At 60.6% G+C, this 56,058-nt stretch carries 54 protein-coding genes and 2 pseudogenes (1 of these 56 only partly in view); 29 read left to right on the forward strand and 27 right to left on the reverse strand.

The genetic code is table 11. The annotated features are described in order from the left end of the window. From HMPREF3173_RS25000 to gcvA, 5 genes and pseudogenes are all read right to left on the reverse strand, one after another. On the reverse strand, positions 1-139 hold a 139-nt coding region (locus tag HMPREF3173_RS25000; RefSeq protein ID WP_371906674.1), incomplete at its 3' end, for a transposase. Between the two features lie 63 nt (positions 140-202). Then, positions 203-568: pseudogene (locus HMPREF3173_RS12880) on the reverse strand (aldehyde dehydrogenase family protein); the annotation flags it as partial. A 45-nt stretch (positions 569-613) separates the two neighbouring features. Further along, a complete protein-coding gene (locus tag HMPREF3173_RS12885) occupies positions 614-1,771 on the reverse strand; it encodes an iron-containing alcohol dehydrogenase (protein ID WP_070573586.1) in 1,158 nt (385 codons plus the stop codon). A 127-nt stretch (positions 1,772-1,898) separates the two neighbouring features. Further along, complete coding sequence (locus tag HMPREF3173_RS12890; protein WP_070573588.1) at positions 1,899-4,397, reverse strand: CoA transferase; 2,499 nt, start codon at positions 4,395-4,397, stop codon at positions 1,899-1,901. A 213-nt stretch (positions 4,398-4,610) separates the two neighbouring features. Beyond that, on the reverse strand, positions 4,611-5,531 hold the full coding sequence (gcvA, locus tag HMPREF3173_RS12895) for a transcriptional regulator GcvA (RefSeq protein ID WP_070573590.1): 921 nt from the start codon (positions 5,529-5,531) through the stop codon (positions 4,611-4,613). Between the two features lie 173 nt (positions 5,532-5,704). On the opposite strand from gcvA, the gene HMPREF3173_RS12900 reads away from it, so the two are divergent. Together HMPREF3173_RS12900 and HMPREF3173_RS12905 are read left to right on the forward strand one after the other, a co-directional pair. Next, positions 5,705-6,244, forward strand: coding sequence for an acrylate utilization transcriptional regulator AcuR (locus HMPREF3173_RS12900; protein WP_070573592.1), 540 nt, complete (start codon positions 5,705-5,707; stop codon positions 6,242-6,244). Between the two features lie 47 nt (positions 6,245-6,291). Beyond that, positions 6,292-7,275: an acrylyl-CoA reductase (NADPH) gene (locus HMPREF3173_RS12905; RefSeq protein ID WP_070573594.1), complete on the forward strand. Its 984-nt coding sequence runs from the start codon at positions 6,292-6,294 to the stop codon at positions 7,273-7,275. 84 nt (positions 7,276-7,359) lie between these two features. Here the strand turns inward: HMPREF3173_RS12905 and HMPREF3173_RS12910 are convergent, their stop codons facing one another. Next, the gene (locus HMPREF3173_RS12910; RefSeq protein WP_070573595.1) at positions 7,360-8,277 is read right to left on the reverse strand and encodes a LysR family transcriptional regulator; all 918 of its coding nucleotides are present in this window, start codon (positions 8,275-8,277) and stop codon (positions 7,360-7,362) included. Between the two features lie 108 nt (positions 8,278-8,385). On the opposite strand from HMPREF3173_RS12910, the gene araD1 reads away from it, so the two are divergent. The 4 genes from araD1 to HMPREF3173_RS12930 are packed head-to-tail and all read left to right on the forward strand — an operon-like array spanning position 8,386 to position 13,958. Beyond that, complete coding sequence (gene araD1, locus HMPREF3173_RS12915) at positions 8,386-9,384, forward strand: AraD1 family protein (RefSeq protein ID WP_070573597.1); 999 nt, start codon at positions 8,386-8,388, stop codon at positions 9,382-9,384. 56 nt (positions 9,385-9,440) lie between these two features. Further along, positions 9,441-10,760, forward strand: a complete 1,320-nt coding sequence (locus HMPREF3173_RS12920) for an MFS transporter (protein ID WP_177343697.1) — start codon at positions 9,441-9,443, stop codon at positions 10,758-10,760. Between the two features lie 27 nt (positions 10,761-10,787). Continuing rightward, the gene (locus tag HMPREF3173_RS12925) at positions 10,788-12,341 is read left to right on the forward strand and encodes a UxaA family hydrolase (RefSeq protein ID WP_070573602.1); all 1,554 of its coding nucleotides are present in this window, start codon (positions 10,788-10,790) and stop codon (positions 12,339-12,341) included. A gap of 30 nt (positions 12,342-12,371) precedes the next feature. Beyond that, a complete protein-coding gene (locus tag HMPREF3173_RS12930; RefSeq protein ID WP_070573604.1) occupies positions 12,372-13,958 on the forward strand; it encodes an aldehyde dehydrogenase (NADP(+)) in 1,587 nt (528 codons plus the stop codon). 67 nt (positions 13,959-14,025) lie between these two features. On the opposite strand, the gene HMPREF3173_RS12935 is transcribed toward HMPREF3173_RS12930, so the two are convergent. Further along, positions 14,026-15,426: an amino acid permease gene (locus HMPREF3173_RS12935; RefSeq protein ID WP_070573605.1), complete on the reverse strand. Its 1,401-nt coding sequence runs from the start codon at positions 15,424-15,426 to the stop codon at positions 14,026-14,028. A gap of 344 nt (positions 15,427-15,770) precedes the next feature. Here HMPREF3173_RS12935 and HMPREF3173_RS12940 point away from each other — a divergent pair, with 344 nt between their 5' ends. Genes HMPREF3173_RS12940 through HMPREF3173_RS12950 form a run of 3 tightly spaced genes read left to right on the forward strand, consistent with a single transcriptional unit; the run spans position 15,771 to position 18,812 of the window. Then, positions 15,771-17,192 carry an aminotransferase-like domain-containing protein gene (locus tag HMPREF3173_RS12940; protein WP_070573607.1) on the forward strand — a complete coding sequence of 474 codons (1,422 nt, stop codon included), beginning with the start codon at positions 15,771-15,773 and terminating at the stop codon, positions 17,190-17,192. Positions 17,193-17,199: 7 nt separating this feature from the next. Next, complete coding sequence (locus HMPREF3173_RS12945) at positions 17,200-18,444, forward strand: NAD(P)/FAD-dependent oxidoreductase (protein WP_070573609.1); 1,245 nt, start codon at positions 17,200-17,202, stop codon at positions 18,442-18,444. 17 nt (positions 18,445-18,461) lie between these two features. Continuing rightward, positions 18,462-18,812 carry a RidA family protein gene (locus HMPREF3173_RS12950; RefSeq protein WP_070573611.1) on the forward strand — a complete coding sequence of 117 codons (351 nt, stop codon included), beginning with the start codon at positions 18,462-18,464 and terminating at the stop codon, positions 18,810-18,812. Between the two features lie 224 nt (positions 18,813-19,036). On the opposite strand, the gene HMPREF3173_RS12955 is transcribed toward HMPREF3173_RS12950, so the two are convergent. Both HMPREF3173_RS12955 and HMPREF3173_RS12960 read right to left on the reverse strand, forming a co-directional pair. Next, complete coding sequence (locus tag HMPREF3173_RS12955; protein WP_070573613.1) at positions 19,037-19,633, reverse strand: NADPH-dependent F420 reductase; 597 nt, start codon at positions 19,631-19,633, stop codon at positions 19,037-19,039. Between the two features lie 12 nt (positions 19,634-19,645). After that, entirely contained in the window at positions 19,646-20,398 is a 753-nt protein-coding gene (locus HMPREF3173_RS12960) for a 3-oxoacyl-ACP reductase family protein (protein WP_070573618.1), read from the reverse strand. A gap of 110 nt (positions 20,399-20,508) precedes the next feature. Here HMPREF3173_RS12960 and HMPREF3173_RS12965 point away from each other — a divergent pair, with 110 nt between their 5' ends. Together HMPREF3173_RS12965 and HMPREF3173_RS12970 are read left to right on the forward strand one after the other, a co-directional pair. Beyond that, positions 20,509-21,447 carry a LysR family transcriptional regulator gene (locus HMPREF3173_RS12965; RefSeq protein WP_070573620.1) on the forward strand — a complete coding sequence of 313 codons (939 nt, stop codon included), beginning with the start codon at positions 20,509-20,511 and terminating at the stop codon, positions 21,445-21,447. Between the two features lie 467 nt (positions 21,448-21,914). Beyond that, positions 21,915-22,457: a thioredoxin family protein gene (locus tag HMPREF3173_RS12970; RefSeq protein ID WP_256544480.1), complete on the forward strand. Its 543-nt coding sequence runs from the start codon at positions 21,915-21,917 to the stop codon at positions 22,455-22,457. 86 nt (positions 22,458-22,543) lie between these two features. Here the strand turns inward: HMPREF3173_RS12970 and HMPREF3173_RS12975 are convergent, their stop codons facing one another. The 3 genes from HMPREF3173_RS12975 to HMPREF3173_RS24595 all read right to left on the reverse strand — a co-directional run bounded on the left by HMPREF3173_RS12975 (position 22,544) and on the right by HMPREF3173_RS24595 (position 24,467). After that, a complete protein-coding gene (locus HMPREF3173_RS12975; protein ID WP_070573622.1) occupies positions 22,544-22,972 on the reverse strand; it encodes a cupin domain-containing protein in 429 nt (142 codons plus the stop codon). 161 nt (positions 22,973-23,133) lie between these two features. Further along, the gene (locus HMPREF3173_RS12980) at positions 23,134-24,333 is read right to left on the reverse strand and encodes an MFS transporter (RefSeq protein ID WP_070573624.1); all 1,200 of its coding nucleotides are present in this window, start codon (positions 24,331-24,333) and stop codon (positions 23,134-23,136) included. Next, positions 24,330-24,467, reverse strand: coding sequence for a hypothetical protein (locus HMPREF3173_RS24595; RefSeq protein WP_168166387.1), 138 nt, complete (start codon positions 24,465-24,467; stop codon positions 24,330-24,332). Before HMPREF3173_RS24595 ends, HMPREF3173_RS12980 begins: the two co-directional genes overlap by 4 nt. A gap of 145 nt (positions 24,468-24,612) precedes the next feature. Between HMPREF3173_RS24595 and HMPREF3173_RS12990 the strand changes: the two genes are divergently transcribed. Continuing rightward, positions 24,613-25,704, forward strand: coding sequence for an efflux RND transporter periplasmic adaptor subunit (locus tag HMPREF3173_RS12990; protein ID WP_070573628.1), 1,092 nt, complete (start codon positions 24,613-24,615; stop codon positions 25,702-25,704). A 1-nt stretch (position 25,705) separates the two neighbouring features. Then, positions 25,706-28,831, forward strand: a complete 3,126-nt coding sequence (locus HMPREF3173_RS12995) for an efflux RND transporter permease subunit (RefSeq protein ID WP_070573630.1) — start codon at positions 25,706-25,708, stop codon at positions 28,829-28,831. 126 nt (positions 28,832-28,957) lie between these two features. On the opposite strand, the gene HMPREF3173_RS13000 is transcribed toward HMPREF3173_RS12995, so the two are convergent. The 4 genes and pseudogenes from HMPREF3173_RS13000 to HMPREF3173_RS13010 form a co-directional block, all read right to left on the reverse strand. Next, a complete protein-coding gene (locus HMPREF3173_RS13000) occupies positions 28,958-29,980 on the reverse strand; it encodes a D-cysteine desulfhydrase family protein (protein ID WP_070573633.1) in 1,023 nt (340 codons plus the stop codon). A 44-nt stretch (positions 29,981-30,024) separates the two neighbouring features. Beyond that, positions 30,025-30,156, reverse strand: a pseudogene (locus HMPREF3173_RS25005) (oxidoreductase); the annotation flags it as partial. Continuing rightward, positions 30,157-31,374, reverse strand: a complete 1,218-nt coding sequence (locus tag HMPREF3173_RS13005; protein ID WP_070573635.1) for an MFS transporter — start codon at positions 31,372-31,374, stop codon at positions 30,157-30,159. A 12-nt stretch (positions 31,375-31,386) separates the two neighbouring features. Next, positions 31,387-32,013: a cysteine hydrolase family protein gene (locus HMPREF3173_RS13010; protein WP_070573637.1), complete on the reverse strand. Its 627-nt coding sequence runs from the start codon at positions 32,011-32,013 to the stop codon at positions 31,387-31,389. A 210-nt stretch (positions 32,014-32,223) separates the two neighbouring features. Between HMPREF3173_RS13010 and HMPREF3173_RS13015 the strand changes: the two genes are divergently transcribed. Continuing rightward, a complete protein-coding gene (locus HMPREF3173_RS13015) occupies positions 32,224-32,721 on the forward strand; it encodes a winged helix-turn-helix transcriptional regulator (protein WP_070573641.1) in 498 nt (165 codons plus the stop codon). A gap of 75 nt (positions 32,722-32,796) precedes the next feature. Here HMPREF3173_RS13015 and HMPREF3173_RS13020 read toward each other — a convergent pair whose 3' ends face one another. Further along, positions 32,797-33,726 carry a LysR family transcriptional regulator gene (locus HMPREF3173_RS13020; RefSeq protein ID WP_070573644.1) on the reverse strand — a complete coding sequence of 310 codons (930 nt, stop codon included), beginning with the start codon at positions 33,724-33,726 and terminating at the stop codon, positions 32,797-32,799. A gap of 128 nt (positions 33,727-33,854) precedes the next feature. Here HMPREF3173_RS13020 and HMPREF3173_RS13025 point away from each other — a divergent pair, with 128 nt between their 5' ends. The 4 genes from HMPREF3173_RS13025 (at position 33,855) to HMPREF3173_RS13040 (ending at position 38,094) form a co-directional block, all read left to right on the forward strand. Further along, positions 33,855-34,685, forward strand: coding sequence for an oxidoreductase (locus tag HMPREF3173_RS13025; protein WP_070573646.1), 831 nt, complete (start codon positions 33,855-33,857; stop codon positions 34,683-34,685). A 165-nt stretch (positions 34,686-34,850) separates the two neighbouring features. Then, a complete protein-coding gene (locus HMPREF3173_RS13030) occupies positions 34,851-35,390 on the forward strand; it encodes a winged helix-turn-helix transcriptional regulator (RefSeq protein ID WP_070573864.1) in 540 nt (179 codons plus the stop codon). Positions 35,391-35,395: 5 nt separating this feature from the next. Then, positions 35,396-36,532 (forward strand): HlyD family secretion protein, encoded by a 1,137-nt coding sequence (locus HMPREF3173_RS13035; RefSeq protein WP_371906673.1) that lies wholly within the window; start codon positions 35,396-35,398, stop codon positions 36,530-36,532. Further along, positions 36,529-38,094 carry a DHA2 family efflux MFS transporter permease subunit gene (locus HMPREF3173_RS13040; protein WP_070573648.1) on the forward strand — a complete coding sequence of 522 codons (1,566 nt, stop codon included), beginning with the start codon at positions 36,529-36,531 and terminating at the stop codon, positions 38,092-38,094. Before HMPREF3173_RS13035 ends, HMPREF3173_RS13040 begins: the two co-directional genes overlap by 4 nt. Positions 38,095-38,233: 139 nt before the next feature. Here HMPREF3173_RS13040 and HMPREF3173_RS13045 read toward each other — a convergent pair whose 3' ends face one another. Together HMPREF3173_RS13045 and HMPREF3173_RS13050 are read right to left on the reverse strand one after the other, a co-directional pair. Next, a complete protein-coding gene (locus HMPREF3173_RS13045; RefSeq protein ID WP_070573650.1) occupies positions 38,234-38,656 on the reverse strand; it encodes an organic hydroperoxide resistance protein in 423 nt (140 codons plus the stop codon). A gap of 338 nt (positions 38,657-38,994) precedes the next feature. Further along, the gene (locus tag HMPREF3173_RS13050; RefSeq protein WP_070573652.1) at positions 38,995-39,786 is read right to left on the reverse strand and encodes an SDR family NAD(P)-dependent oxidoreductase; all 792 of its coding nucleotides are present in this window, start codon (positions 39,784-39,786) and stop codon (positions 38,995-38,997) included. 105 nt (positions 39,787-39,891) lie between these two features. Between HMPREF3173_RS13050 and HMPREF3173_RS13055 the strand changes: the two genes are divergently transcribed. Continuing rightward, positions 39,892-40,845, forward strand: a complete 954-nt coding sequence (locus HMPREF3173_RS13055) for a GlxA family transcriptional regulator (protein WP_070573654.1) — start codon at positions 39,892-39,894, stop codon at positions 40,843-40,845. Between the two features lie 77 nt (positions 40,846-40,922). Here HMPREF3173_RS13055 and HMPREF3173_RS13060 read toward each other — a convergent pair whose 3' ends face one another. Further along, positions 40,923-41,810 (reverse strand): MerR family transcriptional regulator, encoded by an 888-nt coding sequence (locus HMPREF3173_RS13060; protein ID WP_070573656.1) that lies wholly within the window; start codon positions 41,808-41,810, stop codon positions 40,923-40,925. Between the two features lie 154 nt (positions 41,811-41,964). Here HMPREF3173_RS13060 and HMPREF3173_RS13065 point away from each other — a divergent pair, with 154 nt between their 5' ends. The 7 genes from HMPREF3173_RS13065 (at position 41,965) to HMPREF3173_RS13095 (ending at position 47,472) form a co-directional block, all read left to right on the forward strand. Further along, positions 41,965-42,411, forward strand: coding sequence for a PAS domain-containing protein (locus HMPREF3173_RS13065; RefSeq protein ID WP_070573658.1), 447 nt, complete (start codon positions 41,965-41,967; stop codon positions 42,409-42,411). Between the two features lie 104 nt (positions 42,412-42,515). Then, a complete protein-coding gene (locus tag HMPREF3173_RS13070) occupies positions 42,516-42,938 on the forward strand; it encodes a nuclear transport factor 2 family protein (protein ID WP_070573660.1) in 423 nt (140 codons plus the stop codon). After that, positions 42,935-43,687 (forward strand): SDR family NAD(P)-dependent oxidoreductase, encoded by a 753-nt coding sequence (locus tag HMPREF3173_RS13075; protein ID WP_070573662.1) that lies wholly within the window; start codon positions 42,935-42,937, stop codon positions 43,685-43,687. Before HMPREF3173_RS13070 ends, HMPREF3173_RS13075 begins: the two co-directional genes overlap by 4 nt. Before the next feature lie 6 nt (positions 43,688-43,693). After that, a complete protein-coding gene (locus tag HMPREF3173_RS13080; RefSeq protein WP_070573664.1) occupies positions 43,694-44,941 on the forward strand; it encodes an NAD(P)/FAD-dependent oxidoreductase in 1,248 nt (415 codons plus the stop codon). Then, a complete protein-coding gene (locus HMPREF3173_RS13085; RefSeq protein ID WP_070573666.1) occupies positions 44,938-45,747 on the forward strand; it encodes a DUF1365 domain-containing protein in 810 nt (269 codons plus the stop codon). The genes HMPREF3173_RS13080 and HMPREF3173_RS13085 overlap by 4 nt, the downstream gene beginning before the upstream one ends. Continuing rightward, positions 45,722-46,984: an SAM-dependent methyltransferase gene (locus HMPREF3173_RS13090; RefSeq protein WP_070573667.1), complete on the forward strand. Its 1,263-nt coding sequence runs from the start codon at positions 45,722-45,724 to the stop codon at positions 46,982-46,984. The genes HMPREF3173_RS13085 and HMPREF3173_RS13090 overlap by 26 nt, the downstream gene beginning before the upstream one ends. Then, a complete protein-coding gene (locus HMPREF3173_RS13095; RefSeq protein ID WP_070573669.1) occupies positions 46,981-47,472 on the forward strand; it encodes a DUF2878 domain-containing protein in 492 nt (163 codons plus the stop codon). Before HMPREF3173_RS13090 ends, HMPREF3173_RS13095 begins: the two co-directional genes overlap by 4 nt. On the opposite strand, the gene HMPREF3173_RS23980 is transcribed toward HMPREF3173_RS13095, so the two are convergent. From HMPREF3173_RS23980 to HMPREF3173_RS13115, 5 genes are read right to left on the reverse strand one after another with little or no spacing between them, the layout of a single operon-like run. Beyond that, positions 47,437-47,592 carry a DUF2256 domain-containing protein gene (locus tag HMPREF3173_RS23980; RefSeq protein ID WP_080642134.1) on the reverse strand — a complete coding sequence of 52 codons (156 nt, stop codon included), beginning with the start codon at positions 47,590-47,592 and terminating at the stop codon, positions 47,437-47,439. The two genes, HMPREF3173_RS13095 and HMPREF3173_RS23980, sit on opposite strands and share 36 nt — an antisense overlap. Next, positions 47,589-49,115, reverse strand: coding sequence for a cryptochrome/photolyase family protein (locus tag HMPREF3173_RS13100; protein WP_070573671.1), 1,527 nt, complete (start codon positions 49,113-49,115; stop codon positions 47,589-47,591). The genes HMPREF3173_RS23980 and HMPREF3173_RS13100 overlap by 4 nt, the downstream gene beginning before the upstream one ends. Before the next feature lie 8 nt (positions 49,116-49,123). Then, a complete protein-coding gene (locus HMPREF3173_RS13105; protein WP_070573673.1) occupies positions 49,124-49,429 on the reverse strand; it encodes a DUF6482 family protein in 306 nt (101 codons plus the stop codon). After that, positions 49,426-49,962: a DUF3833 domain-containing protein gene (locus tag HMPREF3173_RS13110; protein WP_070573675.1), complete on the reverse strand. Its 537-nt coding sequence runs from the start codon at positions 49,960-49,962 to the stop codon at positions 49,426-49,428. Before HMPREF3173_RS13110 ends, HMPREF3173_RS13105 begins: the two co-directional genes overlap by 4 nt. A gap of 2 nt (positions 49,963-49,964) precedes the next feature. Further along, positions 49,965-50,504, reverse strand: coding sequence for a chalcone isomerase family protein (locus HMPREF3173_RS13115; RefSeq protein WP_070573677.1), 540 nt, complete (start codon positions 50,502-50,504; stop codon positions 49,965-49,967). Between the two features lie 177 nt (positions 50,505-50,681). Here HMPREF3173_RS13115 and HMPREF3173_RS13120 point away from each other — a divergent pair, with 177 nt between their 5' ends. The 3 genes from HMPREF3173_RS13120 to HMPREF3173_RS13130 all read left to right on the forward strand — a co-directional run bounded on the left by HMPREF3173_RS13120 (position 50,682) and on the right by HMPREF3173_RS13130 (position 54,238). Further along, the gene (locus tag HMPREF3173_RS13120; protein ID WP_070573679.1) at positions 50,682-51,173 is read left to right on the forward strand and encodes a DUF1543 domain-containing protein; all 492 of its coding nucleotides are present in this window, start codon (positions 50,682-50,684) and stop codon (positions 51,171-51,173) included. Positions 51,174-51,309: 136 nt separating this feature from the next. Then, complete coding sequence (locus tag HMPREF3173_RS13125) at positions 51,310-51,945, forward strand: ferric reductase-like transmembrane domain-containing protein (RefSeq protein ID WP_070573681.1); 636 nt, start codon at positions 51,310-51,312, stop codon at positions 51,943-51,945. A gap of 205 nt (positions 51,946-52,150) precedes the next feature. Further along, the gene (locus HMPREF3173_RS13130) at positions 52,151-54,238 is read left to right on the forward strand and encodes an acyltransferase family protein (RefSeq protein WP_168166388.1); all 2,088 of its coding nucleotides are present in this window, start codon (positions 52,151-52,153) and stop codon (positions 54,236-54,238) included. 52 nt (positions 54,239-54,290) lie between these two features. On the opposite strand, the gene HMPREF3173_RS13135 is transcribed toward HMPREF3173_RS13130, so the two are convergent. Next, entirely contained in the window at positions 54,291-54,764 is a 474-nt protein-coding gene (locus HMPREF3173_RS13135; protein WP_043213943.1) for a nuclear transport factor 2 family protein, read from the reverse strand. An 86-nt stretch (positions 54,765-54,850) separates the two neighbouring features. Then, on the reverse strand, positions 54,851-56,058 hold the 3' end of the coding sequence (locus tag HMPREF3173_RS13140) for a fimbria/pilus outer membrane usher protein (RefSeq protein ID WP_083300033.1). It continues 1,324 nt past the right edge of the window; only the last 1,208 of its 2,532 coding nucleotides appear in the window; its start codon lies off the right edge, out of view — the gene reads right to left on this strand; its stop codon occupies positions 54,851-54,853.

A 56,058-nucleotide genomic window follows, 5' to 3' on the forward strand; every position in this document is an offset into this window, starting at 1 on the left:
TGTAGACCTTGATCCAGGCGTAAAGGCTGTGCTCGGACACGCCCAGCCGCTGGGCGACCTCGGCGACAGGCTTGCCTTTTTCGGTCACTTGCTTGACCGCTTCGATCTTGAATTCTTCGGGGTAACGCTGACGACTCATGGCACCTCCTATTTGGGCCTCATTATGAGGCTTGGAGGTGTCTACGAAACCAGGGGCGATTCAGTGTTCACCTTTCAGCAGTTCGGCGATCCCGCAAGCGTACTCGACATTCTCAATGCCACGCTGCAGTTCGCCTGCAGCATCGTGCGGAATTTTTCCGTGCTCTTCACCGATCAGTTTGCAGATCGCCTCAGCGTTCTGCTCCAGGAGCTCTTTGAAGCGGAACATGATGCGAGCTCGCTTGATAGGCGGCGTATCGCGCCAGGCCGGGAAAGCAGCTTCAGCAGTAGCAATGGCGTGCTCTACCGTCTGGCTCGATGCCAACGCAACTTGGCGAGCGACCTGGCCGGTGGCTGGATTGAAGACATCCTGGGGGCGCTGGGACTCGAGAACGACTTCGCCGTTAATCAGATGACCGACAGTATTCATGTGAAACTCCACTTTTTGTTATTCAAATATTGCGTTGGCGTTCGATTACCAAAGGCTGCGATAAAGCTCGATCATCTCGGCCTCAGTAGGCACACGCGGGTTATTGCCAGGTGAACCGGAAGCCAGCGCCTGAGCGGCCATGGTTGGCATCAGTTCGAAGAATTTTTCTCGATCAATTCCGAATTGTGCTGGGGTCGGAACGTCCAGTTCGTCGTTGATGGCCACCAACTCTTCCAGCAGTTTTTCCACTGCGGATTGATCCGTATCGCTTTCAGCGGCAACGCCCATTGCACGCGCGCAATCCGCATACCGGTCACGTGCAGCGGGGATCGAAAAGGCCGTTACTTCAGGGAGCAACATGGCGTTCGACAAGCCATGAGGCACATGGAACACGGCACCAATTGGACGACTCATGCCATGCACTAAAGCAACCGACGCAGACGAGAAAGCAAGACCAGCAAGGGTCGACCCCAGCATGACCGCCTCTCGCGCAAGACGATCGGCGCCATCGTGATAGACCTTGCGAAGGTTTGGCCCGATCAGCCGCATAGCAGATAGCGCCTGGGCATCGCTGAACAGGTTTGCTTTTTTGCTGACGTAAGCCTCGATCGCATGCGTCAGCGCATCGATACCGGTATCTGCGGTCACCCGAGCCGGCAACGAGAGTGTGAGTTCGTAGTCGACTAAGGCAGCAACAGGCATGAAGCCTGCCCCGACGCACAGCATTTTTTCGTCAGTCGACTCATCCGTGATGATGGTGAAGCGGGTCACTTCGGAGCCAGTGCCGGCAGTCGTTGGAATGGCAACGATCGGCAAGCCCATTTCGGTAACATTGCGCGGGAACTTGTAATCGCGCATGACGCCGCCGAACTTGGCCAGGATGCCAATCGCTTTGGCGCTGTCGATCGGGCTTCCGCCACCGAGTGCGACAATGCTGTCATAGCCCCCTTCCCTGGCGGCTGCGACGCCGACTTGAATCGAAGCGACGGTAGGCTCGGGGACGGTGTCGGAGAAAACGTCAACGTTTATTCCGTGTTCTGCCAGTACTGCGCTGATACGACCTGCATAACCCAGCTCGACCATCATCCGGTCAGTGATGATGAGTGGCTTATGGCAGCCGAGGCTGGCCAGAACCTGATGAATTTGCTGGCTGGCGCCGGCACCGGTTTGCAGGATACGTGGGAGGATGCTGTTGTAAGTCATGGCTCTATCTCATTTCCTGGGCATGAACGCGCCCTCGAGCAGCCTCAGGCCCGTGTTCGTGTAATCGGTGAATCGGGAAGCAAGGGGTAGCGTTTCAAAGGCCTACCCCTTGGCGTGCTCTGAGCAGTTAGCTCGGCAGGTATTCCTCACTCCAGGATTCGCCGATTGCGCCGGCGTCCAAGAGCGACTGAATTTGCGCGTCGGTATAGCCGTAGCGCCCCAACACCTTGCGCGTGGAAGCGCCAAACTTCTCAGCCGGTGGCAGAGCTCGAATACGCGCTACCCGTGGACGAATGGCGTAGGGATCCAACTGTGTAACCCGATGCCCACTTGGGTGGTCGGCATAGATGCTGAAGGAGTAGCTTCCATTCTCCGTCCCAGGCAAACCATCAGCGGTTCGGCTGTATTGGCTGCGCAAGTTATCGATGTTGTCCGGCACCGCGGCAGCGATGTTGCCAGCCTGAAGACGCTCCTGTAGGAAAGAACTGCTCATGCGGCCAATGACGGCTTGCAGGTAGGTCGCACGATCACTCGCAGACGCCAAGCCGGTGAACTCGGTGATGGCCTCAAATTTGTGCAGTTCTGGCTCGGAAGCATCCAGGTAGATCCAGCCATCCGCCGTCTTGTAGAAGCGAGAAAGGTCGCTGTAGCCAACTACGTCGCGTCCGGAGGGCTCATTGAATGGCGCTCGGCCTGCGTAGTCGTAGCAGAACGGGATCTGCACCAGATTTCCCAGCGAAGCCAGAGAGGTGCGCGCCCGGTAAACTTCGCCAGAGTGGTGTTTGCGATAGAGCGCTGTTGCGACACCCAGAGCAGCAGCAAATCCACACATCACGTCGATAGTGCCGACGTGAGCGTGTTCTTCCGGCGTTTCCATGCCGCCACCAAACCGCAGCATGATCCCCGTGGTGGCCTGGATGAGGTCGTCATACCCAAGATAATCAGTGCGAGGGCCACGGCGTGGGCCGCCGAAGCAATCAAGCTGACAGAAGATCACTCCAGGGTTCACCGCCTGAAGGCTTGCCTCATCCAGGCCCAGCGGTGCCAATTGGCGATCGGGAGCGTTCATGACGATGACATCGACCTCCCGCACGAGACGATTGAAAACCTCCCGCCCTTCGGACTTGTTCAGGTCGACCAGAACACTTTCCTTGCCCCGTGCCGAAGACATACCGAAGACCACGGTGTTCCAAGGATCATAATTAGGTACGACAGGATCGAGCTTTATGACATCCGCCCCGAAGCGCCCCAGGAACGACGTCGAGTGGGGCCCCGCGATAACGTTGGTGAGGTCGAGAATTTTGACGCCATCCAGCCAGCCGGCAGGTTTGTCGAGCTTGGCAGGCGGCAAGGCAGGTGCCGGACGCTCGGACAGTGTTGCCAACGCTTGCTCATAGCTCACCTCGCGACGCGAAAGAGGTTTCAGCATCGGCTCTGAGCATCCCTCCAACCAGGCAATTGGGCCAGGCTGTTTCATGATGCCGAACTCGCGATCATCTACCTCAACGATCAGCCCAGCAGTATTCGAATGCTCGTCATGGAGCCACTCTTGGGTCGACCTGTGGGGAGCTCCGGGGAACCGCCCCTCACCGAAGATGATTTCCCACTCCGCCGCTGTTCTAGTCAGGAATACTTCTTTCATCCTGGCAGAGATGCGTGCGGCCCAATCAGCAGGCAACGGGTAGACACCCAACGATGCATTGCCTTCCCACTGGTCAATGGGCAGATAAGGGTCATCAACCTTGGGCAAGCCGGCGGCAATCATTTCTTCGTAGATGCCCATAGCCTGCAAACAGCGCTTGGCATGCTCCCGATGCGATGGGCAAACGGCATAGAATTTACGGCCATCCGCGCACTCATAAGTGCGGTAGAACGGGTCTAGGAACTCCTGCAGATCCTGATAGCTCAGGTTCATCGGCAGGTTCTCAGCGCGACGACGCTCGCTCTCTTTCTCACGCAGCGTCTTATAGCGCAGCGGGTATCCCTCGATCTTGATCGAGTTGTACGACAGCCCTTCCATGACCGCTGATGCCAACGGAACTTCGATCTGATCGCCCACGCCATTCTTTTCACGCGCCTGCAGAGCAAGCACGACAGAAGACACAGCCAGCATGGTCCCATACGCTGACGCCAACGGAAGCGGCGAAAAGCTAGGGTTGATGCCCATCAGTACCCGGTTTTGCCCCATGTCGGTGAAGACACCGGAGGCCGAAGCGATCACTGCCTCGGTAGCACGCCATTGCGCCCGAAGTTCGTCATTACTGGCGAAGCCTGGAATTGACAAGGTGATCAACTCAGGACGAGCACGCCGTAGCTCTGCGAAATCCAGGCCCAACCTGGACATGACACCAGGCCGGAAATTTTCGATCACGATATCGGCACGCGAGATGAGTTCACGAGCTTGATGCAGCCCCTCTGAAGTCTTCAGATTCAGGCGCATGCATAGCTTGTTGCGGTTAAGCGTGGCATTCGCCGGGCTATCCCAGAGAGGCCCAACCAGTGGGTCGATGTGAACGACAGTCGCGCCCAGATCTGCAAGGATCATCGCTACGGCAGGTCCTGCGATGTACTGCCCAAAATCGATGACATTGACGCCTTGCAAAGGCAATTGGTTGGTATGCTCCATGACGATAACCCTACGTAGCCCCGAGCCAACGAGATTTGCCGGCGCGGTTATTGTTGTTATTGAGACCTCGTACTAACCGGTCACCTGGACGACTGCACCATCCAAGGGCTTGCGATGTGATTGCTACTTTCAGAAATTCGAAGGCATCTCGAAAGCAATAAAAAATGACCCTATGGGGTCATTTTTTTTATTGCTTGATGGCTTTGCTTATTGCTAGGGGTGTTCGTCTTCTTCCACGGAGTCCGACTTGAAAGAATGGGCTTCTTCACACAGCCATTGGGCAAAAGCCGCCGCATCGGGATTGACCATGCTGTGGGCTGAATAAACCAGGTAGAACGCTTCTTTGGTCTGCACATGACATCCCAGCGGGGCGACGAGGCGCCCCTCGTCCAGAAGATGCTTGACCAATGAAGACCGAGCCAACGCAACGCCCTGGCCGAGCTCAGCAATCGTCAATGCTGAAATAAGGGTGTCGAACTGCATCCCCTGAGACGAGTCAACGCGCTCTGCATTGTTCTTCTTGAGCCAATAGCCCCAACCTTCCTCATAGCCAAGCACGTGCAATAGAGGGTGCATCGCAAGATCCTGAGGGCGCTGCAGCGGACGTTCCGCGGTGATCAATGCAGGTGAACACACGGGTACCAGCGTGTCCCACGTCAGTCGCTCGGCCTTCATGCCAGGCCAGCGCCCTTGTCCATACCTGATTTCGAGATCGGCATCGAACTCCGTTTCATCTACCCAAATGTTACTTGCGACTCGAATGCTGACATCCGGATGCTTTGCTCTAAATCGGTGTAATCGGGGGGCTATCCAATGCGTGAAGAACACCAGACTGCTACGGATGCTGAGCACGCTTCGATGACCTTGCCCAAAGATCTCATCCGTGGATGCAGCGAGGCGCTCAACTGATTCTCTCACCACTGGAAAGTAGGACTTACCTGCCTCGGTAAGCTCAAGCCCACGCGGGAGACGCTTGAAAAGCGCTACGCCCAATTGGGACTCCAAGGCCTTTACCTGCTGACTGATCGCCGCTTGTGTGAGATTGAGCTCTTCCGCGGCATGGGTGAAATTCAGAAGCCGAGCAGAAACCTCGAAAGCTCGGAGCCAGTTCAGGGGAGGCAAACGCTTTTTCATAACGCATCCAACGCTAGGCTCATCGGGGATCGAATCGCTCGGTGATTGACATTAGAGACGAGCAGTCTAAATTACAACGCATGAATAGCTCCAAACCTATCCCCCGTCGAGGTCGACCGCCCAAAATTGCACGTGAGCATGGCGAAACGCTTGAGCTCTTGTTGCGCTGCGGCATGGAAATCCTCACCGAACAGGGCTTTGCTACCACCGGCATCGATACTGTGCTCAAACGCGTGCAGGTGCCCAAAGGGTCGTTCTATCACTACTTCGACAGTAAAGAAGCATTCGGCCAAGCGGTACTGCAGCGCTATGCAGACTACTTCGCTCGAAAGCTCGATCGCTGTTTCAGCGACCTGAGCATGTCGCCGCTACAAAGGCTTTCCAACTTCGTAGAAGAAGCGAAGATCGGTATGGCCAAGTACCAGTTCCGAAGAGGCTGCCTGGTAGGCAACCTTGGCCAGGAAGTCTTGGTGCTGCCAGACAGCTTCCGTGAACTACTGGAACTGACCCTACAGGACTGGGAGCAGCGCTTGTCTGCCTGCCTGGAGGAAGCAGTCAAGGTGGGAGAGATGTCTTACGAGCATGACTGCAAAGCCCTCGCAGCCTACTTCTGGGTTGGCTGGGAGGGTGCCGTTCTTCGTGCACGGCTGACGCAACATGTCCGTCCCCTGGACATTTTTTTCCAAGGCTTTCTGACGGGAATCACGCGGTGATTCCTCTCGGACAATTTAAAGACATCCGGTCTAAATGAGGGAAAGTAATGTTCAAAGCCATTCTGATTGAGAAGCTGGAAGACAAGTATTCGGCCCGACTCACTGAGCTGAAGGATGATCAGCTACCCACTGGGAACGTGACGGTGAAGGTGGCCTACAGCACCTTGAACTACAAGGATGCACTCGCGATCACCGGCAAAGGGCCGGTTGTTCGTCAATTTCCGATGGTGCCGGGCATCGACCTCGCGGGCATTGTCGAAGCAAGTGACGATCCTCGGTACCAGCCTGGCGATCGCGTACTGCTCAATGGTTGGGGAGTGGGTGAAAGCCATTGGGGCGGGCTTGCACAAAAAGCGAGATTGAATGGCGACTGGCTGATCCCTCACCCAAAACGCCTAAATGAACGCCAAACCATGGCCATCGGCACCGCTGGATACACCGCTATGCTGTGCTTGATGGCATTGGAGCGCCACGGGTTAAAACCCTCCCATGGGCCAGTACTGGTCACAGGCGCCACCGGTGGCGTCGGTAGTTTCGCCATCAGCCTTCTGGCCGGTGCTGGGTATACCGTCACTGCCGCAACCGGAAAAGCCAGCGAAGCCGCCTATCTGAAAAGCCTGGGGGCAACAACGATCATTGAGCGGACCGAACTTTCTGCCCCGGGGCGTCCATTGGCAAAAGAAAAATGGGCGGCCGTTATCGACTCGGTCGGCAGTCATACGCTGGCCAATGCGTGCGCAAGCACAATGTCTGAAGGCTTGGTAGCCGCATGTGGATTGGCCCAGGGAATGGATTTCCCGGCCACCGTTGCACCGTTCATTCTTCGAGGGGTAAGCCTGCTCGGCATCAACAGCGTTACACAGCCTTTTGAGCGGCGAATCGAAGCTTGGGACAGGCTGTCGAACCAGTTGAACCTCGGCGCATTGTCGCTGATGACCAAAGACATCCCCCTCGGGGGCGCGATTGCAGCTGCCGCTAGCCTGATGGACGGAACGATTCGTGGCCGGCTGATTGTCGACGTAAACGGCTAGGATGGTCGCCTGGTACATGGACTGATTCATAGGCGAACACTCGTGCGGGCCGTGTACGCTTCTAGGTAATAAATTTAAAGAAGCTCATTGCATTAGGATATCAATGAGAACCTGTGTAGGACTGCTCAGTTCAACGTCGCGTCGTGTGACCACTTCGTAAGGTCCACTTCGCGACATCAGTTGCAATGGCAGCCGTACCAACATGCCGTGCTCCACGGCCACTTTGGCCACATCCCACGGCATGACGGCGAGCAGTCCGGCATCCTGCTGCAGCATCGACAATGTGGTGAAGGTTGATGAGGTTTCGATGGGATACTGCGGAAAGCTCAACCCGGCCTCACGAAACTCTCGCTCGAGCGTAAGGCGCAGGGGCATGTTCACCGGAAACACCACCCAGCGCGAGTCAGTCAGCTGGGACAAGCTCAGGGATTGGCTGCCAGCCAAGGGGTGGGCCGGGTTGGCCACCAACACGAGTTGTTCCTGGTGCTTGACCCGGCTTTCGTAAGCTGCCGGTCGATGGCTGACGCTGGTTCGACAAATCACCACGTCCAGTCGTCCCTGATCGAGCAAGCTGAGCAAGCGGTCGCTGGTGTCCTCTACCACAGTGACCGAGAGATCCGGTTGAGCTTCGCGCAAGCGCGCTAAACCCTCCACCATCATTGGCACTGCCCCCATGATGGTGCCCACCGAGAGACGCCCCCCGTGCCCCTGGAGGATCCCCAGCATCTCTTCTCGCAGGTGGGCAAGATCTGTGTTGATCAAGCGCGCATAGCGCACCACGCAACGCCCCAGGTCATTGGCCTCCAGCCCTTTGTTGGTGCGGTCGAACAGCACCGCGCCCAGGGTTGACTCGATCTCGTTGAGGGCCTTGGTGGCCCCAGGCTGGGTAATGGACATTGCCTCGGCCGCTTTGTGGATCGAGCCAAGTTCATCGAGGCTGATCAGAAGGCGCAACTGTCGAAGGCGCAGTCGCGAAGCCATGGAAGTCAGGGATGGGAGCATAGGGGATCACTAAAAGTTATCGCGGTGTCAGTAGCTCTCATTAGGCAGCATCGACCAGGAGAAATAAAGTGGCCAGCAATTGATCCCACAAGAACAACAGGAGTCAGCATGCGTCTGATCCAATTTGAAACTGGCCATGCCCAGCGCCGTGTCGGGGTGGTCGAAGGCGACGTAATTCAGGTCGTACGCAATACCACACACATGCGCGAACTGGCCCTGGCGGCCATCCGCAACCGGCGCAGCCTGGGCGACGAAGTTATTGCGCGAGGCCTTGAGAACAGCGATGAGTGCTACGCCCTGATGCTGGCGGAGTGTCGCGTACTGCCACCGCTGGACCACGAAGATCCCGCCCATTGCCTGGTCAGCGGAACAGGCCTGACCCACCTGGGCAGCGCCTCGACGCGTGACAAGATGCACCAGCAGAAAATCGACGATGCCGCTGCTCTGACCGACACGGCGCGCATTTTCCAGTGGGGCATCGAAGGGGGGCGCCCTACCCCTGGGACTGCTGGCGTGCAGCCGGAATGGTTTTACAAGGGCGACGGTTCGATAGTGGTCCGTCCAGGCCAAGCGTTCCAGAGCCCGGCCTTTGCCGAGGATGCAGGTGAGGAGCCGGAGCTCGCCGGGCTTTATGTCATCGGCGAAGATGGCCGCCCCTATCGACTGGGCTTCGCCATCGGCAACGAGTTTTCCGATCATGTGATGGAGCGGCGCAACTACCTGTACCTGGCTCACTCCAAACTGCGCAATTGCTCGTTCGGCCCTGAACTGCGGATAGGCGAGTTGCCGCGCCACCTGGATGGTGTCAGCCGAATCCTTCGGGGCAACAGCGTGATCTGGGAAAAGACGTTCCTCAGTGGCGAGGACAACATGTGTCACTCCCTGGAAAACCTGGAGTACCACCACTTCAAGTATGCGCAGTTCTTGCGTCCTGGCGATGTGCACATTCACTTCTTCGGCACCGCGACCTTGTCGTTCGCCGACCACGTCAGGACAGCTGTCGGTGACGTATTCGAAATCAGCCTGCCGGAGTTCGGTGCCCCGCTGCGCAACGGCATCGCCCTGTCGCCAGCGACGTTCGCACCTGGACAGGTGACGGCGCTCTGATTCAGCGGCGCTTAGCTGCGCCGGCATTTCATAAGAACCATAAGAGAGAGATGAGCATGAAGAATAGCCCTTACACGGCGTCACCCTCGTCGTCCCTGGCGAGTGCCGACACTGCCCGCCCGACCAACGTACGCTGGCGGATCTTCCTGATTCTCCTGTTGCTCGCTGCCATCAACTACATCGACCGCGCCTCGCTGTCGGTAGCGTTGCCGTTGATTTCGGCCGAATTCGAACTGACCCCGGCGCTGGAGGGCCTGATACTCAGCGCTTTCTTCTGGTCCTACGCTCTGATGCAGATTCCCAGCGGCATGCTGCTGGACCGCTTCCAGGTGCGCAACATCATCGGCGTGGCCACGGTCGGCTGGGGGGCCTTCCAGGCGCTGGGCGGCTTTGCCCACCACTGGATCACCTTGCTGATCACCCGTGTCGGCCTGGGCGTTGCCGAGTCGCCGATCATGCCGGCAGGCGCCAAGCTCAATGGTGCTTGGTTGACGCCGAACGAACGCGGCCGTGGTGCGACCTTGGTTGATGGCGGCGCCCCGTTGGGCACCGCGCTGGGAGCGATCATCATCGCAGGCCTGATCACTTGGTTCGACTCGTGGCGCATCGCATTCATCATCGCGGGTGTCGGCACCATCGTCGTCGGTGTCTGGGCCTGGTGGTACATCCGCAACCATCCAAGCGAACACCCGCAGGTCAACACCGCCGAGTTGTCTTACATCACCCAGGCCAATGAAGCTGCCAGCAAGCACAACGGCAACCGCAAGGCCGTGCTCAAGGAACTGCTCAAGAGCCGTTCGGTGCTGTGCATGTTTGCCGGCTATGCCTGCTACAACAGCGTGTTCTACGGTTTGCTGACCTGGATGCCGAGCTACCTGCACAAGGCTCATAACCTCGACATCAAGGCCATGGGCGGCGCGACTTTCCTGATTTTCATGTGCGGCTTCGTCGGCGAGTTGGTCGGCGGCTGGATCGCCGACAAATGGAAAACCAACGGTGGGCAGCCGAACACCGTGATGCGCATCATGTTCGCAGGTTCTGCAGCCGTGGCTGCCTTGTGCATCCTGCTGGTCGCCTATACCCCGGATGCCGTGAAGGTCATCGCCCTGCTCTGCGTCGCGCTGTTCTTCATTCGCTGGTGCGGCATGTACTGGTGCCTGCCGGCGATCCTTGGCGGCAAGTCCAAGGCGGGCGTGCTGGGCGGCAGCATGAACTTCTGCGGCAACATGGTCGGTGTTCTGGTGCCGATCCTGATCGGCCTGATCGTGCAGTTCACCGGTTCCTACTTCCTGGCCCTGATCTTCTTCGTGGTCATGGCGTTCGGCCTGATGCTGTTCTCGGGGCTGATCGACTATCGCGAACGCGGCCTGGCCTGAGTGCCGCGTCCCCTTGAGGTAAATGTCATGCAATTGATTACAAAGACGGGCAGTGAAAGTGCTGCCAACGCCGTGATTCGACTCAACCCACTGGACGACGTGCTGATCGCCCGCCAGGCGCTGCCCAAAGACTTGCAACTGGAAGAAGGCGTGCGGGTGCGCGAACCGATCCCCGCCGGCCACAAGGTGGCCGCCCGCGATCTCGAAGCAGGCCAACCCCTGCGCCGTTACGGGCAGATCATCGGCTTCGCCAGCCAGGCCATCGAGGCCGGAGAACATGTGCATGTGCACAACCTGGCGATGGGCGACTTCGCCCGCGACTATGCGTTCGGTATCGATGCTCGGGGCGTGCAAGCCCCCGTAGAAGACACTTTCATGGGAATCGTGCGCCCGGATGGCCGGGTTGCTACGCGCAATTACATCGGCATCCTGACCTCGGTTAACTGCTCGGCCACGGTAGCCCGAGCGATCGCTGATCATTTCCGCCGTGACATCCATCCCGAAGCTCTGGCGCCCTACCCCAATGTCGATGGCGTGGTCGCCCTGACCCACGGTGTCGGCTGTGCCGTCGATCCCAGTGGTGAAGCGTTGGCGATGTTGCGTCGGACCCTGGGTGGGTACGCGGTACACGCCAACTTCTCCGCGGTGCTGTTGATCGGTCTTGGCTGCGAGACGAACCAGATTCCCGACTTGCTCGCCGCCCAAGGCCTGGAGAGTTGCAATGCGCTGCGCACCTTCACCATCCAGGGTACCGGCGGCACATCCAAGACCATCGCCAGCGGGATCGCCCAGGTGAAGTCGCTGCTCGAGCAAGCCAACCGCGTCGAGCGTCAACCTGTCAGCGTGCGTCACCTCACTGTGGGACTGCAATGCGGTGGCTCGGATGGCTATTCGGGCATCACCGCCAACCCGGCACTGGGCAATGCCGTGGATCGCCTGGTGGCCGCTGGCGGTACTGCGATCCTCTCGGAAACTCCGGAAATCTATGGCGCCGAGCATTTGCTAACGCGCCGCGCGGTGAGCCAGCAGGTCGGCGAAAAACTGATCGCCCGCATCCGGTGGTGGGAAGCCTATTGCCAGCGCATGGGCGCCGAGTTGAACAACAACCCTTCGGCCGGCAACAAGGCCGGCGGCCTGACCACCATCTTGGAAAAGTCCCTCGGTGCTGTGGCCAAGGCCGGTTCCAGTGACCTGATGGATGTCTATGAATATGCCGAGCCGGTACGCGCCCATGGCCTGGTGTTCATGGACACCCCCGGCTACGACCCGATCTCCGCCACCGGCCAGGTCGCAGGTGGTGCCAACCTGATCGCCTTCACCACCGGGCGCGGCTCGGCCTACGGCTGCGCGCCCTCCCCCTCGATCAAGTTGGCCACCAACACGCGTCTGTGGGAAACCCAGGAAGAAGACATGGATGTGAACTGCGGCGGTATCGCTGACGGCAGCATGACCATCGAGGAGCGTGGCGAACACATCTATCGACTGATGCTGCGCATTGCCTCAGGCGAGCGCAGCAAAAGCGAGCAGCACGGCTATGGCCAGAACGAGTTCGTGCCGTGGCAGATCGGCGCTATCACCTGATTTCCTTGTTTACGCTTACAGGAGCCTGTCATGACCCGGATCCTCGGTCACAACTACATCGGCGGCCAACGCTCGGCCCAAGGCAACATCCAGCTCGAGAGCCTGGACGCCACTACTGGCGAACCCTTGCCAGGCCTGTTCAGCCAGGCCACCGAAGTGGAGGTGGACGCCGCTGCCAAGGCCGCTGCGGCCGCCTTCCCGGCCTATCGCAGCCTGCCCGCTTGGAAACGTGCGGACTTCCTAGAGGCCATTGCCGATGAACTCGACGCCCTGGGGGAAGACTTCATCGCCACGGTGTGCCGGGAAACAGCGCTGCCCAACGGTCGCATCTTGGGTGAGCGTGGACGTACCAGCATGCAAATGCGCCTGTTCGCCAAGGTCTTGCGCCGTGGCGACTTCTATGGCGCCCGCATCGACCGTGCGCTACCCCAACGCCAGCCTGCAGCTCGCCCGGACCTGCGCCAATACCGCATCGGCATTGGCCCGGTCGCGGTGTTCGGCGCCAGCAACTTCCCATTGGCGTTCTCCACCGCCGGCGGCGACACTGCCTCGGCGCTGGCCGCTGGTTGTCCGGTGGTGTTCAAGGCCCACAGCGGCCACATGGCCACCGCCGAGTGCGTGGCCAATGCCATTCTGCGTGCTGCTGAGCGCACCTCGATGCCAGCGGGCGTGTTCAATATGGTCTATGGAGGCGGCGTCGGTGAATGGCTGGTGAAACATCCGGCGATTCAGGCGGTCGGCTTCACTGGCTCGCTCAAGGGCGGCAACGCCTTGTGCCGGATGGCCGCCGAGCGGCCGCAGCCAATCCCGGTTTTCGCCGAAATGTCCAGCATCAACCCGGTGATCGTTCTACCCGAAGCCTTGCGCGTACGCGGCGAGGCGATCGCACGCGAGCTGAGCGTCTCGGTCACACTGGGATGTGGACAGTTTTGCACCAATCCAGGCCTGATCCTCGGCCTGCGCACCCCTACATTCAGCGCTTTCGTCGAGCAGCTCAAAGCCCAGATGGCCGACCAACCGGCGCAGACCATGCTCAATGTCGGTACCCTGGCCAGCTACCGTCAAGGCTTGGAGCACCTACACGCCCACCCAGGCATCCAGCACTTGGCCGGCGCGTCGCAAGGGATGCAACAAGCCTCGCCACAGCTGTTCACAGCTGACGTCAGCCTGCTGCTTGAAGGTGATGAGCTGTTGCAGGAGGAGGTTTTCGGCCCCGCGACCTTGCTGATCGAGGTCGAAGACCAGGCTCAGCTGGCCGATGCTATCAAGGCCCTGCGTGGTCAACTGACCGCGACCCTCCTCGGCGAACCGTCCGAGCTGCTGGCCTATGGCTGGTTGAGCGATCTGTTGCAGGAAAAAGTCGGCCGACTGCTGCTCAATGGCTATCCAACCGGTGTGGAAGTCTGCGACGCCATGGTACACGGCGGCCCCTACCCCGCCACTTCTGATACCCGCGGTACCTCTGTAGGGACCTTGGCCATCGATCGCTTCCTGCGGCCAGTGTGCTTCCAAAACTACCCCGATGACCTCCTGCCCCCTGCGCTGCAAAATGCCAACCCATTGGGCCTCTTGCGACTGATCGATGGGGAATATAGTCGGGAAGCGGTGGCAGTTTAGCCTGCGCTTTCAGGAGCCATCATGAGAAAACCCCGCCAGTTGGCGGGGGTTCGATCCGACGGCGCGATTATGCAGCGCGCGTCCCACGTTGCCCGGCGTGCAACTGGCGCTTGCGCACCAACAGGTGTGCCGCCGAAACCACCGCCAGGCTGATCAGGCTGGCTAGCAGTTGCGTGCGCAGCCCTTCCTGGAACGCCATAGCCACCAGCACCCCGACGATGGCGGCGATAACCGCGTAGGACAAACCGGGGAACAGCCACATGCGCAGCGTCAGGCGCTGTGGCGCTTCGCGCTCCAGTTGACGGCGCAGCCGCACTTGAGCGATCGCGATGGCCAGGTAGACAAACAACATGATGGCGCCCGAGGCGTTCACCAGGAAAAGGAAAACACCTTGCGGTGATGCGATCGCTGCGGCGATAGCAATGTAGCCAATCATACTGCTCAGCAGTACCGCCATGCGTGGTACCCGGTGCCCGGTCAGTTGCGACAGTGCAGTCGGCGCATCGCCACGCTCGCTGAGGCCGAACAGAATGCGCGAGGACACATACAACCCGGAATTCAGCGCCGACAGCACGGCGACCAGAACCACGGCTTCCATGATCGCCGTCGCACCCGGTACGTGCATGACCTCCATGGCGGCGACGAAGGGGGAATGCCCAGCCTCGATACTGCCCCAAGGCACGATACAGACGATCAACAGAATAGAGATGACGTAGAACGCGATCACCCTGAAGATCACCGAGCGGGTCATTGCAGCGACACTCTTGGAAGGATCATCCGATTCGGCTGCAGCGATGGTAGCGATTTCTGCGCCGCCCACGGCGAAGATCACTGTTGGCACACCGGCGAGCACAGCGCCGATGCCGTAAGGCATGAAGCCGCGGTCGTTGACCAGGTTATCGAGCAAGGCGCCGGTGCTAGGCGCCCAACCGAACAGATAGGCGCAACCCAGGCCGATGAACACGATGATGGCGAACACCTTGAGTGACGCGAACCAATACTCGAACTCGCCATAGGACTTCACCGACAGACAATTAATCGCGGTCATGATTGCCAGCAGGCTCAGGCCGATGGTCCAGGCGGGCAGCGGGATCCATTGCTTCAATATGTCGGCGCCGACCACTGCCTCTACCGCGACGACAATGACCCAGAAGTACCAGTACAACCAGCCACTGGTGAAACCGACCCAGTTGCCAAGGCCCAGTCGCGCGTACTCGGTAAACGATCCAACGCCCGGTATCGCCACCGCCATTTCACCGAGCATGCGCATTACCAGCATCACCAGGATGCCGGCGGCAAGATAACTGAGGAACGCTGCGGGGCCGATCGCGCCAATGGTTGCACTGCTGCCAACGAACAGGCCGGCGCCAATGATGCCGCCCAGCGAGATCATGGTGATGTGCCGCTGCCGCAAGGCGCCGCTCAGCCGGCGCTCACGCGGTTCATCCAGCTTCAGAGAATTGCTCACGGGTGCACCTCCTGATCCTGCGTGTTGCCGTACAAGCGAGCCTCACCGAACGAGACATCGGATGATGAAATGTGATGCGGCGCCGGATATTCTGGGCGTCTGCCGCAGTCCCCTGGAACTGGAAGCAATGCAAGCGGGCTGCGCGCCAGGCTTTGGAACGGCTGATCTGTCATGGCGAATTCCTACCGTAGGGTTCGTATTGTTGTAATGCATGACAAGCAGTACAATTTGAAGCTATCAACCGATATATGTCTTGTCAACATCGTTTGTCATGGGTAAGAATACAGGACAAGCCCGGCTGTTATCCTGCTATGTGAAGGATAAGCACAAGGAAAAATTAGGCCATGAGCCCATTCAAAGAGCTACTTGCTGCCCTAAAGACGGAAACGCTGCTGCAGCGCGACAGCACTGAAACACTCTACGCGCAACTGGCCTCCTCCCTTTCCGATGCCATTCACAGTGGCACCCTGCGTCCCGGCGAACGGCTTCCACCCCATCGCGAGCTGGCCGCTGAACTGGGCATCAACATCACCACCGTGACCCGCGCCATGGCCGTATTGCAGGAGCAAGGCCTGGTCGAGAGTCGTCCAGGGCGGGGCACCCAGGTTGCGGTGCCGCGCCAGGTACAAGTGCAGTTCCAGTCGGCGCCAAGCGATGCACCGGGCATGATCGACCTCAGCGTCAACCGCCCCGCTACCGATGCCTACACCCAGGCTTTGGCCACCCTCCTGCCGCGCCTGGTCAGCGACCCGCGCTTTGCCGGGATGAAGGAATATCACCCCTCCGAAGGCATGCCCTGGGCGCGAGAGGCCGCGGCGAACTGGTTGTGTGCGCTGGATGTACCCGCTAAAGCGAGCAATGTTGTGATCACCGAAGGTGCTCAGCACGGCATCGCCTGCATCTTGCGCGCCATGACAGTGGCAGGAGACACGGTCTTGGCCGATAGCATTACCTATCAGGGCATCAACGCCCTGTGCCGGTCATTGGGGCTGAACCTGGTCGGTGTAGATGGGGATGAGCGGGGCATGAATCCTCAAGCCCTGGGCGAGGCTATCGCTACCTACGCGCCACGGATACTGTTCCTCGTGCCGTCGATCCACAACCCGACTGCCATCACCCTCGACGCGCAACGTCGTGCGGACCTTCTTGAAGTACTTGCACCACACGACGACCTTTGGCTTATCGAGGACGATGTCTATCGGCCATTGCTCGAGCACAGGGACGAGACATTCATATCGCGACGCTCTGCGCGGACGTTCTATGTCACCGCCCTCTCCAAATGCATTGCACCGGGCCTACGCATCGGCTTCGTCGTCGCGCCACCCGGACAGGTGCAGAACATCGCCACCACTTTGCGCATCGACTGCTGGAGCATTTCACCGCTTAATGCGCTGATCGCGACACGCTTGATCGAGGATCGCGCCACCGAGGCTCTGATTGCCCATCAGCGCGAGGAATTGCGCGAACGCCAGACATTGCTAGCAGAGCACCTCAAGGACCTGCATTACCAAGCCAACGTTGTTGGCACACATGCCTGGCTGCAGCTGCCTGAGCCTTGGAGCGCGTCACGTTTCGCCCGCATTTGCCAGGAGCATGGCGTCGGGCTACTGCCCGGCGGGGCGTTCAGCTTGCGCCATGACTTGTCGCCCAATGCGGTGCGCATCAACCTTTCCGCGGCCAAGTCTCGCGAGCAGCTTGTCCAAGCCCTGGACGTCATTGCCCGTTTCGCGCAGCAAGGCCATTTGCACATGTTCGACAGGGTCTGAAGCCTAGATGAAGATGCCAGAACGTTGTGAAGTCGCTGTAATCGGTGCCGGTGCGGTCGGCGTTGCCACTGCCTTGTGGCTGCGCCGCCAGGGTTACCATGTGGTGCTGCTGGAGCGCGATGCAGTCGCTGCAGGTGCCTCCTATGGCAATGCGGGCACATTTGCGCCCTACGGCTGCATGCCTATCGCACAACCTGGCCTGCTGCGCGACATACCACGCCTGCTCTTCTCGGCGGACTCGCCCTTTGTTGTGCGGTGGTCTCGCCTGCCTCGTTTGATGCCCTGGCTTGTCCGCTTCCTGAATCAGTGCCGGCCCCATCATTTCCAGCGCAACGCGACAGCCCTTGCACAATTGCTGCAGCACACCTACGAAGGGTATGCGCCACTGTTGGATGAGGCGCCTGTGGCCGAAAAGCACCTGCGCCATAAAGGCTGCATCTATGCCTACTCCAGCCTGGACAGCCTGCGCGGCGCCAACGGCGGTTATGCGCTGCGTGACAGCTTCGGCATCCCTCAACAGCGCTTGAGTCGCGACGAACTCGAAGCACTTGAGCCCGCACTGGCCGGCAAGACGGTAGGCGGCATCCTCTTCCCCAAATCCTCCCATCTGGATGATCCAAAGCGTTTCTTCGAAGACTTGGCAGCACCACTGCTGCAGGATGGCACTCTGTGTTTCAGCACCGTGCAGCGTCTTGTTCGGCGCAGCAATGCACTTGAGCTGGACTGCGCCGATGGCCACAGCCTGCTCGCCGAGCGCGTGGTGCTCTGCGGCGGAGCCTGGTCTGCAGCCCTCGCGCAGCAACTGGGCGATCGCATCCCGCTGGATACCGAGCGGGGCTACCATATCGAGTTCGACCTGGAAGATACCTTGCTCGAACGCCCCTGCTGCCCGGTCGAAAGCGCCTTCTATATGACCCCCATGGCGGGTCGCCTGCGCGTGGCCGGCACCGTGGAGCTGGGTTCGATCAAAGACCCGGCCAATCCCCGGCGCTTCGAGTACCTGGAGCAACGGGTACGGCGCGTGCTTGGCCTTCGCCAGCCAGTGGCGAGGCGCTGGCTGGGCTTTCGCCCGTCGCTGCCGGACTCGCTACCGGTCATTGGCGTCTCGCCGAACGAACCGCGCCTTATTCACGCCTTTGGTCATCAGCACCTTGGCTTGACACTGGCGGGGGTTACAGGGCAACTGGTAAGCCAACTCATCGAAGGAAAAGCACCTGCATGGATCGACGCATTTTCCTCACGCCGTTTCTGACCCAAGGAGATTGACCCATGACCATTGAGCGCAAACAGATCAACACGCGCATGAGTCAGATAGTGATCCACCGCGACACCGTTTATCTTGCAGGCCAGGTCGGTGAGGCCAGCCAGACGGTGGCGGAACAGACCCGAGAAGCTCTGGCGCGGGTCGATGCACTGCTCGATGAGGCCGGCACCACTCGCCAGCACCTGCTTCAGGCCATTATCTGGTTGGCCGACATGGCAGACTTTGACGAGATGAATAGCGTATGGGATGCCTGGGTACCCAACGGCCATGCACCGGCGCGAGCCTGCGGCGAGGCGAAGCTGGCAGATCCGCGGCTGCTGGTGGAAGTAATCATTACCGCTGCCGTTCCCCAGTAACGCCACGTGGCGCTGGGCTTGTGACGAGCCCAGATGTCAATCAAAAGGTTCAAGTTTCGGAACTCCCCCTTAGCTACGAAACGCCTGGACTTATTTGCTCACCAGCATAAGTGCTTAGCCCAAATGCCGCTTTCGCCGAGTGACCGCTATCGACCCATAGCGGCCATTCGCGAAACGCAGCTGCCGGCCAATAGCGAACACTTGGCGCGCCCGCTGATTGAGGATCATCCGTGTTTCACCAGGTTTAATGCCGGTAATGGCCCCCCAGGGAACTGCGCAAGACGCCCTTCGCTTAGGCCTCCCAGATCGATGCCTGCGAAGCCCAGTCGCTCAATTAACGCCCCCACAGTGGCCTTGGCCCCGACATCCTCACCGGAATAGAACAGAACGCGCCGACCACCTTCGGCCTGCGGATCGCCGCTCAGCAGTGTCGGCGCAAGGTGGTTAAAGGCTTTGACCAAACGCGCTCCAGGTAGCATCCGTGCAACTACTTCGCTCGAACTCTGGCCGCCCAGATCGAAGGGACGGAAGGTCGGCGCCTCGATGGGATTGTTGGTGTCGATCACGATGCGTCCGTTCCAGGGGGGCAGGTTCCCTAGCGCGGCGGGAATTTTCGTCCAGTTAACCGCGAGAAAGACGATGTCCGCCTGGGCGGCCCGCTCCCGGCTCACCGGTCTGACCTTCGGCCCCAGTTCGTCAGCCAGACTCTGTAAGCTCCCCGGTCCACGGCTGTTGGCGATGTCGACCTCGATACCCGCCCTACTCAAGGCACGCGCAATGGCACTGCCTATCGCACCCGCACCAATGATTCCAATCTTCATGGCTGTCTCTCCTCAGGCCGTGAAACCGCCGTCTACCAGCAGCTCGGCGCCGCTGACGAAGGTCGCCTGCGGACTGGCCAGCCAAGCAACGGCTGCGGCTATGTCGCGGCCCTCGCCATAGCGGCCGACGGCAATATTTGGGCGGACGAAATCGGCCACAGGGCCATCCGCCGGGTTCATGTCGCTGTCAGTCGGGCCGGGATGCACGGTGTTGACCGTAATGCCGCGCGGGCCGAGGTCGCGCACCAGGCCACGGCTGAAACCGGCCAGGGCACCCTTGGTCAGGGTGTAGGCCGAGGCGGTCGCAAAAGCGGCGTACTGCACCATGGAGCTGCCGATGTTGATGATGCGACCACCGCGGCCCATGTGTTTGAGGGCCTCTTGGGTGGCGACGAATACGCCGGTGACATTCACCGCGAGGATGCGCTGGAAGTCTTCGAAAGCGATCTCCTCCGGTGCGCCGAGCACGCTGATGCCGGCATTGTTGACGAGGATATCCAACCGTCCGAAGGTGCTGGCGACCTGTTGCACGGCGCTGCGTACCGCCTGTGGGTCGCCGGCATCGGCGGCAATCGCCACCGCCCTGCCACCGGCGGCAACTATCTCGCTGACTAGCGTCTCGGCCTTATCCCGCGATGCGTTGTATGTGATGGCGACGCTGGCTCCGTCCGCCGCCAGGCGTTTGGCGATCGCGGCGCCGATGCTGCGCGATCCGCCGGTAACCAGGGCGACCTGGCCATTCAGGGGATGGTTGGCGTTGTTCATGGTGCAGACCTCGTGTGGGTGATAGGTGTGCCCATGAAACGCCTTTCGCTTTCCACTCAGTAGTGGGTAATGACTAGAATCACCTTCAACTAATAATTGAAGGCTGAACTATGGAAACCCTGGCAAATTTGGAGTCTTTCGTACGTAGCGCTGAGTGCGGTAGCTTCTCCGCAGCCGCACGTCGTCTGGGCCTGACGCCGGCGGCCATCAGTCGCAATGTTGCTCAGCTGGAAACCAATCTCGGCGTGCGCCTGTTCCAACGCAGCACCCGGCGCCTGACCCTGACTGAAGCCGGCGAGCGCTTCCTTGGGAACGTCGGCGGTGGGCTAGAAAGCATCCAGGCAGCGATCACCGATCTAACTAGCAGCGCCGGTGCACCGGCTGGCCTGCTGCGTGTCTCGGCTGCGCCAGCCTTTGGGCGCGACCATCTGCTACCGCTGATGCCTGATTTTCTCGCCCGCTACCCGGCAGTAACACCGGAATGGCATTTCGACAACCGCCAGGTAGAGCTGATCACTGAAGGTTTCGACGCCGCTATTGGCGGCGGTATCGAATTATCGGCCGGTGTGGTCGCACGCGAACTGGCGCCAGCGCATCTGATATTGGTGGCGTCGCGGGAATATTTGGCTGGCCGATCAGCGCCGCGTCGGCCAGAACAGCTAGCGGCGTTCGATCACTTGGGCATGCGGTCGGTTCAGAGCGGCAAGGTGCGCAGCTGGATGCTTCAGAATTCTAAGGGCGAGCGAATCCCGCTGGAGTTACGCCCACGCATGTTGGTAAACGATCCGCAAGCGCTATGCCAGAGCACATTGCTCGGGCTGGGCCTGGCTCTTCTGGCGGTACCGGATGTACTGACACACCTGCAAAGCGGTGCGCTGCGACGTGTCTTGCCGGACTGGTATGTCGATGCTGGCCCCATCTCGCTCTACTTCGCTAGCCAGAAGCTGTTACCAGCCAAAACACGCGCCTTCGTTGATCTTCTAGTCGAGCATTCGCGTGATTGGCAATGGGGAAAACGCTTCGATGCAAGGTTTGCCGCGATGAGCTAATGCCCGCTTTTGGTCGGTTTAACCTGTGTGTCGGCTTTGCCGAGTGTCGCTGTGCCGGGACACGCCGTATTTGTTCATCACAAGGCAAAACACGCCGGGCTGGGGGCACGGCCACGCTTTGTAACGCTCTGTATTACAGCGCGAAATCATACACAAGCTTACACACCGGCCGTGTCTGAACACATGCGTACTACAAGGGGGTGAAAGTCTAAGCCGCGTCGGGCTCACGCCATCGCCCGAGATACTCAATGAAGAGCATGGCGCAGCCCCACCAACGAGGTACACCCATGATCAACTCAATCGAGAAGGTGCTTTACACCGGCAGGACCCACACCTACGGAGGCCGCAACGGCGAAATCAACCTGATCTGACCCCCAGCATAGCGCTGCTATCGGCGCCACGGCGGACATCAGCGTCGGCATTGCAACCGCCCGCCTTGCGCTCCCTTTCCACGCCAGGATCTCCACGTGATCAAGCCTATTATCAGCCTCCTTGCGGCCTGCCTGATGACTGCCGCCTGCAGCGCAGGCGCCCAGGACGACCCCCTCAATCCACGCAGTGCGTCACCTGCCCCCATGATTCCTGAACTCAGGGGGATCACCCACTGGATCAACAGCGAGCCCCTGACCCTGGAACAGCTGCGCGGACAGGTCGTTCTCGTCGAGTTCTGGACCTATGACTGCGTCAACTGCCTGCGCGCCCAGCCCCATGTGCAGCAATGGCACGAACGCTATCGCGATCAGGGGCTGGTCGTCATAGGTGTGCACACGCCCGAGTATGCACATGGACAGGTAATGGCCAATCTCGATGAGGCGGTAGGCCGACTCGGCATCACCTATCCGGTCGCCCAGGACAATGACTACAGAACTTGGAACGCCTTCGGCAATCGCTACCGGCCGGCCCTCTACCTGATCGACCAGGGCGGTCAAATCGTCTACCAGCACTTCGGCGAAGGTGCCTATGCCGAAACCGAAACCAAGATTCGGCAACTGCTTCAGGTCACACACTGAGAAGAGAGGAATAGGAACCGGGCGACGGGATATGCAATCCCGTCGCCCTGTGGCGGTCTCATGTCATGCCCTTCGCCGGGCAGGGATCACTGCTCCAGCACGAGCAGCGGTGTGCCTTTCTTGACGATGTAAGTCGCCAGCTCAGAGGCCTTGCCCCCACCAACATTGGTGGCGATATGCGGCGTGCCGGCTGGGATGTAGAGGGACTCGCCGGCCTTGAGAATCACCGGTGCCCGCCCCTTGAGCCGATACTCGAAGGTGCCCTCGATCACGTAAGCGACCTCCACTCCCGGATGTGAATGATTCGGCGATGCCACTCCCGGGTCGAACTCGACCCGCGCCTGAATCACTTCGTGAACCGAGTCGCCAAGATCATCGCGAGTCAGATCCGTGCGCTGGATACCTTGTTTCCAGTTGGCGCTCCTAGCGCTTTCGGTCTGGTGCTGGTCGGCATGGGCAAGCGCGGCAAATGCAATGAGCGTCACGACGGCGGCGAGCACATGGGGATAACGCATGGGTCGTCTCCTTTCAGAGCAGTCATATGCCTGTGTGTACGCAAGGTCTTGAGATACATCAGGGTACAGTCGGCAAGTTGACCTTCTACCCGCGCACTGACTACAGCGGCCTTCGCGCTCTTAACTGTACTCACTGAGTAGCCCTTCGACTTCGATAAGGTCTAAATCGTTGATGTCAAATCCGCGCTACGCGGCTTGCGGGTCATCAGATGGAACAAGCAAAAGGCGCTTATAGCGAATGCACCCTGCAGGCCTAACATCGGCGACGCAGTGCCATCTTGCAGCGCGCTTAGCAGTAAGCCACTGCAGGTAGCACCGAGCATCTGAGAAAAGCCCATGAGACCAGCCGCAAGCCCAGCACGATGAGCATTGGGCATGACAACGCCAGCAACCGACGCAGGGATCAGCATGCCACCCCCCAGGGTCACCAGTACCTGCGGCAGGGAGACGCCCAGCACCGACAGACCTAATACAGAGTGCACCAGGATAGAGAGTGCGGCGCCGGCAGCAACCAGACTGATGCCAAACCCCACAATGCGCTGCGGCCCCAATTGCATGATCTTGCGCTGGGTGAACAGGGCACCGGCGATCAGGCCCGAAATGGTTATCCCAAACACCATTCCGTACTGCGCCGAGCTCAGTCCCAGCAAATGAATGTAGACCGCGGATGAGCCTGCTATCACAGCGAACATCGCTCCGTAGGTGCCCGCAAGGGTCAAGGCCAGGGCACGACTGGAACGCTGTTTTAGCAGGGAGAAGTAGTCACGTGCCAAGGTCGCCGGATGCCCCGCTGTGGGATCAAGGCTGAGATTGGACTCACGGTAAAACGCTATAACCAAAAGCAACGCAGTGCTACCTATAGTCATCGACGCCAGAACGGGGGCGTGCCAGCCCCCCCATTGGGTCAGCAGACCACCGACCATCGGAGCCAGGGCAATTGCGCTTAGCATACCAATGACCGTCAGCGCCAAGGCCGGCGCGGCCTGAGCCTTCCAAGCATCGCGGACGATAGCTCGGGCAAGGACCAAAGCGGCGCAGGCTCCAAGACCTTGGGCCACACGTCCGACGATGAAGCCGATCATGCTGTCGGCCAGAAGCATCAAACCAGTGGCGGCCAAGTAGAGCGTGAGGCCGCCAATCAGAACCGGTCGCCGGCCAATCCGATCGGATAGCGGTCCAAGCAACAACTGTCCCAGACCAAATGCAGCGACAAAACCGGACAACGCCGCAACGCTGGCTCCAGGCATCGCACCGAGGCCCTGTTCAATCCTGCTCAAGGCAGGGATCAACAACTGTGTGGAGATTTCCCCCAGCGCAGTTAGCACCATCAGGATTGCAAGCAGCAGGCGGGACGGGTTCATGGCTTGGTTCCTTCTGCGGCTTTCAATTCCAGGATAATCAGCTGCCATTCCATGGCATTCCTGCCGCCGTTGCTAAGGGCGAGCGTCAAAACGCTTTTCGCATCGCACTGCACCGCTTGTCGTTCATTACTCATCGAGCACACCTCAATTGGTCGTACCGTCCCCGGCAGGACGAAAAATATGATGACCATAATATATACACGAAATTTTATTATGCCTATCATATTTTGGATGCGTGGTGCTCAACCCCACGACCGCCCTACACCCAAGGATCGCACTATGAAACACCTTGCCCTACTTGCCCTGGTTTCTGTATCTGCGCTGGCTTTAAACGGTTGCGACAGCCAAGCCGACACCTTGGCCTTCGCTGCCCAACCACGGGCAGTGATCGCAACGCATGTGCAACCGGCTTCCCAGCAAGACTCGCTCTACACCGGTGTGGTGGCCGCTCGCACGATCAGCGACCTTGGCTTTCGGGTTAGTGGTAAGGTGATCGCCCGCAAGGTGGACCCGGGCACTCGTGTCAAGCGAGGTGACGTGCTACTGGAGCTGGATAACACCGACTTCGAGCTGGCCCTACGTACAGCACGTAACCGAGTTACCGCCACCGCAGCCGAGTTGCGCCAGGCTCATGACGATGAAGCACGCTACCGTCGCCTGATTAGAACCGGAGCGGTCTCTGCGCAGACCTTTGATCAGGCCCATACTCGTCTTCGGGTGGCCGAAGCCGAGCACGCCGCCGCCACCTCGGAAGCGGCCCAGGTTGAAAATCGTAGAACTTATTCCACCCTGAAGGCCGACGGAGACGGGGTGATCACCGATGTACGGGTGGACCGGGGTCAGGTTGTCGCCGAAGGCCAGATCGTCGCCAGCCTGGCCCACGACGGTGCCCGCGAGGCGGTGATAGATATTCCGGAGACCCAGCGAGCGCTAGCCGATCATCCGGCCCGGGCCTATCCCTACGGCGCCTCCGGCGTCGCCATATCTGCCTCCCTGCGGGAGCTTTCCGCCGCAGCGGATACCGTCACGCGGACTTTCCGCGCCCGGTACACCCTAGGGGATGAATCTACAACCCTGGCTATCGGATCTACCATCACCTTGCGCCTCGATAGCACGAGCGAGCAGCAGTTGATGCGTGTCCCACTAGGTGCCCTGCATGACAGGGGCCAAGGTACTGGCGTCTGGGTCATTGGTAACGACGACAAGATCGATCTGCGCTCCGTCAAGGTGGTGCGACTGGAACAAGAAGAAGCGGTACTGCAGGGCGGCGTGCAGCCGGGTGAACGTATAGTCGCCCTCGGTGCCAACCTGCTCAGCCCCGGCGACAGCGTGCGTGAACTGCCAGGGCCCTCCCTGGCCCTGGAGCATTGAAATGAGCCGCTTCAACCTCTCCGCTTTCGCGGTGCGCAACCAGGCAGTCACCCTGTTCCTGATCCTCGCCACCCTGGTTGCCGGGGCCATAGCCTTTGGCAAGCTGGGGCGCGCCGAAGACCCATCCTTCACGGTCAAGACCATGACCATCACTGCTGCCTGGCCGGGCGCCACCGCGCGAGAAATGCAGGAGCAGGTTGCCGACCGCCTGGAAAAGCGCCTGCAGGAGCTGGACTTCTATGATCGGGTGGAAACCATCGCCCAGCCCGGCTTCGTCTCCATGAAACTGCAGTATCAGGACTCTACCCGCCCGGGCGACATCCAGGCACTGTTCTACCAGACCCGCAAGAAGCTCTCCGACGAGGCCAAGCGCCTGCCCCGTGGCGTCATCGGTCCGTTCTTCAATGACGAATATTCCGACGTCTATTTCGCCCTCTACGCCCTGGAAGCCGGGCGAATGCCGCACCGCCAACTGGTGCAGATGGCCGAGGATCTGCGCCAAGGCATGCTGCGCCTGCCCGGTGTAAAGAAGGTCAACATTCTCGGCGAACAGGCCCAACGCATTTTCGTCGAATTCTCCTACGAGCGTCTGGCCACCCTGGGCCTTAAGCCGGAGCAGATCTTTGAAGCCCTGGGCAAGCAGAACGGTGTGGCCCCAGCCGGCTTCGTCGAGACCAGCGGGCCGCGCGCCTACATCCGTCTGGACGGTGCTTTCGACAGCCTGAAGCTGATCGAGAATGTGCCGATCAATGCGGGCGGCAAATTGCTGCGCATCGCTGACGTCGCAACGGTTAAGCGTGGTTACGAAGACCCACCGACCTACCGCATTCGCCACCAGGGTAAGCCCGCTTTGATGCTAGGCGTGATCATGGAGCCGCACTTCAACGGCCTGGAGCTGGACAAGTCGCTGCAAGCCGAAGAAGACCGCATCCATGCCGAACTGCCGCTGGGTGTGATGTTTGACAAGGTTTCCGACCAGGCCGAGAAAATTCGCATCGCAGTGAACGAGTTCATGCTCAAGTTCTTCGTTGCCCTCGGCGTGGTCATGCTGATCAGCCTACTGGCTCTGGGCTTTCGCGTGGGCCTGGTGGTGGCCGCCGCCGTGCCGCTGACTTTGGCCATCGTCTTCCTCATCATGCTGATGACCGGGCGCGAGTTCGACCGCATCACCCTTGGCGCGCTGATTCTATCCCTGGGCCTGCTGGTTGACGACGCGATCATCGCCATCGAAATGATGGTGGTGAAATTAGAAGAAGGCTTCGACCGCATCCAGGCCGCCACCTTTGCCTGGACTTCCACCGCAGCCCCCATGCTTACCGGCACCCTGGTAACCGTGATCGGCTTCCTGCCGGTGGGCTTTGCCAAATCCGGAGCCGGGGAGTATGCCGGCAACATCTTCTGGATCGTCGGCTTCGCTCTGCTCGCCTCCTGGCTAGTGGCGGTATTTTTCACGCCCTACCTTGGAGTGAAGATGCTACCGAAGATCCAGCCAGTCGCAGGCGGTCATGACGCGATCTACGCCACAGTTCTTTATCAGCGCCTGCGCGCCTTGATTACCTGGTGCGTGAACCACCCCAAGACTGTTACCGCATTGGTGGTAGCGGCCTTCCTCGTCAGCGGCCTGGGCATGGGTGCAGTGAAAAAGCAGTTCTTCCCCAACTCCGACCGTTCCGAGCTGCTGGTGGAGGTGTATATGCCGCCAGGCAGCGCGTTCGTGGCTACCGAAAGCGTGGTCGCCCAGGTGGAAAAGGCACTGCTGGAAGAGCCCCAGACGAAACTGGTAGATGCTTACGTGGGCGGCGGCGCGCCGCGCTTCTTCCTTTCTCTAAATCCCGAGCTGCCGGACCCGGCCTTCGCCAAGATCATCGTGCAGACGGCGGACTCCAGGTCCCGCGACGCCCTGCGCGAACGCATGCAGGCACGCATCGCCGCTGGCGAGTTTCCCTCCGCGCGGGTGCGAGTCACTCAACTGGTGTTCGGCCCGCCGGTGCCTTTCCCAGTGGTATTCCGCGTATCCGGCCAGAATCTGGAACAGCTTCGGCACATCACCGAAGAGGTACGCCGAGTGGTAGCCTCCAACCCCATGACCCGCGACACCTTCATCGACTGGGGCGAGCGAGTCAGCGCCTATCGCCTGGTACTGGACCAGGATCGCCTGCGTCTGCTGGGCTTCACACCCGATGAGGTAAAGAGCCAGCTCAATGCCCTGCTCACCGGCAACCCAGTGACCGAAGTGCGCGAAGGCACCCGCACCGTGACGGTGATGGTGCGAGCACAGAATGTCCAGCGGGAGAATCTCGGCGGTATCGAGGGCCTGACCATCACCAACGCCGCCGGCGTTTCGATTCCGCTGGAGCAGGTGGGGCGCTTCCAGCCGGTGATGGAGGAACCGATCCTTAAACGCCGCGACCGCGACCTGACCTTTGAGGTACGAGCCGACATCCTCAAAGGCACGCAGCCGCCGGACGTAGGAAAGGCCGTGTACGCTGATCTGCAGCCGCTAATCGCCCAACTGCCGGCTGGCTATCGGGTGACTATCGGCGGTCCGGTGGAAGAAAGCGCCAAGGCCAACAAGGCTCTGGCAGTCTTGTTCCCGGTGATGATCATGCTGACGCTGGTCGTGATCATGTTCCAGGTGCGCTCCTTCGCCCTGATGTTCATGGTGTTCGCCACCGCACCGCTGGGCTTGATCGGGGCGGTTCCTGTGCTCCTCCTGTTCGATCAGCCCTTCGGTTTCAATGCCATCCTGGCGCTGATCGGCATCGGCGGCATCCTGATGCGCAACACCCTGATCTTCACCGACCAGATCGAGCAGGAGCAGGCCCACGGCCGCTCCCTGCACGAGGCGATCATCGAAGCCACGGTGCGCCGCGCCCGGCCGGTGCTGCTCACTGCACTGGCCGCCGCGCTGGCCTTCATCCCACTGACATTCTCGGTGTTCTGGTCGTCCCTGGCGTTTGTACTGATCGGTGGAATTCAGGTGGGCACGGTGCTGACGCTGCTTTATCTACCGGCACTCTGCGCTCTGGTGTTGCGTGCCAATCGCGGGGCCAACGCCAGCAACGAGCCTGAGTGGGAAAAGCTGAGCGTGCAACAGGCGCCTCTGGATACACACCAAGGTGTGTGAGCGCTTCGTTTGTCACCAGCGAGATCCTGCACGTCGACGGCGGTCAGAGCGCAGGCCATTGATTGACAGAATGCTCATCACCGGCACATGCCGGTGATGAGCAGATTCCCTGTGGAGTCTGGTTTTTTAGAAGTCGAATGCGCTGCGATAGGCATAAACACCTGGTCCGCCGCCTGTGAACAGGAACAGTAGGTTAGCCCCCTCGATGAAATCTCCCGCCGCTATGTCATGAAGCATGCCGGCAAAGGCTTTTGCAGAGTAAACCGGATCAAGCAAGATACCTTCGGCCTGAGCTAGGGATGCAATTGCCTTAAGAGCCTCAGCCGTCGGAATCCCATAGCCTTCTCCCCGGTGATTCCCATCTACATCGATTTGATTGGGCGCGATCTCTGAGGACCCGACCAATGCCAGCGCGTCGTTAGCGAGCTTTAAGGTTTGCTGCACCGCCTGTTCTTGGTCTCCCAACACTGTATAGGATCGAATGATCGTCGGGGAGCGTCCACGCGTGACGAAACCTGCGGCTAGACCCGCATGAGTTCCCGAGCTGCCGTTAGGCAGAAGAATCTTCTCGAAGCGGATGTCGTTATCCCGTTCATACTGCATTATCTCGTCACTGCATTTGGCGTAACCCAGCGCGCCAAGAGGTGACGATCCCCCCATAGGGATCAGGTAGGGTTTCTTGCCCTCTTCTTTGAGCAGCTGGATTCTTTTATCTGCGAATTCGGCTGCCTTCTCCCCTAGCGGAAGTACATGGAGCTTGGCGCCATAGATCTGATCAAGCAGCACATTGCCGTTGCTTTCGTATTCTGCATCATGCCGCGGCACCACCCTGCCGAGGACCAGTTCGCAGTCCAAGCCGAATCGCGCAGCAGCAGCGGCAGTAAGTCGTGCGTGGTTGGATTGGAGTCCGCCAGTCGTGACGATTGTGTCGCATCCTTGTGCAATCGCCTCACCTAACAGGAACTCAAGCTTGCGAAGCTTGTTGCCACCCCCGGCGAATGCCATATGATCGTCACGTTTGATGTAAAGATTGACTCGCTTGATACCCAGTCGCAGTTCAAGCTTTTGTAGCCGCTGAATCGGAGTGGCCACCTCGATGAGCGCCACTTTCTCGAAAGCGTCCAGTACATCCTTTTGAGCATCCCTCATTGATATGTGCTCCGGTTGGTATTTCACTTTGATAGCGATCCAGCCCCCACAAAATCAATCCCCGGAAACCTGGGAAAGTGCCGGGCGATCGGACTGCGGCTTGAGATGCAAAGCGCATCTTTGTAATTCAACGTACTGTGAGACACCGCAACGGTGACACTGCCGACTGGCAATTGTCATCGGATAGCTCTCGGTCCCTCGCCGATCGTAGCGCTCGACTCACGGGGTGCAAGCGCATTGATCACGGCGGCCGCAGTTGACAGCAGGATGCCAACAGCGGCAAGGCCGATCCAGCCGGCCCGGTGCACGCCATAATTCCCCAATGCGGCGCCGATCGCTCCCCCCAGAAAATACGACCCCATGAATATGGTATTGAGTCGGCTTCTGGCCTCGCTCCTCAGAGTGAATACGCGTGCCTGGTTGGCAACCAGCCCTGCACGATTGCCCATGTCGAGCAGCACCATGCCGAGGATCAGCCACCCAAGATCTCGCCCGCTCGCTGCAATGCAGGCGAAACCCAGGACGAGGGTCATTGCGCCGGCGAGGACCATGGTGCGTGCGCCCACGCGATCGGTCAGCGCGCCAATATGAGGTGACGCGACGATGCCCAGCAGCGCGACCAGCCCAAACAGACCAATGGTGGCGGAGTCGAGTCCGTATGGAGGTTGTGCCAGTAGCGCGGCAAGCGAAGCCCACAGTGCACTGAATGCGGCGAACATCAGCAGGCCGCTCGCCGCGCAGTAACGCAGCACGCCTTCTTGTTTGACCAGGCTGCCTAACGAACCCAGGAGCTGCCCGTATCTTATCGTCTGCAGGCTGCTGGTGGCGGGCAGGCGCTTGGCAACGATGACCAGCAGCAGGACATCGCTGAGCGAGGCCAGCACGAACACGGCTTTCCACCCGGCATGTGCGCCGGCGAAGCCACCGAGCATGCGCGCCAGTAAAAGACCTGCCGAGAGGCCGCTGAGCAGGCTCCCGACGATGCGACCTCGCTCAACTGGAGTGGCCAACCCCGACAGACAGGGGATGATGAGCTGCGCAGTGATCGCTGTCACGCCGACAAGAAAGCTGCTCACGCACAGCATTGTGAAAGTCGGCGCTACAGCGCAAAGAAGTAAGGCAACGGCATTCCCCGCGATGGCCAGCAGCGCGAGTTGGCGTGGTTGTCGACAATCGGCGAGCGGCACGATAAACAGCAGGCCTAGCGCATAGCCAAGCTGCGTCAGCGTGGCGATCAGGCCGGCCTGTGTCGGCGCCAGGCCAAAGGACGCGGCCATCTGGGGCAGAAGCGGCTGGTGGTAGTAGATGGTCGAGACCGCCAGCGCGCAGCACAGGGCCATAAGCGTGACAAGGCGGCTGGAAACTCCCATTGGCGATGCGCAAGAGGCAGACATGACGCAGCCCCTTTACTGTTGCTGCAAAGTCTGCACGAGCCCGCGGGTGTCGACGATGCTGTGCGCAAACGTCGGCCCGTTCAGCTCGTGCGCCGCGTGCATCATTTCCTTGCTGAAGGCGGCTGTCGCATCGCGTACCAGCGTGACGTGATAACCCAACTCCATGGCGAAGCGTGCGGTCGATTCGATGCAGGTGTTCGCCAGCAGGCCGACGATGATCACGTGTGTGATGCCTCGCTGCTTGAGCTGGAAGTCGAGGTCGGTATTGGCGAACCCGCTTTGTCCCCAGTGTTCCTGGATGATGATGTCGCCCTCCTGTGGCACGAAGTCAGGATGCCATTCGCCGCCCCAGGAACCCTTGGCAAAGGTGTGACGTTCCTGGATCAGGCGTTGGGTGGGATTGGGGTGATCCCAGCGGGTGTAGTCGCCGGGCTGCCAGCGCCGATGAGGTACGTAGTACACCTGAATTGCTTGTGCTCGCGCGGCGGCAACGGTCGTGCGCAGGTTGTCGAGCAGTCGAACTTCATCCGCGACGCTTCTGAGCATGGAATAAAGCTTGCCGCCATCGGACAGGAAGTCGTTGTAGGGATCGACCAGCAGCAGAGCGGTCCGCTCCGAGGCATACACAGGATGGGTCATGATGGTGCTCCAGATGAAAGGAGAGGCGATCTAGGACGTTTGCTATACCGACAAATGCCGCGCTGCGACAGCGCAAGCCGAATAGTCTTCATATTAACTATGATAATCATAGTGTCAACGGGGATGAGGCTTTGAGCGCTAATCCATGCGACATGGTTAACCTGGCTGCGTTACTATGAAAACAATAGTTTCTACGGAGAAAACAGCGTGATGCCGAGGCTGGACGTGACAAGCGATACGGTGTGCCCGGTGGCACGCTCGATGGATTTGGTGGGCGACAAATGGACCATTTTGGTCCTGCGTGAGCTCTACATGGGCGCGACACGCTTCGAGGAAATGCAGATCCAGACCACCGCTACGCCCCAGATGTTGACTTCGCGCCTCAAAGCGCTGGAGGCGAATGGCCTGGTCGAACGCCGGCCCTACAGCGAGAAGCCGCTGCGCTACGAATATCATCTGACCGACAAGGGCTGGGACTTCTATCCTGTGATTTACGCGCTGCGCGCCTGGGGCGAGAAGTGGTGCAAGAACCCGGATGAGGGGTTGGCCGTGCATTTCGTGCACCGCGCCTGCGGCCATGATGTGGGTGTGGCCAGCGTTTGTCCTCACTGCGGCGACGCTGTGGAACGCAAGGACCTGGAAGCGCTGGTCAGCGATCGTTTCATTGCCGAACGCGAGTCTCGCCGAGAAGCCTTCAAGCGGAAGTAGCTGAGGCTAAGACGAGCAACGACGTCGTTCCTGGAGCGGCGGTGTAAGCTGCAAACGTCTACTGGGTATAGATCACTACCCCGATCCAGTCGACGACGCTGTAGTGGCCTGGCTCGCGCTATATTCGCGTGCGAATTCGATGAAGGCTTTCAATGCCGCTGGCACCTGCCGCCGGCTTGGGTAATACAGATGCAGCCCCGGATAGTAGGGGCACCAGTCGCCCAGAACCTGCTGCAGATCGCCTCGCTCCAGATGTTCCTTGACCATGTCCTCGAACACATAGGCCAGGCCGATTGCTTGCAAGGCAGGCGCCAGCATCAGGCTGACATCACCCAGTATCAACGGGCCTTGGACGTCGACCTCCAGTTGGACACCTCCCCGCTCGAACTCCCAACGGTAAAGCGCGCCACTGGGAAAACGGTGTCCGATACAAGGTAGTTTTTTCAGGTCTTGTGGATGTTGCGGAATGAAATGGCGTTCGAAGAACTCGGGCGAACCGACCACCACCGAGCGCAGATAAGGACCAATGGGCAATGAGACCATATCGGCCTGTAACCGCTCACCCAGGCGTACACCGGCATCGAAACCGGTACCCACCATATCCACCAAGGCATCGTCGCTGAGAATTTCGAGGCGTACGTCCGGGTACGCAACCAGGAAACGCTGGGCCAGTGGCAGCAGCGCAAGTTCCGCTGCGGCGCGTCCGGCGGTGATGCGCAGATTGCCAGACGGTTTGTCGCGGAAATTATTGAGATCTTCCAAGGCGTCGGCGATGTCACGGAAGGCCGGTTGCAGCCGCTGGTAAAGGCGCTCCCCGGCCTCGGTAAGGGCGACGCTGCGGGTGGTGCGGTTGAACAACCGCACATCCAGGCGGGTTTCCAGGGCCCGCAGCGCATGGCTCAGGGCCGAAGGTGTAAGACCCAATTCGACTGCCGCACGACTGAAATTCAGATGGCGGGCGATGCACAGGAAGAGCGACAGATCGGCGGTACTGGCTGGCTTCATTAATGAAAATTACTCAAAGGCTCATGCGATATTCATGGGATTATCACAGTAAATCAAAAATCTTAAAGTTCGCTCAACTCATCGAGAAGGCCCCGCACGGTGCAGGGTCGGATACAGGAGGAGTTGACATGCGTACTTGGCTCATTACCGGCGCTTCCCGTGGTTTCGGCACCCTGATCGTCCAGCAGGCCCTCGCGGCAGGCGATACAGTCATCGCAACGGCGCGTAAACCGGAGGACATCGAGGCCCGTCTTGGTCAGCACCCGAACCTGCTGGCCGTGCGCCTGGACGTGACCCGCGAAGAAGAGGCTTACGCAGCGGTCGCTGCTGGCATCGAGCGCTTTGGGCAAATCGACGTGCTGGTCAACAATGCCGGATTCGGCGTGCTCGGCGCGGTCGAAGAAACCAGCGCCAGCGAAACCGAGCGGTTGTTCGCCACCAACGTCTTCGGTGTACTGAATGTCACTCGTGCGGTATTGCCCCATATGCGCCGGCAGCGCAGTGGTCATGTGATCAACATCTCGTCGCTCGGCGGCTACCAGGCTTATATGGGCTGGGGCGTGTATGGCTCGACCAAGTTCGCCGTCGAAGGCATCAGCGAAGCGATGCATCAGGAGCTGGCCCCCATGGGTATCAAGGTGACTGTGGTCGAACCAGGCTTTTTCCGCACCGACTTCCTGGATGAGCAGTCCCTGGTGAAAACGGCTCTGGAACTGCCGGATTACGCCTCCACCGTCGGTGTCATGCGCAATTATGCCGAAGCGGCCAACCATACCCAGCCGGGCAACCCTGCAAAGCTGGCCGAAGCCCTGATGACCTTGGCCAACGCGGCCAACCCGCCGTTGCGTCTGGCCTTGGGCAGTGATGCCGTCGCGCGTATCGAGGCCAAGCACAGCGCGGTCGAGCAGGAGCTGGCACGGTGGCGAGCGCTGTCCCTGTCCACTGACTTTGCCTCGTAACCTTCGTTGAGCCACTGAACCTGAACCGGGCGCGTCGGTTCAGGTTTTTTTGTGTGGCTTCCACCCAGGCGATAGGAGGTCAAAATCTGGGGTATAGTTACTTGCATAATGAAAGTTACTGGCGGATAGTGGGCTCATCCAAGCATGAAGCCCAAGGTCAACGCCATGAAAAAAGCCAGCTTTCAACCCATGCCCTGCCCTGTAGCCCGAGCGCTGGAACACATCGGTGATGGCTGGAGCCTGTTGGTTCTGCGCGATGCGTTCTATGGCTTGCGTCGGTTCGATGAGTTCCAGCGCAGCCTGAGCATCGCCACCAACACGCTTACTCGTCGGCTGACCGACTTGGTCACCGCCGGCTTGCTCGAGCGACGACCCTACCAGAGCAACCCGCCACGCTTCGAGTACCTGCTCACCGAGGCCGGGCGTGACTTGCGGCCTGTGATCCTGACGCTGATGGCCTGGGGCGCAAAGCACGCCGAGGGCTCGAAGAAGGTCTACCTTGCCGATGAACTCACCGGCGAGCCCGTCGAGTTGGCATTGATGGACGCCAACACCGGGAAACGCATCACCGTGGATGAACACCGTCTACGCATCTCGCCTGACGCCGACGCGCTGACCCACTGGCGCGCCGAAACCGGCCAGGCCTATCGCCAAGGCAACACCTTGGTAAGCCCCTTCCCCACCCAGGCCTCTTCCGAGGATTGACCGTCATGAACGCTCACGTTGGCATGTCTCCCGGCCCAGTGGATGACACCGAAGCCGATACAAGCAAACCCAAGGTTAGAAAAGCCCTCCTTCGGATTACGGTTCTGGCGCTCGCGATCATGGGCGGTGCGGGCTACGCCAACCACTGGTGGAGCAATGGCCGCTTCTTCGAAGACACCGACGATGCCTATGTCGGCGCGGACGTCACCGTGATCAGCGCCAAGGTGCCAGGCTATATCGCCGAGGTCGCGGTGGTGGACAACCAGTTCGTCAAAGCCGGCGATGTGCTGGCCCGAATCGATGCGCGCGACTACGACGCTGCGCTGGCCAAGGCGGACGGTGCAGTCGCCGCGCAACGTGCGCGTCTTGCCAACCTCGATGCCGTCGAACTGCTTCAACAGGCCATCATCAGCCAGGCAAAGGCACAGATCGAGGCACGCAGCGCCGAAGCACAACGTGCGTTGAACGACAGAGTCCGCTACCAAACGCTGGTCAACAGCCAAGCGGTTTCGGTGCAGAGCGCCCAGCGCGTCGAGGCCACTTGGAAAACTGCGCAAGCGGACCGTGCCCATGCCGAGGCAGGTTTGCTGGCGGCCCGTCAGCAACTGGCGGTGATCGACACGCAACGCCAACAGACACGGGCGGCGTTGGCCCAGGCCGAGGCAGACCGGGAACAGGCGCGGCTCAACATCCTTTACACCGAACTGCGCGCCCCGGTGGACGGCTACGTGGGTAACCGCCGAGCCAAGGTCGGCGCCTTCGCCGCGTCGGGCAGCCAGCTGATTTCTGTGGTGCCCGCCCACGGGCTTTGGGTGGACGCCAACTTCAAGGAAGACCAGCTCGCACACATGCAAATCGGCCAGACGGTCAGCGTCACCGCCGATATCCTGCCGGGCCGAACCTTCCATGGCCGCATCGAGAGCATCGCGCCAGCGACCGGCGCGCAGTTCAGCGTGCTTCCCCCTGAGAACGCCACGGGCAACTTCACCAAGATCGTGCAGCGCGTACCGGTACGGGTTCGTCTGGAGGGCAGCGACGCCGACTTTGGTGCCCTGCGCCCAGGCCTTTCGGTGATAGCCGAAGTCGACACCCGGCCCCAAGCGCTGGCGCAAGCGAAACTGGTATCGGCAGCCCAGCCATGAACGGCGCCTTGCCCGTGCTCACTCCCGCACAGAAAGTCACGGCCTTTGCCACCATGTGCGTGGGGATGTTCATCGCCCTGATCGATATCCAGATCGTCTCGGCATCGCTCAAGGACATCGGCGGCGGGCTTTCCGCCGGAGCAGACGACATAGCCTGGGTACAAACGGCCTATCTGATTGCGGAGATCATCGTCATCCCCCTGTCGGGGTGGTTGTCACGGGTGATGAGTACCCGATGGCTTTTCGCGGCTTCGGCGGCAGGCTTCACCCTCACCAGCCTGCTGTGTGCAATGGCCTGGAACATCCAAAGCATGATTGCGTTTCGTGCCCTGCAGGGTTTTCTTGGCGGGTCGATGATCCCGCTGGTGTTCACCACCGCATTCATCTATTTCACTGGCAAGCAGCGGGTGATCGCCGCCTCGGTCATCGGCGCCATCGCATCGCTCGCACCCACCTTGGGCCCAGCGGTCGGGGGCTGGATCACCGATGTGTCGTCCTGGCATTGGCTCTTCTACGTCAACCTGGTTCCTGGTCTGTTCGTCACCATTGCTGTACCGCTGCTGGTCAAGGTCGATCACCCCAACCTGCACTTGCTCAAGGGCGCCGACTACCTGGGCATCGGCTTGATGGCGGTGTTTCTCGGTTGCCTGGAATACACCCTGGAGGAAGGCCCCCGCTGGAACTGGTTCAGCGATGCAACGATCTCGGCCACTGCTTGGGTGGCAGGCATCAGCGGCGTACTGTTCGTCTGGCGCAGCTTGAAGATCGCAGACCCCATCGTTGACTTGCGTGCCCTGCGTGATCGCAACTTCGCCCTGGGCTGCCTGTTTTCCTTCATTACCGGCATCGGTATTTTCGCCACGATCTACCTTACCCCGCTGTTTCTCGGCCATGTGCGTGGCTATGGCGCGTTGGATATTGGCCTGGCGGTGTTCTCCACCGGTGTGTTTCAACTGCTTGCAATACCGGTGTATGCCTTTCTCGCCAACCGTGTAGACCTGCGCTGGATCCTGATGCTGGGGTTGGCCCTGTTTGGCATTTCGATGTGGGATTTTTCGTCGATCACCCATGATTGGGGCGCCAAGGAGCTGCTGCTGCCCCAGGCCATTCGCGGGTTCGCCCAACAGATGGCCGTGCCACCCACCGTGACCCTGACCCTAGGCGCCCTTTCGCCAGCACGCCTCAAGCTCGCCTCGGGCTTGTTCAATCTGATGCGCAACCTGGGCGGCGCGCTCGGTATCGCCGCCTGCGCCACCGTGCTCAACGACCGCACCAACCTGCATTTCCTGCGCCTTGCCGAGCACCTTAACGGTCAAAACGAGACAATGAATGCCTGGCTCGAGCAATGGAGCAGCAACGCCCAGGCTCTCGGCCAGGACAGCCTGGACGCCAGCCACACCGCACTGCGCCAGCTCTGGGCACTGACGTGGCGTGAAGCGCAAACGTTGACCTATGCTGACGCTTTCCTGGTGATCATGGCGTGTTTCGCGTTGGCCACGCTGCTCGTGCCGTTGATGCGAAAGGTACAACCCCCAGCACAACCGTCCGCTGACGCCCATTGACACTCTTCGAAGCGCCCTCTTGCGTCTTTTGTGGGGTACAGGCTTTCAGTTTTTTGCGCTATGCGCAGCAGCGTAGCCCAAACAACAAGAAGCCCGCGTACCTAATTAGTTACGCGGGCTGGGGTGTATCTGAACGCCATCACAGCATCACGAAACCCACTTCGATATTGCCGCGGGTCGCTTTCGAGTACGGGCATATCTGATGCGCCTCAGCTACCAGCTTCTCCTTTTCCTCGGCGGCCAGGCCAGGCAAGCGCACCGTCAGCTGGGCTGCCAGGGCGAAACCTCCATCTGCGGTGTTGCCTAGGGAAACATCGGCATCCACTGCTACATCGTCAGGCAGGCGAATGTTGTACTTCTGCCCCGCGCGGCGCAGAGCACCAATGAAGCAAGCAGACCACCCGATGGCGAACAACTGCTCGGGGTTGGTGCCCGGGCGACCGGAGCCTGGCGGGCTCAGCGGCAGGTCGAGCTCGCCATCGACAGATCGGCCGCGCCCATCGCGGCCACCGGTCGTATGGGTATGGGCGGTGTAGAGGATCGTTGTCAGGGTATTGGGCATGGTAGTTCTCCAAAGGGCATGCTGCCCTCCCCGACCAGGCACACAGGGAGGGCGTTGGCTGCGATCAGTGCTTGGCCTGGCTCAGTTTGCTGCACAGGTGTGCGGAAAATGGGTTGTCGTTGTCCGCGATGGGGGCTTGCGGAACTGCAGGCCTCGTCCAGCTGGGGCCATTTCACGTCCCGCCTGTATCGCCGATGTATCCGAAGGTAGCGGCATTTGTATGCCAGAGCGTCGGACATCGGCGCTGTACACACAGTGATACGGTTCTGTGACTGGACGTTTCCGAAAATGAGGCAGCCCTCGCGAGGGCCACTTCACCTCGTACGGCATGACGAACGTCAGCTGCGGTAGCGTGTCGCGGGAGTTCTCAATGAAAGATTCGGCATCAACGCTTGCCGCGCCGCCTCGTAACGTTCCAGGTCACCCAGGTCGGGCAAGGACGGGATCGTGATGAACTCGCCCAGGTCCAGCCCGGCAAGCGCCGCGTCCACCATATCGTCAGCCTTCATGACGATCTCGCCCGGCAGGTAATCCAGGGGTGTGCCTGCCGCCGCCCAAAAGTCGGTCGCCGTCGCACCAGGCAGTACCACCTGAACCCTAACGTGCTTGTCCGCAAGCTCGTGGTGCAGGGATTGGCTGAATGCCAGCACGAACGCCTTGGTGCCTCCATACACGCCGTTGAGCCGTTCAGGCGCAAGGGCCACGACGGAGGCGATATTGATGAGCGTGCCCTGGCGCGCGACCAAGCCTGGAACCGCGGCATAGGTCAAACGCGTCAACACGTTCACGTTGAGCGTGATCATGTCTTGCATTTTGTCGACGTCCGACTCCAGAAGCGGCTGCGTGGCCCCCACTCCGGCATTGTTCACCAGCAAAGTAATGCTGGCGTCAGTGCGCAGCAGCAGTTCCACTCGGCGCAGGTCATCTGGGTTGCCAAGGTCGGCTGCCACCACTTCGACGGAACGGCCAGTCTCGTCAGTCAGGCGCTTGGCCAAGGCATTCAGACGTTCGCGGTTTCGCGCAACCAGGATCAGGTCATAGCCACGATGGGCCAGACGCTCGGCGTAGAGAGCGCCGATACCGGATGAGGCGCCGGTGATGAGGGCGGTACCAGGATGGGACTGAGTCATGATGCATCTCCAGGGTTGGGGTGGGTCTGGAGAACAGGATGCAGGGGGATGACGGTATCTCAAATGACGTATAAGGTACTGTTTCCGGACACTGGGGAGTAGGCAATGCATCGCATCAGCTATTTGCTGGCAGACGGGTTCCAAGTGCTTTCGCTGGCCACCCAGGCCGCGTTCGAACTGGCCAACATCGCCGCGCAAGACACCTTCTACACCGTCGAGAACTTCTCGCTCGAAGGCGGCAAGGTGCGTTCGTCCCTGGGCTTGGCCCTCGATACCCAACCACTCGAAACGCCCCGCCTGACCGACACCTGGATCATCGTCGGAGTCACCAACCCCTTGGAGGTGCCCACCTCGGCGGCGACCCTGGAGTTCCTTCGCCAGGCGAGCACCCATGCCAGGCGCACCGTGGGCCTGTGCACTGGCGCTTTCATCCTCGCCGAGGCGGGGCTGCTGTCAGGGCGTAGAGCCACGACACACTGGGCATTCGCCCGCGAGATGCAACGGCGCTATCCGGATATCAGCGTCGAGGAAGACCGCATCTATATCGCCGACGGTACCCTCTGGACGTCGGCAGGCATGACCGCAGGGCTCGACCTGGCGCTCGGGCTGGTGGAAAAGGACCTAGGCGCGGACATCGCGCGTTCGGTGGCACGCAAGCTGGTGATGCAGCAGTACCGCTCCGGCGGACAGTCCCAACACTCCGAACTGCTGCACCTCGCCCCCAAGTCCGACCGGATCCAGCGTGCGCTGGACTATGCACGCCAGCATCTGAACCGCCCACTGGGCGTCGAGGAGCTGGCAGAGGTGGTGAACCTGAGCCCGCGTCAGTTCTCTAGGGTCTTCAGCGCCGAAACCGGGCACTCCCCAGCCAAGGCGATCGAGGGACTACGGCTGGAGGCGGCACGCCTGATGATCGAGCAAAGCCGGCATTCCCTGGACGTGGTCGCCCAGGAAACCGGCTTTCGCGACCGTCGTCATATGCGCGAGGTGTTCCTGCGGGGCTTCGGCATACCGCCGCAAGCGATACGCCGGGATGCACGTCGCCCGATGCCCTCTTGAGGTCTCGGTTGTTGGCATTCACAAGCAAGCTTTCAGTTAGAACCGCTCCGCAGGACAAGGCAACTCCCAAGACCGGATTACAGATCCAGCTCACCTCTGATCAACGCCCCGAGCGTCTGGGCAACATCGGGTCGTTGCGCATTCAGCAAGCCCACCGGAGTGCCCTCCAAAAGCGCTTTGGAAGCGTCCAGGTCCTCTCCCATGAGCGCCAGTGGACAGGCAATCTCCATATGCAACCAACGCAGTCGCTTGGCCTGCTGTGGGCTTATCGCTCCCTGCACCACAACCACCAAGGCAGCCGGCTGCAGCGTTGCGCACAACAAAGGCAGCTCTTCAAACGGTTGGCCGCAGGCGAGCACCTCGACGCGCTGTTGCTCGCTACTCAACAACCGGCCAGCGCACAGTAGCTCGAACTCGGCTTGCTCCTGCAGACCTGCCAGTAATACGGGCGGCACCTCAGGCTGGTTCATTTGAAGGCGCATCAACAAGCGGGCGCGCAGGAAACTATCCAGATACAGCCATTGGCTGCGTTCGCCGAAGCCGCCACCTGAAGCCAGATCATGCCAGACCGGCAACAGCACCTCGCGCAAGACAGTCAACTTGGGCAAAACAGTCCACAACTGACCGTGCACGGCTTCCAGCGCCCGTGCATCGAATGCCCGTGCAGCCCGCGCCACGTCATCGCGCCACTGCTGGAAGACGCTGTTCGGCTCCGGGGCTGGCTGATGGTCACCGATGAGCCTTTCGCCGACTTTGCTGATCGGCAGCCCATTGGCTGTCCAGCGCTGGATGTCGCGAATTCGCTGAACGTCCTTGGCCGTGTACAGGCGATGGCCGCCCTCGGTGCGTTGCGGACGGATCAGTCCATGGCGACGTTCCCAGGCACGCAAGGTCACCGGGTTGATGCCAGTCAGGCTGACCACATCGCGCATGGGCAGTAGATCGGTTGAAACGGACTCAGTCATTGCGAGCAGTCATCTGAACGGTGGATTACTCTAAACCTATACAGACCTTCTGCGCCGTGCAACCTTAGGTCATCATGCAGCGAATCGCGCCGTAGCTCTACGCTCGGAAGCTACGCTGCGCTTACCGCACATGAAGATTCGGGTGGGCTGGCTAATGATCAATGCAAAACTGCTGCAACTGATGGTCGAAAACTCCAACGATGGCATCGTCGTCGCCGAGCAAGAGGGCAACGACAGCATCCTCATCTATACCAACCCCGCTTTCGAGCGCCTGACCGGCTATCGAGCGGACGACATTCTTTATCAGGACTGTCGATTCCTCCAGGGCCAGGACCATGACCAGGGCGGCGTCGCCTCGATCCGCGAGGCGATTCGTGCAGGCCAACCTTGCCGCCAGGTCCTTCGCAACTATCGCAAGGACGGCAGCCTGTTCTGGAATGAACTGTCCATCACGCCTGTGCGCAACGAAGCGGACCAGCTGACCTATTACATCGGCATCCAGCGTGACGTCTCGGCCCAGGTCTTCGCCGAGGAACGGGTCCGGGAGCTGGAAGCGGAAGTCGCCGACCTGCGCCGGCAACTGAGCGAGGCCAAGTCCTGATCGAAAAAGCTGTACAGCTATCATTTTGTGTATAGCTTTTATGGCAGGCTTCAGCTATACCTGTACAACAAATCGCGGTTGTACAGGTTTTTCTGGAGCCAAGCATGTCAGCCTATCTGCAGCAATTCGCCGAGCGCTTCACCCACCTCGATGGCAGTCGTCTCCATGGGCTGGAAAAACTGTACACCGACGACATCACCTTTCGTGATCCCTTTCATGAGATTCAAGGGCTTGAGGCCCTGAGGGCCTACTTCGCCCAGCTGTATGGCAACACCCACGACATCCGTTATGTCTTCTGCGGCGTTAATGAAGTGTCGCCCGGCGAAGGCTACCTACGCTGGACCTTGCAGTTTCGCCACCCCCGACTGGCCCGCAACCGGCCTGTCAGCTTGCAAGGATGCAGCTACCTGCGATGGCGTGAACGTGTCCATTTTCACCAGGACTACTTCGATGCCGGTGCCCTGCTCTATGAGCATCTTCCGGTCATGGGCGGCGCGATCCGCTGGCTCAAAGGCAGGTTGGCATGAGCCGCTGCTGGCTGACCGGAGCTAGCAGCGGGCTGGGCGCTGCGCTTGCGCAATGCCTGTTGGAGCAGGGTCATCACGTTGCCCTAGGCGGTCGTCACGAGCAACGCCTTGCCCCTTTGGTGGAGCAGTTTCCCGGGCAGGTTCTGCTGGCTGTCGGCGACGTCGCTGACCCTATCCAGATCGCTCGGATCGCAGCTCAGATCAAGGCTGCCTGGGGAGCGCTGGATTTGGTGATCCTCAATGCGGGCACGTGCGAGTACCTGGAACCTGGCCATTTCGACCCGGCCATGGTCGAGCGCGTGATGCGCACCAACTTTTTGGGCGTCAGCCAGTGCCTGGCCGCTGCCCTGCCCTTGCTTCGCGCTGGCAAACATCCTCATTTGGTGGTGGTGGGCAGCTCGGTTACCTGGCTGGCTTTGCCCCGGGCAGGCGCCTATGGAGCCTCCAAGGCCGCCGTGCGTTATTTGGTGGAGTCTCAACGCATCGACCTGGCCCACGAAGGCATCGATGTCACGTTGGTCAGCCCAGGCTTCATCGACACGCCTCTGACCCGTCGTAACGACTTCCCCATGCCACAGCTGTGGTCAGCCGAACGCGCCGCGCGGCACATCGTCAGGCACCTGCACCGACGTCCGCTGGAGATCAACTTCCCAGGTCTCTTCACCTGGGTGTTGCGTGTGCTGGGTCGACTCCCGCCGCGCGCTCGTCTGGCGCTGGGCCGGCGTCTGGCACGTCATGAACAGGAATGAAACTCCATGCGTATAGCGATCATTGGAAGCGGTATCGCGGGCCTGACCTGTGCCCACCTACTGTCTCGCAGACACGAAATCACGGTGTTCGAGGCCAGCGACTGGGTCGGCGGCCACACCCATACCGTCGATGTGGACTGGTGCGGCGAACGCCATGCAATAGACACCGGCTTCATCGTCTTCAACGACTGGACCTACCCGAACTTCATTCGCTTGCTCGATCAGCTCCAAGTGGCTTCACAGCCAACCGAGATGAGCTTTTCTGTCCATGATCCGCTCACCGGGCTGGAGTACAACGGTCACAACCTGAACACGTTGTTCGCTCAACGCCGTAATCTGATCAGCCCACCGTTCTGGGCGATGCTGCGCGATATCCTGCGTTTCAACCGGCAGGCACTGGACGATCTGGACGCACGGCGGATCGATACCTCCACCACCCTGGGCGCCTACCTCCAGGCTCAAGGCTATGGCCAGCGCTTCATCGAGCACTACATCGTGCCCATGGGGTCGGCGATCTGGTCGATGTCCCGGACGCAGATGCTGGGTTTCCCCCTGCAGTTCTTCGTGCGCTTCTGTCGCAACCACGGCTTGCTCTCGGTCAATCGACGTCCGCAGTGGCGGGTCGTCCAGGGTGGCTCGAGAAGTTACATCGCCCCCCTTTGCCGACCGTTCGCCGAGCGTATTCGCCTGAACTGCAAGGTGCATCGGGTCGGACGCGACGAGGGAGGCGTCACGCTGCTCAGTGCCGCCGGCACCGAACGGTTCGACAGTGTGGTCTTCGCCTGCCACAGCGATCAGGCACTGGCGCTGCTGGAGACCCCCAGCGTTGAAGAGCGCGCTGTGCTGGGCGCCATCGGCTATGCGCAGAACGACGTGGTACTGCACACCGATCAGCGCCTGCTGCCACAACGAAAGAAGGCCTGGGCCAGTTGGAACTATCGACTGGGTGGCCGCGCGCATGCCCCAGCTGCGGTGACCTACAACATGAACATCCTGCAAGGTATCCAGGCACCGGTGACGTTCTGTGTAAGCCTCAACCAGACCGCGCTCATCGACCCTGCACAGATCATCGCCCGCTTCTGCTACGCCCACCCGCAGTACAGCCTCGCAGCGTCAGAAGCCCAGACGCGCCAGGCACGACTTCAAGGCTATAAGCACAGCTATTTCTGCGGCGCTTACTGGGGCAACGGCTTTCACGAAGACGGTGTGGTCAGCGCGCTGCAGGTGGCCCGGCACTTTGGAGAAACACTGTGAACAGTGGTCTTTGCCTGGGTTGGCTCAGTCATCGTCGACTGTCCCCGCGGTACCACGCGTTCCGCTACCGCATCGGCATGTTCTATCTGGACCTGGATGAACAAGCCTGGCTGATGAGCCTATCCCGTTGGCTGGGTAGCAGACGACTGTCGCCGCTGAACTGGCGCCAGACCGACTACCTGCCAGCGCTGACCCGCCAGGGGGAGCCGCTGGCCGAGGCTGCCCGCTTGCTCGTTGAACAGGCAACGGGGCACAGGCCCGAAGGCCCGGTCCATTTGCTGACCCAATTGCGCTGCTGGGGGCTGTCGTTCAATCCGGTGAGTTTCTATTTCTGCCACGACCGCCATGGACACCTGACGGCGATCCTACTGGAGGTGCGCAACACCCCATGGCATGAGCGGTTTCACTATGTCCTGCCGGTGCAAGGCCGCCTGGACAGGCCTTTCTCCATGGCCAAGGCCTTTCATGTATCGCCGTTCATGCCCCTGGACATGGACTACCGACTGAAGTTGTCCCTGAACCTCAAGTCGGTGCGCATCCACATGGAGAACTGGCAAGGCTGCCAAAAGGTGTTCGAAGCCGATTTGGCCTTGCAGCGCCAACCGCTGGATCGCAGAGCGTTGCATCGATACCTGCTGAGCTTTCCCTGGATGAGCCTGCGCACCGTCTCGGCCATCTATTGGCAAGCCCTGCGCCTTTTGTTCAAGCGCACTCCCATCCATGACCACACCGCCAGCCGGGGCAGCCTGGCACTCGGCCAACCTTGCGAGGACCCTGATCATGTCGAATCCCACCCTGAGCGTTAGCAAGACCACGGTCCTGGCACCCTTGCTTGGCGCATTGGCCCGAACGGTCGTGCTCGCACAATTGGGCAAACTCCGTCACGGCCATCTCCGGCTGCTCAGCCATGGACAGCAATGGAGCTTCGGAGAGGCCAGCAGCCCCTTGCAGGCTGAAGTGGAAGTGCTCGATGACGCAACCTGGAGCCTGATCGCCGGTAACGGCTCGATCGGCGCGGGCGAAGCTTATATCCATGGGTATTGGCGCAGCCCGGATCTTGCGCGGGTGACCCGCCTGTTCGTGGCCAACCTGGACGTGCTAGACGCTCTCGAAGGCGGGCTTGCGCGGTTAGGGCGACCTGCCCTGCGGCTACTGCACCGATTGAACCGTAACAGCAGACGAGGAGCCCGGCGCAACATCCTCGCCCACTACGACCTGGGCAATGCCCTGTTCGAACAATTGCTGGACCCGACCATGATGTATTCGGCCGCCCAGTTCGAATACCCCGAGCAACCCCTGGAGCAGGCCCAGTTGCACAAGCTCGAGCGCATCTGCCAGAAACTGGAGTTGCGTGCACAGGATCATCTGCTGGAGATCGGCTGTGGCTGGGGCAGCCTGGCCATCTACGCCGCCACTCATTTCGGCTGCCGTGTCACTACCACAACCTTGTCGCAAGCGCAGTATGCCTATACGCAAGCACGCGTGCGGGCCCTCGGACTGGAACAACAGATCACAGTCCTGTGCGATGACTATCGCGACCTCAAAGGCACTTTCGACAAGCTGGTGTCCATCGAAATGATCGAAGCGGTCGGTCACCGCTACCTCCCGGTTTATTTCCGCCAGTGCGCCGCGTTACTCAAGCCCGACGGGTTGATGCTGTTGCAGGCAATCACCATCCGTGACCAGCGCTACGCCCAGGCTCGGCGCTCGGTGGACTTCATCCAGCGTTACATCTTTCCCGGCGGCGCCCTTCCCTCGCTGAGCGTGCTGCTGGACACCGCCAGCCGCCAGACTGCGCTTAACCTCGTACACTTGGAAGACTTTGGCCTGGATTACGCCCGAACCCTTGAGCACTGGCGCGACAACCTGCGCAAAAGTCGAACGCTGCTGGCCGACCAGGGCTATGACGATACGTTCCAGCGCCTGTGGGAGTTCTATCTGTGTTATTGCCAGGGTGGCTTCGAGGAACGGGCCATCGGCGTAGCGCAGTTGTTGTGGGCGGCGCCTCAGGCCCGACGTGCGCCCTTGCCCGCACTTCGATGATCAAGCGCTACGGGGTGATCGCCAATGCCCTATGGTTGCAGGCCGGCTGGTGGGCTTGCGTACTGGGCGCCAAGGCCCCTGGGTGGTTGCTGGTGGTGCCCATCGGCCTGGCCATTCACCTGTACCTGTGCCCGGACTTCAGGGCAGAGGTCAGAGCCGTAGCACGCACAGCGCTGGCTGGCAGTGTGCTCGATAGCGTATTGGGCGCAATGGGTGTGTTCAGGTTCGACGCATGGCCGCTCCCGCTGTGGCTGGTGTTGCTATGGCTGGTGTTGGCCAGCGGCTTGCGACACAGCCTGGCGTGGGCGGGCTGGCCTTTCTGGCGCGGTGCGCTGGCCGGTGCGCTAACAGGTCCTTTAGCCTATCTGGGCGGAGCCCGCCTGGCCGAAGTCAGCTTGCCGCTGGGCCCGCTGGCAACAGGCCTTTTACTGGTACCGGTGTGGGCGCTGGCCCTACCGCTGCTGGTACGCATCGCGGCGTGGCGCTGACCGACGGCATCGCTGGGAGCAGTATCGCACCTGCTCCCAGCATCGGGCCCAACGCTTGCGCCAGTTGAAAGGCCGGCCACAGACTACGCAGACCTTGCTTGGCAACAAACGCTTGTTCACAGGCAGTCCCCCGCATCGAGACGCGTCAGTAACGCCTGACCACGGCGCCATACAGCCTCGCGCCGCGCCGGTGCCATGCCATCGAGGTTCCGATAGACCAGCGCCAGGCGAGGGTTATGCGCGAGCTGCGCGCGGTGACGGATGAGAAAGTGCCAGTACAACGCATTGAATGGGCAGGCATCGGCTTCTGTCGCCTGCTCGACCTTGTAGCTGCAGGCCTTGCAATGATTGGACATCCGCTGGATGTAACGACCACTGGCACAGTACGGTTTGGACCCCAGGTAACCACCATCGGCATGCATCACCATGCCCAGTGTGTTGGGCAGCTCGACCCAGTCGAACGCGTCCAGGTACACCGATAGGTACCACTGGCAAATGGCTGCCGGCGCGATGCCCGCGAGCAAGGCGAAGTTGCCGGTCACCATCAGGCGCTGGATGTGGTGCGCATAGCCCAACTTCAGGGTCTGTTCGATGACCTGCGCCATGCACCGCATGCGGGTGCGTCCGGTCCAGTAGAAGTCCGGCAGCGGCCGGGTGTTGTGCAAATGGTTGAGCTCAGCGTACGCCGGCATGCGTAACCAATAGATGCCACGTACATATTCGCGCCAGCCGATCAACTGCCTGATGAAGCCTTCGGCGGCGTTCAACGGCACCCGCCCCTCCCGCCACGCGGCGACCACGTCTTCGCACACACGCCGCACATCCAGCAATCCGATATTCAGGGCTGCGCTGATGCGGGCATGGAACAGGTAGGGTTCGCCCTCGGCCATGGCGTCTTGATAGTCCCCAAAGGCCGCCAGGCCGTAGTCCAGAAAATGGCGCCACAGCTGTTGCGCCTGGTCATGGGTCACGGGGTAGTCGAAGCCGTCCACGGCGCCGTAATGGTCACTGAAGTGTTGGCGAACCAAGGCCACGACCGCCGAAGTGATGGCGTCCTGCTCGAAGTGGGCCGGAAACGGCCCGCGCAATCCCCGAGGCAATGGCTTGCGATTGTCACCATCGAAATTCCAAGCGCCTCCAGTAGGGCTGCCGTCTGGCTCCAAGAGCAAGCCGCAGCGTTTGCGCATCCCCCGGTAGAAATGCTCCATGCGCAGTCCAGTTCGCCCTCGAGCCCAGCGCGCGAACGCTTCGCGCGAGCAGAGAAAGCGGGTGTCGCGGTGCCACACCAGCGGCAGCTGAGCATCCCGTAGCGCCTGTTCCAGGCGCCATTCTCCGCACTCGGTCACATGTATTTGCGTAGCGCCCAATGATTGTCGCCAACGTTGCAGCTCACCGACGATGGTCCCGCTGTTGTCAGCCGCATCGAAGGCCACGTAATGCACTTGCCAGCCTCGCGCTCGCAAAGCGAGCGCAAAATGGCGCATGGCACTGAAGATGAGCACGATTTTTTGCGGGTGATGCGGCACGTAGCGAGCCTCCTGCGCCACTTCCGCCATCAGGATCGCATCGTGGGCAGGGTCCAGCGCGGCGAGGCTGGCCAGGTCGAATGACAGCTGATCACCCAGTACCAGCCCCAGGCGCACCTTCCTGGCTACCACTGGCTGGCCAAGGTCAGCGGCATCCGCAACGGCGCGACGGGGCCGTCCCTTTGTCCGCACATTTCATCATGTACCACCTGCTGCACCAGCATGCACGGCACCGGCGGCAGGTTGGCCAGAAGCTCGCGCAGCTCAGTGGTAGAACGCAATCGAATGGCCTGCCCGCGCTCATCGCTCAGGGTGACCGGGCTGGTCCCGGTCATCGTGCGCAGGACATAGAACCCGCCTTCGAGCGACAGCAGCTCAAGTGACTCGACCTCGCCGGCCGATACCCGCTGGGAGAGTGTGTTCAGGTTCATGGTGTGCCCTCCGGCAGACGGCGGAAGAACAGCGTGATCTGGCCGATCTCCACGCCCAGTTTGCTCATGCTCGAGCGGTTGATGAGGGTGTCGTCATCTATCAGGTACATCCAGTCGTCCAGGTCAACCTTCCAGTGCCTTCCATCGACCGGCAGATCGAGCTGGTAACGCCATCTCAGGGCGTTGCCCGCTACTTCTCCACGGGCTTGCCCGATCACATCCCCGGCTGTTCCGCGCCAACGACCAGGGCCGTCCGGCACCAATGTCCAGGTTCGTTGCTGACGTGTGCCGTCGCTGTAGAGAAAGTGCTCGTCTAGGATCAAGCGCTCGCCTTCCCGACGGCTGTCGATACGCACTACAAAGCGCTTGACCACCTCTCCGGAGCGCTTCTGGAACATTCCCCAAGCCTGTACCGGCCGCGAGAAGAAAGCCGCCAGGTCAAGGCGGGGCTGCTCAGCGGCATACCGCTCGACCCCGACGTTGCCACAACTGCCCAGCAGCAGGCAGGCGCTCAGCAATAGCGCTTTGTACATGTTCAGTTTCCTCGGTCGTCATCGGCCAGGCCGAGCAGGCGCTGGCGCAATTGTGGATCCCGGGCTCGCGGATCCAGCCAGATCGCGAAGAACGCCCGGGCGAACGCTGGATCGGCGACCTCACGAGCGAGCCGTCCGTCGACATAGAAGCGGCAGCCCTCCTGTGGCAAGTACACCCCCGTGATGCGCATGCCCGGACGTACATCCACGAAGGCCGCTGCCATGGTGTCGGACCAGGCGCTGATCTGCCGGTCTGTCAAACTGCCGCCTCCCAGGCGCCGCATTTCCTGAAGGCTGGCCTGCACCAGCGTGTCCCGGGATAGAGAGCGGTGATAGGTCAATTCAAGGGCGAAGGGCTGGCTCCAGTCCTGCACCGGTCCGGCGGCCCACAACCGAGCGCTGTACAGGCGCAGACCGAACCAGGTGAATTCCCCCTCGCCGAGCCGCTGCGCGGCTGGCAACGCAGCCCGCCAGTCCGCAGAGACCGACGGCATCGTGCCGAGCAGCAAACAGAGACAGACCATCCGAACCAGGTATGCCATGACGAGCCTGTGTGCGCCATAAATCTATACAAAGGCTAGCTTCTTGTACAACTTAAATCAAACGTTGTATAGATTTTAAAAATCCCGCGGTAGATCCATATGTCCGCTCTGCCCCTTTGCAACAGGTGTCCTTGACCTTCAGAATGCGGCCCTTAGCGCACCGAGAAGGAAGCCTTCATGTTGTACGTAGTCATGCTCGGAGGTCGCCACCCACACGCCAGCATCGAGGTGCACGATGTGGTGTTCGCCCAGGCGCAGACCCTGGAGCAGACCTACCCGCAATTGCGCCAAGGCTGGTTCGGTAGCCGTGAGGGCCTGCATATCGACGGCTGGCTGGAAGTCGATGGCATCGATGCCTACCGCGTCGAGTTCAGCCACATGGCGCCTGGGCCAGACGACCCAAGGCTGTTTTTCATCAACCTCGGCGGCTATGAGCCAGCGGTCTTCGGTGAAGCGCACCGCTACCTTCTGGTCGTCGCTCGGAACAAGCAACAGGCAAGGCAACTGGGCAAGCAGCGCCTGCACGCCCACTGGCTCAAGCCTCACACCGACGCAGTACTCGAGGTGGATGACTGCCTGCCGATCGACTGTGTGGATGGCCGTTACGTGCACCTGGTCGAAGGTGCGCACAGCGGGATCAGTCAATACAGCGACTATCTGCTGCTCTGAAGCCACCTGCCTGACCCTGCCTCTACAAAGCGATACATAAAGACCGATCCCAGACACATCTGAGATAAACACCTCGGACACCATGGCTCCGGACCGCGGTGGCACCCTGCACGCCGCCCCTACGACGGAGTTTGCCATGCACCTTCATGCTCAACCTGCCAGCCTGCATGGCTGGCGTCTGTTCAGTGTGTTGTCTGTTTCGGTTCTGATCATCACGGCATTGGCGCTGATGGCTCAATCGCCTCTGGTGGAGGCGTTGCGCAGTGCGATCCGGGTGACCGCGCGCACATCGTTCCTGTTGTTTCTGGCGACGTTCCTGGCCTCCTCGCTAGCGACCCTGGTGCCCAGTGCCTTCACGCGCGGGCTACTGCGCGAGCGACGGTTTCTCGGATTGGCTTTCGCCTTTTCCCACGCGGTGCATGCGGTGCTGATCATTGTGTACGCCAACTCGTTCCCCGACACCTTCTGGCAGGGTCGCACGGCCGTGACCAACATCCCCGGCTCGGTCGGCTACTTCTTCATCATCTTGCTGACCCTCACCTCGTTTCCTGCGGCCGTCCGGCTGCTCGGCGCGCGTACCTGGAAGGCGCTGCACAGCACCGGTACGTGGGTGATCGCGGGGGTTTTCGTGCTGTCGTTCTACAAACGCATTCCCATGGGGTCCTGGTATCCGCTGGCATTCGCGCTGATTTTCAGTGCCATCGTCTTCAAGCTCACGGCCAAGTTGGCCACACATCTGCGTCGCAGTGCGCGCACCGAGGTCAGGGCCTGATCGTGTCGGCCAAGCCCTGGCCATCGCCGATGGCACGGAGCAGCCGCTTGGCCGACAGCCCTTCACATGGAAACATTCGGTAATATTTATCCAGCCAATCGGATAGCCTGCCAGGGGCGCTCCATAGTGCCTTTGATAAACTCGCCGCTTTTGCTCGCGAGCCCTGCCGCGTCAAAGAAGTCTCAACGCGATAGGATGTTGTACTGTGTCAACCGATCTGAACCTGGTATTCAAAGCTCCTGCAACCACCGGCGCCCAGGCTGTCGCCGACCGCGGCAAGGCACACGGGGCTTCTACCGGTGTGCAACCGGCCTCGTACCGCGCCGATATCGACGGGCTGCGCGCCGTTGCTGTCCTGCTGGTGCTGATTTTCCATGGTGGGCTGGCGCTGTTCCCTTCCGGGTTCATTGGCGTCGATATTTTCTTCGTGATCTCCGGCTACCTCACCACCTCGATCATCCTGGGCGCGCTAAGCCGGGGTGATTTCAACCTTGGACAGTTCTATGTCAAGCGCCTATGGCGCTTGCAGCCAGCGATACTGGCGCTGTTGATCGTCACGCTCGGCGCGGCCAGCGTGTTGTATCTGCCCAAGGACTTCATCGACTTTCTCAAAAGCGAGAAGTACACCAGCCTGCTGCTGTCCAACCAGTACTTCTCCAAAGCCACCGACGGCTATGCGACCGCCGAGGCGGCGACCCTGCCCTTGCTGCATACCTGGTCGTTGGCCATCGAATGGCAGTGGTACATCTTCTTGCCGCTCGGGTTGATGGCGCTGACGCGCTACCTGGCGCCCCATCGATTGAAAGCCGCTGTCGTGATGCTGACCGTCGTCTTCATGGCTGTCGCGCTGTTCATCGCAAAAACCTCCCCGGATAAAAGCTACTACGCGTTCTTGGCGCGCAGCTTCGAGCTGCTGATCGGCTCGTGCGCAGCCGTGTTCGGCAACGACCGCCAACGACTCGGCCGTGTCAGTGCCTGCGCACTGGGCCTGGGCGCCCTTGGCGTGCTCCTGTATGGCGCAACGCAATCCATACCGACCACTGCCTATCCAGGCTACCCCGCCATCGCAATCTGCCTGGCAACGGCGGTACTGATCTCGGGCCAGGTTGGCCGGGTGGGCATCACGTCCAGGCTGCTGTCATGGTCACCGCTGGTATTCATCGGGACGATTTCATATTCGCTGTACCTGTGGCACTGGCCTGTCATCGCCATCGTGGAGTACCTGGGCGTTGAAAAGACGCCAGCCATCCTTGCCGGCTACTTCATCGCCTCGTTTGCCCTGGGCATCGCCTCGTACTACCTCATCGAAAAGCCCCTGCGCCGTACCCGGCTGGGTTTTGGCAAATCGCTGTTCATGCTGCTGGTGGTGCCTGCCATCGCGTTTTCGGCGCTGCACTCGGCGGGCAAGTCCGCCGGCGGCTGGATGGAGCGCTTCGGCAGTGGCCCGACGCACATCCTGCCGCGTCTGAAGGCAAGCGAAATACCCAAGCGTGGACCGTGCCTGGGCGGTGCCAGCGACGGCTCCGACAGCAGTTGTGTGCTGGGGCAAGCCAACGCCAGCACCACCGCATTGCTGATGGGCGATTCCTACTCCAACCATTTCTGGGGCTTCATTGACATTTTGGCCAAGGACGCCAACCTCTCCGTCATGGCCCAGGGCAGCCCAGGGTGCCTGGCCCTGCCGGATGTCTATCTCTACGACTGGTGGAAGTACAAGAACACCCTCTACAAGAAGTGCCATGACGCCGCCGCCGAGTACCACAAGCTGATCGCTCGCAGCCACTATGACTACGTGATCATCGGCCTGACTTGGGAAACCTACGCCAACAGCAGCGCCGTGGTGCTGTCGATCGATGACCAACGTTCCCAGGCCCTGTCGCGCGAACGCATGAAGGCCGCGCTGTTCAAGAGCCTCGACATCATCAAGCGCTCCGGCGCCAGGCCCGTGCTGATCAAGAGCAACATCGTCATGCCCGAAGGCGCCAATGACTGCCTGTACCGCAGCATCAAGCTCAGGGGTACGATCGAGGAGCATCATTGCGCGACGAGCGTCGCGCAACCGGAAGAAAACCCCTGGCTTGCGCAGCTGTTCCGGGACGCCAAGCAGACACACCCGGACTTGCTGGTCATCGACCCCAAGGACGTGCAGTGCGTCGATGGCCAGTGCAAGCTGTCGATCGACGGCCTGCCGATCTATCGGGACATCGGCCACATCACCGATTTCGCTTCCACGGCGATGGGCAAGATGTACTTGCAGGCCAAGGGCAATCCCTTTAACGAATCCAACCCTTGATGCCGGGCGGGCAGCCGCTTCGCCGGACTGCCCCGCCATGAACAGCCAAGCGCTAGAGGCCCAGTTCACTCAAGCCTGGATGGTCGTCCGGGCGTCTCCCCAACGGCCAGTGGTACTTGCGCTCCTGCTCGGTGATGGGCAGGTCATTGATACTGGCATAGCGCCGCTGCATCAGGCCGTTCGGGCCGAACTCCCAGTTTTCGTTGCCATAGGAGCGGAACCAATTGCCTGAATCATCGTGCCATTCATAGGCAAAACGCACGGCGATCCGGTTATCGGCGAATGTCCAGAGTTCCTTGATCAGGCGGTAATCCAACTCCCTGCGCCATTTGCGCTCGAGAAACGCCTGAGCCTGGTCGCGCCCTTCGATGAACTCGCTGCGGTTGCGCCAGTAGGTGTCCTCGGTATAGGCCAGCACCACTTTCGCAGGGTCGCGCGTATTCCAACCGTCCTCGGCGCGTCGGACTTTCTCGATGGCGGTTTCCAGAGTGAAAGGCGGCAAGGGTGGGCGTGATGACTCGCTCATTTGATGACCTCCAGAGGCGTTCAGAGGCCTTAAGCTATAGCTCAAATGGGCGACGCGTGGAGCACCGCCTCACACCTGCCCCTCGCCTACTGCCCACAGCGCAATGGCAGACGCTCATAATTCAGCGCCTTATCGCGCGCGGGCAACGCATAGGATGCCTGACATTGCTGGTCGCCCCAGCGAATCGTCAGCCTGCCCTGCTCTTGCTCGACCAAGGCCAACGCCTTGCCGCTCGGGTCGGAGATCGCCAGTTGCTTGCCCTCGGCATCTTCCAGCGCGGCACCGAACGGAATCTTGCCACCTTGGCTGTCGGACAGCTCGAACTGCACGCGGCGCCCGGTCTTGCCGGCGTAACGCGCCAGCACCACGGCGCCGCGCCGGGGTACCAGTTGCTGGGTGGCATTGTCGATCTCGATATCGGCGCCCAGCTCTCGGGTATCCAAGCTGATCCAGTTGACTCGATAGGGCTGTGCGCTCGGGATCACCGCATAACCATTGTGCCCGGTCTCGACGCCGCTGTAGCTGCTGATCTTGGCACCACGCACACCCGGCACCTCCACCAAGGCAAAGGTTTCGCCCACGGTCTGGCCCAGGTTGATACCCCCAGGGTGAGCCACCACCGACCCGGAGACGTTCAGGCTCTGCGAGTCGTAGCCCTTGCCCTGGCTGTAGCCGACGCTGATATCGGCCATCGAGGTCCGCGTGCTGACGTTGGCCGAGGCCGAACGCCCTCCACCCTCGCTGCTGCCCGCCTGCACCGAATAGAACGTGTCGGCGCTTTCGTTGAAGTAGCCATTGATGCCGGCCTGGGTGCTGTTGCCGTTTTTCTGCGAGCTGGTGGTGACGAATGCCCGCGGTGCCCGTGGGCGGCCACCGAGCGGGAACGACACCGACAGGCTGATCTGATTGTCGGAGCTGCCCGCACCGCCGCTCAAATCCTGGGTACGGCTCCAAGTGAGGTTGTAGCTGGTGTCCCCCCAGTTATTGCCATAGCCGGCCGAAAGACTGCGCGAGCCGCCGCGGTTCCAGTAGCGCTGGTCGCTGGCGTTCAGGTACAGGCTGCCCAGCTTTCGATCCGCCCCCAGGCTCTGGTTGATGGTCAGATCTGTGCGGGTCTTGGAGTGCCCCGAACGCAGCAGCGGCCCGCTGCTGAGGTCTTCGATGTGGTTGCTCAGCGTGCGGTAGCCCTCTGTGGAATAGCGGTAGGCCGCCAGGGTGAAACTGGTGGCCGTGCCGGTGAAGGTCTTGGCATACAGGGCGCGCAGGCTGTTGCCCGTCTTGCGCTCGCCCTGGG

Origin of the sequence: Pseudomonas sp. HMSC08G10 (genome assembly GCF_001808425.1) — a bacterium.
In the GTDB taxonomy this organism is placed as follows: domain Bacteria; phylum Pseudomonadota; class Gammaproteobacteria; order Pseudomonadales; family Pseudomonadaceae; genus Aquipseudomonas; species Aquipseudomonas guariconensis.

Coding starts and splice junctions, on each gene's coding strand:
- HMPREF3173_RS12885 (WP_070573586.1), bottom strand. CDS start 1,771: ATGACTTACAACAGCATCCTCCCACGTATCCTGCAAACCGGTGCCGGC.
- HMPREF3173_RS12890 (WP_070573588.1), bottom strand. CDS start 4,397: ATGGAGCATACCAACCAATTGCCTTTGCAAGGCGTCAATGTCATCGAT.
- gcvA (WP_070573590.1), bottom strand. CDS start 5,531: ATGAAAAAGCGTTTGCCTCCCCTGAACTGGCTCCGAGCTTTCGAGGTT.
- HMPREF3173_RS12900 (WP_070573592.1), top strand. CDS start 5,705: ATGGAAATCCTCACCGAACAGGGCTTTGCTACCACCGGCATCGATACT.
- HMPREF3173_RS12905 (WP_070573594.1), top strand. CDS start 6,292: ATGTTCAAAGCCATTCTGATTGAGAAGCTGGAAGACAAGTATTCGGCC.
- HMPREF3173_RS12910 (WP_070573595.1), bottom strand. CDS start 8,277: ATGCTCCCATCCCTGACTTCCATGGCTTCGCGACTGCGCCTTCGACAG.
- araD1 (WP_070573597.1), top strand. CDS start 8,386: ATGCGTCTGATCCAATTTGAAACTGGCCATGCCCAGCGCCGTGTCGGG.
- HMPREF3173_RS12920 (WP_177343697.1), top strand. CDS start 9,441: ATGAAGAATAGCCCTTACACGGCGTCACCCTCGTCGTCCCTGGCGAGT.
- HMPREF3173_RS12925 (WP_070573602.1), top strand. CDS start 10,788: ATGCAATTGATTACAAAGACGGGCAGTGAAAGTGCTGCCAACGCCGTG.
- HMPREF3173_RS12930 (WP_070573604.1), top strand. CDS start 12,372: ATGACCCGGATCCTCGGTCACAACTACATCGGCGGCCAACGCTCGGCC.
- HMPREF3173_RS12940 (WP_070573607.1), top strand. CDS start 15,771: ATGAGCCCATTCAAAGAGCTACTTGCTGCCCTAAAGACGGAAACGCTG.
- HMPREF3173_RS12945 (WP_070573609.1), top strand. CDS start 17,200: ATGAAGATGCCAGAACGTTGTGAAGTCGCTGTAATCGGTGCCGGTGCG.
- HMPREF3173_RS12950 (WP_070573611.1), top strand. CDS start 18,462: ATGACCATTGAGCGCAAACAGATCAACACGCGCATGAGTCAGATAGTG.
- HMPREF3173_RS12955 (WP_070573613.1), bottom strand. CDS start 19,633: ATGAAGATTGGAATCATTGGTGCGGGTGCGATAGGCAGTGCCATTGCG.
- HMPREF3173_RS12960 (WP_070573618.1), bottom strand. CDS start 20,398: ATGAACAACGCCAACCATCCCCTGAATGGCCAGGTCGCCCTGGTTACC.
- HMPREF3173_RS12965 (WP_070573620.1), top strand. CDS start 20,509: ATGGAAACCCTGGCAAATTTGGAGTCTTTCGTACGTAGCGCTGAGTGC.
- HMPREF3173_RS12975 (WP_070573622.1), bottom strand. CDS start 22,972: ATGCGTTATCCCCATGTGCTCGCCGCCGTCGTGACGCTCATTGCATTT.
- HMPREF3173_RS12980 (WP_070573624.1), bottom strand. CDS start 24,333: ATGAACCCGTCCCGCCTGCTGCTTGCAATCCTGATGGTGCTAACTGCG.
- HMPREF3173_RS24595 (WP_168166387.1), bottom strand. CDS start 24,467: ATGAGTAATGAACGACAAGCGGTGCAGTGCGATGCGAAAAGCGTTTTG.
- HMPREF3173_RS12990 (WP_070573628.1), top strand. CDS start 24,613: ATGAAACACCTTGCCCTACTTGCCCTGGTTTCTGTATCTGCGCTGGCT.
- HMPREF3173_RS12995 (WP_070573630.1), top strand. CDS start 25,706: ATGAGCCGCTTCAACCTCTCCGCTTTCGCGGTGCGCAACCAGGCAGTC.
- HMPREF3173_RS13000 (WP_070573633.1), bottom strand. CDS start 29,980: ATGAGGGATGCTCAAAAGGATGTACTGGACGCTTTCGAGAAAGTGGCG.
- HMPREF3173_RS13005 (WP_070573635.1), bottom strand. CDS start 31,374: ATGTCTGCCTCTTGCGCATCGCCAATGGGAGTTTCCAGCCGCCTTGTC.
- HMPREF3173_RS13010 (WP_070573637.1), bottom strand. CDS start 32,013: ATGACCCATCCTGTGTATGCCTCGGAGCGGACCGCTCTGCTGCTGGTC.
- HMPREF3173_RS13015 (WP_070573641.1), top strand. CDS start 32,224: ATGCCGAGGCTGGACGTGACAAGCGATACGGTGTGCCCGGTGGCACGC.
- HMPREF3173_RS13020 (WP_070573644.1), bottom strand. CDS start 33,726: ATGAAGCCAGCCAGTACCGCCGATCTGTCGCTCTTCCTGTGCATCGCC.
- HMPREF3173_RS13025 (WP_070573646.1), top strand. CDS start 33,855: ATGCGTACTTGGCTCATTACCGGCGCTTCCCGTGGTTTCGGCACCCTG.
- HMPREF3173_RS13030 (WP_070573864.1), top strand. CDS start 34,851: ATGAAAAAAGCCAGCTTTCAACCCATGCCCTGCCCTGTAGCCCGAGCG.
- HMPREF3173_RS13035 (WP_371906673.1), top strand. CDS start 35,396: ATGAACGCTCACGTTGGCATGTCTCCCGGCCCAGTGGATGACACCGAA.
- HMPREF3173_RS13040 (WP_070573648.1), top strand. CDS start 36,529: ATGAACGGCGCCTTGCCCGTGCTCACTCCCGCACAGAAAGTCACGGCC.
- HMPREF3173_RS13045 (WP_070573650.1), bottom strand. CDS start 38,656: ATGCCCAATACCCTGACAACGATCCTCTACACCGCCCATACCCATACG.
- HMPREF3173_RS13050 (WP_070573652.1), bottom strand. CDS start 39,786: ATGACTCAGTCCCATCCTGGTACCGCCCTCATCACCGGCGCCTCATCC.
- HMPREF3173_RS13055 (WP_070573654.1), top strand. CDS start 39,892: ATGCATCGCATCAGCTATTTGCTGGCAGACGGGTTCCAAGTGCTTTCG.
- HMPREF3173_RS13060 (WP_070573656.1), bottom strand. CDS start 41,810: ATGACTGAGTCCGTTTCAACCGATCTACTGCCCATGCGCGATGTGGTC.
- HMPREF3173_RS13065 (WP_070573658.1), top strand. CDS start 41,965: ATGATCAATGCAAAACTGCTGCAACTGATGGTCGAAAACTCCAACGAT.
- HMPREF3173_RS13070 (WP_070573660.1), top strand. CDS start 42,516: ATGTCAGCCTATCTGCAGCAATTCGCCGAGCGCTTCACCCACCTCGAT.
- HMPREF3173_RS13075 (WP_070573662.1), top strand. CDS start 42,935: ATGAGCCGCTGCTGGCTGACCGGAGCTAGCAGCGGGCTGGGCGCTGCG.
- HMPREF3173_RS13080 (WP_070573664.1), top strand. CDS start 43,694: ATGCGTATAGCGATCATTGGAAGCGGTATCGCGGGCCTGACCTGTGCC.
- HMPREF3173_RS13090 (WP_070573667.1), top strand. CDS start 45,722: ATGTCGAATCCCACCCTGAGCGTTAGCAAGACCACGGTCCTGGCACCC.
- HMPREF3173_RS13095 (WP_070573669.1), top strand. CDS start 46,981: ATGATCAAGCGCTACGGGGTGATCGCCAATGCCCTATGGTTGCAGGCC.
- HMPREF3173_RS13105 (WP_070573673.1), bottom strand. CDS start 49,429: ATGAACCTGAACACACTCTCCCAGCGGGTATCGGCCGGCGAGGTCGAG.
- HMPREF3173_RS13110 (WP_070573675.1), bottom strand. CDS start 49,962: ATGTACAAAGCGCTATTGCTGAGCGCCTGCCTGCTGCTGGGCAGTTGT.
- HMPREF3173_RS13115 (WP_070573677.1), bottom strand. CDS start 50,504: ATGGCATACCTGGTTCGGATGGTCTGTCTCTGTTTGCTGCTCGGCACG.
- HMPREF3173_RS13120 (WP_070573679.1), top strand. CDS start 50,682: ATGTTGTACGTAGTCATGCTCGGAGGTCGCCACCCACACGCCAGCATC.
- HMPREF3173_RS13125 (WP_070573681.1), top strand. CDS start 51,310: ATGCACCTTCATGCTCAACCTGCCAGCCTGCATGGCTGGCGTCTGTTC.
- HMPREF3173_RS13135 (WP_043213943.1), bottom strand. CDS start 54,764: ATGAGCGAGTCATCACGCCCACCCTTGCCGCCTTTCACTCTGGAAACC.